This window comes from uncultured Desulfovibrio sp. (assembly GCF_902477725.1).
Lineage (GTDB): Bacteria > Desulfobacterota > Desulfovibrionia > Desulfovibrionales > Desulfovibrionaceae > Desulfovibrio.
This window is the reverse complement of sequence record NZ_CABSIF010000008.1, coordinates 172,197-212,628: the sequence shown is the minus strand read 5'-3', so window position 1 is coordinate 212,628 and position 40,432 is coordinate 172,197. Positions and strand designations below refer to the sequence as shown.

26 protein-coding genes and 1 tRNA gene (1 of these 27 running past the window's edge) are annotated in these 40,432 nt (G+C 51.9%); 6 read left to right on the top strand and 21 right to left on the bottom strand.

Annotated features, from left to right (window positions below):
* From RDK48_RS09595 to RDK48_RS09580, 4 genes are all read right to left on the bottom strand, one after another.
* On the bottom strand, positions 1 to 884 hold an 884-nt coding region (locus RDK48_RS09595; protein WP_308587914.1), incomplete at its 3' end, for a glutamine synthetase III.
* Between the two features lie 48 nt (positions 885 to 932).
* Positions 933 to 1,271 carry a P-II family nitrogen regulator gene (locus tag RDK48_RS09590; RefSeq protein WP_022658689.1) on the bottom strand — a complete coding sequence of 113 codons (339 nt, stop codon included), beginning with the start codon at positions 1,269 to 1,271 and terminating at the stop codon, positions 933 to 935.
* A gap of 29 nt (positions 1,272 to 1,300) precedes the next feature.
* Complete coding sequence (locus RDK48_RS09585; RefSeq protein WP_298997262.1) at positions 1,301 to 2,509, bottom strand: ammonium transporter; 1,209 nt, start codon at positions 2,507 to 2,509, stop codon at positions 1,301 to 1,303.
* Positions 2,510 to 3,051: 542 nt separating this feature from the next.
* A complete protein-coding gene (locus tag RDK48_RS09580; protein WP_298997265.1) occupies positions 3,052 to 4,659 on the bottom strand; it encodes a sigma-54-dependent Fis family transcriptional regulator in 1,608 nt (535 codons plus the stop codon).
* Between the two features lie 314 nt (positions 4,660 to 4,973).
* Between RDK48_RS09580 and RDK48_RS09575 the strand changes: the two genes are divergently transcribed.
* Positions 4,974 to 5,050: transfer RNA gene (locus tag RDK48_RS09575), tRNA-Glu, on the top strand.
* A gap of 322 nt (positions 5,051 to 5,372) precedes the next feature.
* Here the strand turns inward: RDK48_RS09575 and RDK48_RS09570 are convergent.
* Together RDK48_RS09570 and RDK48_RS14970 are read right to left on the bottom strand one after the other, a co-directional pair.
* A complete protein-coding gene (locus RDK48_RS09570; protein ID WP_308587920.1) occupies positions 5,373 to 5,474 on the bottom strand; it encodes a DUF4172 domain-containing protein in 102 nt (33 codons plus the stop codon).
* Between the two features lie 455 nt (positions 5,475 to 5,929).
* Positions 5,930 to 6,067, bottom strand: coding sequence for a lmo0937 family membrane protein (locus RDK48_RS14970; protein WP_374042260.1), 138 nt, complete (start codon positions 6,065 to 6,067; stop codon positions 5,930 to 5,932).
* 183 nt (positions 6,068 to 6,250) lie between these two features.
* Between RDK48_RS14970 and RDK48_RS09565 the strand changes: the two genes are divergently transcribed.
* Entirely contained in the window at positions 6,251 to 6,982 is a 732-nt protein-coding gene (locus RDK48_RS09565) for a Crp/Fnr family transcriptional regulator (protein WP_298997268.1), read from the top strand.
* 118 nt (positions 6,983 to 7,100) lie between these two features.
* Here the strand turns inward: RDK48_RS09565 and RDK48_RS09560 are convergent, their stop codons facing one another.
* The 6 genes from RDK48_RS09560 to RDK48_RS09535 form a co-directional block, all read right to left on the bottom strand.
* Complete coding sequence (locus tag RDK48_RS09560; RefSeq protein WP_308587918.1) at positions 7,101 to 7,274, bottom strand: glycine zipper domain-containing protein; 174 nt, start codon at positions 7,272 to 7,274, stop codon at positions 7,101 to 7,103.
* Between the two features lie 88 nt (positions 7,275 to 7,362).
* Positions 7,363 to 7,884 carry a hypothetical protein gene (locus RDK48_RS09555; RefSeq protein ID WP_298997271.1) on the bottom strand — a complete coding sequence of 174 codons (522 nt, stop codon included), beginning with the start codon at positions 7,882 to 7,884 and terminating at the stop codon, positions 7,363 to 7,365.
* Between the two features lie 68 nt (positions 7,885 to 7,952).
* Positions 7,953 to 9,008 (bottom strand): lipid A deacylase LpxR family protein, encoded by a 1,056-nt coding sequence (locus RDK48_RS09550; RefSeq protein WP_298997276.1) that lies wholly within the window; start codon positions 9,006 to 9,008, stop codon positions 7,953 to 7,955.
* A gap of 256 nt (positions 9,009 to 9,264) precedes the next feature.
* Entirely contained in the window at positions 9,265 to 9,834 is a 570-nt protein-coding gene (locus RDK48_RS09545) for a BON domain-containing protein (protein ID WP_298997279.1), read from the bottom strand.
* Positions 9,835 to 9,893: 59 nt separating this feature from the next.
* Positions 9,894 to 10,076, bottom strand: a complete 183-nt coding sequence (locus RDK48_RS09540; protein WP_298997282.1) for a CsbD family protein — start codon at positions 10,074 to 10,076, stop codon at positions 9,894 to 9,896.
* Between the two features lie 134 nt (positions 10,077 to 10,210).
* Positions 10,211 to 10,600 carry a PRC-barrel domain-containing protein gene (locus tag RDK48_RS09535; RefSeq protein WP_298997284.1) on the bottom strand — a complete coding sequence of 130 codons (390 nt, stop codon included), beginning with the start codon at positions 10,598 to 10,600 and terminating at the stop codon, positions 10,211 to 10,213.
* A gap of 1,100 nt (positions 10,601 to 11,700) precedes the next feature.
* Here RDK48_RS09535 and RDK48_RS09530 point away from each other — a divergent pair.
* A complete protein-coding gene (locus tag RDK48_RS09530; RefSeq protein ID WP_298997286.1) occupies positions 11,701 to 12,213 on the top strand; it encodes a hypothetical protein in 513 nt (170 codons plus the stop codon).
* A gap of 422 nt (positions 12,214 to 12,635) precedes the next feature.
* Here the strand turns inward: RDK48_RS09530 and RDK48_RS09525 are convergent, their stop codons facing one another.
* Both RDK48_RS09525 and RDK48_RS09520 read right to left on the bottom strand, forming a co-directional pair.
* Positions 12,636 to 13,790 (bottom strand): DUF6051 family protein, encoded by a 1,155-nt coding sequence (locus RDK48_RS09525; RefSeq protein ID WP_298997289.1) that lies wholly within the window; start codon positions 13,788 to 13,790, stop codon positions 12,636 to 12,638.
* A 164-nt stretch (positions 13,791 to 13,954) separates the two neighbouring features.
* On the bottom strand, positions 13,955 to 22,480 hold the full coding sequence (locus RDK48_RS09520) for a GH36-type glycosyl hydrolase domain-containing protein (protein ID WP_298997291.1): 8,526 nt from the start codon (positions 22,478 to 22,480) through the stop codon (positions 13,955 to 13,957).
* Positions 22,481 to 23,554: 1,074 nt separating this feature from the next.
* Between RDK48_RS09520 and RDK48_RS09515 the strand changes: the two genes are divergently transcribed.
* The 3 genes from RDK48_RS09515 (at position 23,555) to RDK48_RS09505 (ending at position 25,848) form a co-directional block, all read left to right on the top strand.
* On the top strand, positions 23,555 to 24,772 hold the full coding sequence (locus tag RDK48_RS09515; RefSeq protein ID WP_298997293.1) for an ATP-binding protein: 1,218 nt from the start codon (positions 23,555 to 23,557) through the stop codon (positions 24,770 to 24,772).
* A gap of 365 nt (positions 24,773 to 25,137) precedes the next feature.
* Positions 25,138 to 25,482 (top strand): hypothetical protein, encoded by a 345-nt coding sequence (locus tag RDK48_RS09510; protein ID WP_298997295.1) that lies wholly within the window; start codon positions 25,138 to 25,140, stop codon positions 25,480 to 25,482.
* A gap of 144 nt (positions 25,483 to 25,626) precedes the next feature.
* Complete coding sequence (locus RDK48_RS09505; protein ID WP_298997297.1) at positions 25,627 to 25,848, top strand: hypothetical protein; 222 nt, start codon at positions 25,627 to 25,629, stop codon at positions 25,846 to 25,848.
* A gap of 200 nt (positions 25,849 to 26,048) precedes the next feature.
* Here the strand turns inward: RDK48_RS09505 and RDK48_RS09500 are convergent, their stop codons facing one another.
* The 7 genes from RDK48_RS09500 to RDK48_RS09470 all read right to left on the bottom strand — a co-directional run.
* Positions 26,049 to 26,492: a hypothetical protein gene (locus tag RDK48_RS09500; RefSeq protein WP_298997299.1), complete on the bottom strand. Its 444-nt coding sequence runs from the start codon at positions 26,490 to 26,492 to the stop codon at positions 26,049 to 26,051.
* Between the two features lie 53 nt (positions 26,493 to 26,545).
* Positions 26,546 to 32,671 (bottom strand): hemagglutinin repeat-containing protein, encoded by a 6,126-nt coding sequence (locus RDK48_RS09495; RefSeq protein WP_298997301.1) that lies wholly within the window; start codon positions 32,669 to 32,671, stop codon positions 26,546 to 26,548.
* A gap of 111 nt (positions 32,672 to 32,782) precedes the next feature.
* On the bottom strand, positions 32,783 to 34,471 hold the full coding sequence (locus RDK48_RS09490; protein WP_298997303.1) for a ShlB/FhaC/HecB family hemolysin secretion/activation protein: 1,689 nt from the start codon (positions 34,469 to 34,471) through the stop codon (positions 32,783 to 32,785).
* A gap of 961 nt (positions 34,472 to 35,432) precedes the next feature.
* A complete protein-coding gene (locus RDK48_RS09485) occupies positions 35,433 to 35,993 on the bottom strand; it encodes a Fe-S-containing hydro-lyase (protein ID WP_298997305.1) in 561 nt (186 codons plus the stop codon).
* Positions 35,993 to 36,832: a fumarate hydratase gene (locus RDK48_RS09480; protein WP_298997307.1), complete on the bottom strand. Its 840-nt coding sequence runs from the start codon at positions 36,830 to 36,832 to the stop codon at positions 35,993 to 35,995. Before RDK48_RS09480 ends, RDK48_RS09485 begins: the two co-directional genes overlap by 1 nt.
* Positions 36,833 to 37,288: 456 nt before the next feature.
* A complete protein-coding gene (locus tag RDK48_RS09475) occupies positions 37,289 to 38,710 on the bottom strand; it encodes a sigma-54 dependent transcriptional regulator (protein ID WP_298997309.1) in 1,422 nt (473 codons plus the stop codon).
* Positions 38,707 to 40,432, bottom strand: the 3' portion of a protein-coding gene (locus RDK48_RS09470; protein ID WP_298997311.1) for a transporter substrate-binding domain-containing protein. 14 nt of this gene lie beyond the right edge of the window; the window shows 1,726 of its 1,740 coding nt (coding positions 15-1,740); its start codon lies off the right edge, out of view — the gene reads right to left on this strand; the stop codon is at positions 38,707 to 38,709. Before RDK48_RS09470 ends, RDK48_RS09475 begins: the two co-directional genes overlap by 4 nt.

The window sequence follows — 40,432 nt, the reverse complement described above, 5'->3', positions numbered from 1 at the left end:
ACTTCGTTGTGGCGGGTCTTGGCCGGAATGCCCAGCGAACGCAGCTCGTTTTCCAGATCCTGCATGAAGCTCATCACGCGGGGAGGAATGGAGCCGAAGTAGTGGTCTTCCATTTCCTGACCCTTGGGCGAGGTAGCGCCTATCAGGGTACGGCCAGCCATCAGAAGGTCAGGGCGCAGGGCGGCCAGGTTTTTGTCCACCAGGAAGTATTCCTGCTCGGGGCCGACGTTGGCGCGCACATAGCTGGCCGTGGTGTTGCCGAAGAGCTTGAGAATACGCATGGCCTGACGCGACAGGGCCGATATGGAGCGAATGAGCGGGATCTTGCGGTCAAGAGCTTCGCCCGAGTATGAGTAAAAGTACGTCGGAATGTGCAGGGTGGCCCCGTAAGGAGCGGGGATGATGAACACCGGCACGGAGGGATCCCACGCGGTATAGCCGCGGGCTTCAAACGTGGAGCGGATGCCGCCTGAAGGGAAGGAGGAGGCGTCCGGCTCACCGCTGATCAGCATCTTGCCAGAGAATTCGCTGATAACCTGACCATCAATGGTGGGCGACAGAAAGGCGTCATGCTTTTCGGCAGTGAGGCCGGTCATGGGATGGAACCAGTGCGTGTAGTGCGTGGCGCCGTTCTCGATGGCCCAGTCCTTCATGGCATTGGCGACAACATCAGCGATTTCTGGATTCAGGCGTTCACCATCGCGGATGGTCTTGGCCAGCTTCTTGAACACATCCTTGGGAAGGCGCTTGCGCATGGTGGCTAGACCAAACACGTAGCGGCCAAAGATGTCTTCCGCGCTGCGGCCTATTTCATCAGCGCTGGTGGGGATGACCGGTGCAGTGTTCACTGCTTTGAACAAAGCTTTTTTGCGGGGGGAACTCATACCCTCGTCTCCTTTCTCAAGTTGTTGCTAGTATCAGGCACAGCCCGATTAAAGGGCCTCATCGCCGCGCTCACCAGTGCGGATGCGGATGGCATCCATCACATCACTGATGAAAATCTTTCCGTCGCCAACCTGTCCTGTGCGGGAGATGGACACCACAGCATTCAGAACAGTTTCCAGCATGTCGTCGTGCAGCACGACCTCGACCTTGATCTTGGGCAGGCAGTCCACCTGCATGGTGGTGCCGCGATACACTTCAGTGTGCCCACGCTGGCGACCAAAGCCCTTGATTTCAACGTAGTTCAAGCCGTGGATGCCCATGTCGGTAAGCGCGTCCTTAACCTTGTCAAACATGCTGGGCCGGATGATGATTTCAAGCTTTTTCATAGGTCGTTCCTTTGCTGTTTCCCGTTGGACTACAGGGAGTAGCCGCGTTCGTTGTGCTCGCTCAAATCGAGACCGGTGAATTCCTCTTCAGGCGTAACTCGCAGGCCGACAACCGCGTCAACCACATAGAGGATTATCCGGGAAACTATGTAGCAATAACCCCAGGTAGCCACAATGGACACGATCTGGATCCAGGCCTGTTCAGGATTACCGTAGAACAGACCGTCTGAGTTGTTAATGGCCGCGCAGGCGAACAGACCGGTGGCAAGCGCACCCCAGGTGCCGCCAACGCCATGAATGCCGACCACGTCAAGGGCGTCGTCGTAACCGAACTTATTCTTCAGGAGCACGCCGCCGTAGCAGATGATGCCGCCAACAAAACCGATCAGCATGGCGGGCAGCACTTCCACAAAGCCCGCGCCGGGGGTGATGGCCACAAGGCCCGCCAGTGCGCCGGAGATAGCGCCAAGGCTTGTGGGCTTGCCGGTACGAATCCATTCAACGAGCATCCAGCCAAGAATACCGCAGGCGGAAGCCATGTGGGTGGTTACAAGGGCCTGACCAGCAAGGGGACCGGAAACCAGGGCGCTGCCAGCATTGAAGCCGAACCAGCCGAACCAGAGCAGGCCGCCGCCAAGCAGGGTAAGGGGCAGGTTGTTGGGCGTTGCATGCGAGCTGCCAGTGGAAAGCCGCGGTCCAAGGGCCTGGGCACAGGCAAGAGCCGCCGCGCCGGAAGACATGTGCACAACTGCGCCGCCAGCAAAGTCCAGAGCGCCCATCTTGCTCATCCAGCCGCCGCCCCAGACCCAGTGGGCCATGGGCGAGTAGACGAAGAGCAACCATAAGCCGGAGAAAACAAGCATGGCGGAGAAGCGGATGCGCTCAGCGTAGGCACCGGAAATAAGGGCCACGGTAAGAGCAGCAAACATGCACTGATACCCCATGAAAACCGTGTGGGGCAGCTGGGTGGCGGCAGGAGCCGACTCGCCGCCCACGCCTTTGAGGAAGAGGTAGGAAAGATCGCCGATTATGCCGCCCACATCTTCGCCAAAGGCCAGAGTGTAACCCACAACGGCCCATAATACAGAGATGAGAGCCAGCGCGCCGTAGCTGTGCATGTGGGTAGAAAGGATATTGCGGGAGCGAACCAGGCCACCGTAGAAGAGGGCCAGCGCCGGGGTCATCAGCATGACCATGGAGGCGCAGATCAGAATAAATGCAGTATCCGAGGCGTTCATACGGACATCCTTCAGCGTAGTTCGGACCGGCGAGGGAGGCAGGGTGCCGCACAGTGCGGCAGGCTGGTTTCCGTCGTTCCGTTCCGCGTTTAATAGAACCTCATCCTCGTGGGCTGGCGCCATGCCCACACTGCGGCACGATGCCGCAGCAATACCCTGCTTAGGCATGAAGTGTGCCAAATGTGTTTCGCTGTGGAGGTAGAATGTGTAACAAACTGATTTTATGTATATTTTTATTTTAAAGGGCAGACAGGAAGAATTGCAGGAGGTTGGCGTCTGTGGAATATTTCTACGTTGATGTAGAAAAAAAGAGGCCCCCCGGAGCGCTGTTTCTTGGCGCATGGGGGGGCTCTTGAATAATTGTGTTATTTAGGTGTCTTATATGAAAAAATCAAAAAATTGCAAAAATGTAGAAATTATTGGTACATCTTTGTAATGAGCGAAAAATTATTAAATAACGTACTAGAATTTATTATAAAAAATTCATATTTGGAGCAAATTCTGGCCTTTTTTTAAAATACAGTTTTGTAGAAACTGTATATCTACTCGGTTTCGTCCTTACGGTACACGGGGCGAAAAGCCTTGTAGGTTATGCCGTACTTTTTCATGCGCAGAGCCATGATCCTTTCCGTCAATCCAAGGCTTGCGGCGGCCTTGCCCATCTGGCCCTGGCTGAACTCAAGCGCTTCGGTGATTGATGCGCGTTCCAGTTCGTCCAGCTGTTCCTGCAAACTGCCGGAAAGCCCCTGCCGGATCAGCCCGGGCGTGAGGCCGGAACTGGCGGCGGCGCGGCTGCCGTGCAGGGCAGGGGGCAAGTGCTGGGGCAGAACAAGGCCTTCGCGGCCCAGCAGCAGCACGGCGCGCTCCATGACGTTTTCAAGTTCGCGGATGTTGCCCGGCCAAGTATAGCGTTGCAGCATATCCATAACAGAAAGGGAGAGGCGCACATTATTGCGCCCGTTGGCCAGCGCGTATTTTTTGATAAAGTGGTTTGCCAGCGGCAGAATGTCCTCTGGCCGGAAACTCAGGGGCGGCAGGAAAATGGGGAAGACATTGAGGCGGTAGAACAGATCGCGGCGGAAGGTTTCTTCCTCAACCATTTTTTCCAGATCGCGGTTGGTGGCGGTGATAAAGCGCACATCAACATAATGCGTTTCCATGCCGCCAAGACGCTCAAAGGCCCTTTCCTGCAACACGCGCAGCAATTTTGCCTGGGTCATGAGCGAAAGCTCGCCCACCTCATCCAAAAACAGCGTGCCGCCGTTGGCAAGCTCAAAGCGCCCCTTGCGTGTGGCGTTTGCGCCGGTAAAGGCTCCGCGCTCATGGCCGAACAGTTCGCTTTCAATGAGGTTTTCTGGCAATGCGGCGCAGTTGAGCGAAATAAAGGGCTTGTTGGCGCGTGTGCTGCCCGAATGGATGGAGCGCGCAGCAAGTTCTTTGCCCGTGCCGGATTCGCCCTGTAGAAAAACTGTGGTGCCGGACGGGGCAACCTGCGCAATCTGCGCGTAGACCTTTTGCATCACTTCGGAATTGCCCACAAAGCCGCGCGGCCTCAGGGGCGAGGAAGCTTCTTCATCCATGCGGCCCTGCGATTCGAGGGCGGCATGCCCAAGCAGGGTTGATATAATGGTGAGCAGGCGCATTTCGTCTTCAAGCGTGGCATCGTCCACGAGCAGATGGTCAACCGACAGCGCGCCCACAACCTGGTCGTTAAGGCAGATAGGCACGCAGATGAAGGAAATGCCCTCCTTTCCCAGATCGCGAGAGCGGGTGCGGTTCAGAAAAAGGGGCTCTTCAGATACATTAGATATGTACATGGAGCGCCCGGTTTCGATCACGCGTCCGGTGATGCCCTCGCCGCGCACGTAGCGGCCCCGGCGGGCCTCGGCGGGTTTGAGGCCGTAGGCAGCCTCGATGCGGATTTCGCCGCTGTTGGGCGAAATAAGCGTGATCGCGCCGCGCATCATGTGCAGATGCTCTGCCATGAGCTGGAGCGCCTTGTTCAGGGCAACCCCCACATCCGTGGCGGAGTTGACCACATTGGAAAGATCCAACAAAAGGCGCAGCTGCTCTTCGCGGTGGCTGTCTGCGTTGGCGGGAGAGCGCGACACGGTGCCGGGACGGGGAGATGTATTGCTGGATTTTTGCATGCCGTGCTTATACCTCAGGCCGGGGCAAACATGCAATCCGTCAGCGGGTTACTAGCCGCAAGAAAGGGCTGCCGGGGGGAGGGCACTTGCGCGGGTTGGGGGCTGGGCCAGCTTAGGTTGCAGTGGGGTAGTGGGAGAACGGACTTTGTGGGGGAAGGGATAGCGGCCTAACTGATTTAGCGGCGCGACAGGATTAGGAAACCCCAGCTCTTGATCTGGCCATCGCGAAGCTCCTGACCGCTGAATTTTATGCCAATTTTAAAAAGTCGCTTGACACCTGCCCCCTATTGCCGTAAATACACCCTTCACAGCGCGTCCCCATCGTCTAGCCGGCCCAGGACAACGGCCTTTCACGCCGTCGACAGGGGTTCAAATCCCCTTGGGGACGCCAATTAAGAAAGCAAGCTCTTACGAGAAATCGTAGGAGCTTTTTTCGTTTTGGGCGTTTTCCCCGTAATTTGGAGCCTTATTGATTGGCAGCTTTCTTCACCAAGGTATAGCTCGTGCTGCGCCCGCCGCTCTCGCCTTGTCGCAAAATGTCTTATCCGATCAATTCCCGAATATCCCGCAAGGCCGTATCCGGCGAACATTTCGCCAGTTTTGCGTATTTGCCGCTGGTCAGTTTTCCCTCGAATCCGGTTAACAGGCGGTTGATGATAGCTCGCTGGCGTTTGCGCCCAGCATCATTTCAACAACGGCTTCCGCGTTTCTGCTCAGGGCATCAGGCCGCCGATGTCAATTCCAAGCCTTCGAGCCAGTGAAGAGCGCACCTGTGCCACGTCACGGGATTCCCCTTCAATTACGCTCGACTTCACCGCATCCAGGGGCAAAATCTCCAAGCCAGCCTCAGCGCGAGGAGAAGCCAAGGGCTTGCATCCCCCCTTGGAGCAGACCCGGCTTGTGGCGCATGGCGGCAAGCTGTTCCGCCAGCTTTGCAATGGCCCACTGAAATGATGGTCAGTCCGGCCGCCTTTCGTGAATATAGCGCAGAATCACCGCATTTCTTCGGCATATATTCACCGCAAAAATTGCGGTGAATATATGCCGTAAGCGCCGCATTTTTGTTGCGGGGGCATCAAAATACATGACGAGTTTGATAATGCGTCGCCATGCCATCTGTCCGTTAAAGGTCGGCCAAGGGAGCAGTGCATCCGCTTAGGATAAGCATTACTCTCAGAGCGGTGGGCAACAGTTCATTGGCTGGCGGACACAGGAAAAATTCCGTGAGAAGAATCTGACCTGTATCTAGCGGAAAGAAGTGAAACCACTTCTAGAGCCGTCGGCCCTGCAAAAATCTGATTACGATAACGACAACCGCAATGACCAAAAGTATGTGGATAAAGCCACCCAATGAATAGGATGTAATTATTCCCAATAACCACAATATGACAAGGACAACAGCAATCATTTCAAGCATATGCACCTCTGTGTTTGATGTTAATTGCTTCATGAGCAGAAGCGTCATTAAAAATCAGATACGCGTGTGCGGTAGAGCACATACATTACCAACTTATTATTGTACCTTTAAAACGATTGCTCGAACAAAATATGAAATATATAATATTTTATCATAACTTTTGAGGATACCAAGATGCTTAAAGATCCTGCCCCAGACCAAAACCGCCTTCTTGCAGCATTACCCACCCATATTTATGACATGTTGCTCCCTCAGCTGGAGTTGGTGTCAATGCCGCTTGGCAAAGTTTTATACGAATCCGGCGATGTCATGCGCCATGTCTATTTTCCAATAGACTGCATTATCTCGCTATTATATGTGATGGAAAACGGCGCTTCAGCGGAAATTTCCGTAGTTGGCAACGAAGGCATCATTGGCATCTCACTGTTCATGGGAGGAGAAAGTACCTCCAGCAGAGCTTTGGTACAAAGCGCTGGCCAGGCATACCGCCTGAGCGACAAGCATTTTAAAGATGCTGTTAGTCGTCACGTTGCAATGCTACAACTGATGCTGCGCTATGTTCAGGCATTAATTACGCAGATGGCCCAGACAGCCGTATGCAACCGACATCATTCCATAGACCAGCAGCTCTGCCGTTGGCTTTTGCTCTCACTCGATCGCCTGCCGAGCAATCAGTTGAGCATGACGCAGGAGCTGATCGCCAACATGCTGGGGGTTCGCCGCGAGGGAGTTACCGAAGCCGCAGGCAAGTTGCAGCGACTGGGGGTCATTGAATACCGCCGGGGGCAGATTACAGTGCTGGACCGCCCAAAGCTTGAAGAGCTGTGTTGTGAATGCTACGCGGTTGTCAAAGCAGAAACCGACCGCCTATTGCCTTTTCCACCAAAAGCCCCTGATAAAACCTAGAAGAATCAGAAACTGCTGAGTGCAAAGCAACACATATCTCCCCTCCACCACAAGCGGTTTGACAGGCCATTTGTCATAATCTGCCTGCCAAACTGCTTAATGTGTCCAAGGGGTGTGCTTAACGGTTTTTGTTGTCCTGCGAATTACCGTATAGTCCCCCTGCCAAGCCACCCAGGGCTCCGCCAACCGCGGCTCCGACAGCCCAGTTTCCTCCCGTCAGCGCGCCTATGCCAGCTCCTGCGCCAGCGCCCAGTGCTGCTCCCGACAGGCCGCCTTGTTGGGTTTTACTCATATTTGTGCACGCCACGGGACCAGCAAACAGAAGAAAAATTGCAATGGTTGGGGCAAGTAGTTGTTTCATCATGATTCTCCATAGCTAATTAATATGCAGGCTGAGTTTTTTGTTTCTTGTGGCTTCCCATGGTTTGCTCAAGCCTCGTGGAAGTGTCACTTCCAGAACCAGGCATTGAAGCTTTAAGCTTGGGCTGCACCAACTCACTCCACAACACATCAAGAACAAGTCTGTCCTGCTTGCTGGGATTATTCATGCTGTAGCTGTTAACGGCACTGCGAATCTGTGTGAGGCTCATACCGTCCAGCCCGGTGCACCAGCTGCCGACCATGCTCTGCCGCAACGGCAGAATGCCTTTTTGACCCTGCCATTCCTTTTCGAGCTCAAACACGCTCACAATGCCTGCAAGAAAAGCGTATTGCTCAAGCTCTGATGAAGAATCCCACATCTTCAACGTAATAACGGGCGCACTGCCCTGTTTTTCAGTGTTCGCTGCATGTGCATTGCCAGGAAAGGCCCATATAACCATTATGACGACCATTGCTGCCACACAAAACATAAACCAGTACGTCATTTTGACCATTATAATTTCCTTATTGATATCATGCATCATGCTCTCCTTATTCAGATCGACCATTGCCATGTTGGCGAATATCAATTCATACCACATTTGACGCACTAAAAAGGTAAAACAAGAGTAATGGAACCAAAGTTTTGTGCCTCCTTCTGCTTTTTGAATTCTTCAGTCAGATAAACGTGTCTGTAGGCAATTTGCAGGCTGTTTATGGTTACGGCTGCTCCAAAACTTGCTTCCCCCACAAAGGGGTCTTTGGCCACGCGATGACTGTCACCCCAGGTGTTGCCATCCAGAAAAATATTGTGGGCAACAGCGCGGCCTTCAGCACCAGCGAAAATATAAAAACCCCAATCCTTGGATTGTCGTCCCCCCATGTCTTCGGGGGTTGGCGCACCAATGCTCGAACTGGGATGAATTTGTGAAGTGGTGAAGGATGGGGGCAGGTTCCAGCCAAGGCGCAGTTCCGAACCCGCAGTTGCCTGCGTCAGCACGTTGCCAGCTGTGAGTGTGTGGTACGGTAAAACATCCCAGCTTAATCCCGACCAAATACTTTGTTTGTTGAGGCGGTAGTTTCTGCCCCAGGAAAGGGTCATGGCAGGCTCATCATGCAGTTGGTTGTCCCAGCCCTTGGCGGTTTCAAACCCGCGCAACCGGTGGACGCCATTTTGCGCATATTCCGCCAGGGCGCTTGGCCCCACCACGCCCGCTGTAAGCTCAAAAGTGTCCATCATCTGCGTCTGCTTGGCGTGCAGGGCCAGGAAACTGTAAAGATACCCTGCGTACGGGCGATCATCTTCTTGAAGATCGCGAATCGTAGTATCTTCTGGCGTATAAATGGACTGTCCTGCCCCTGCTGAAATATTGTATTGTGTAACTTGCTTAGTTTGTGTCTTTTCAAATTTTTCCATTACCGAGTCAAAATTATCCGGGAAAATTCCATTTTTTGTAAGCGTATTTAATGGCTTAGATATAACTCTAAACTTAACAGCATTGGTATAGTACCCATCGTGGTGGTAAAATGAATCATTCTCATAATAGAGTACAAAAGTGCTCTTTTCCGCTTGTGTGTTGTCGGATTTGTCTGGTTCAACTGCAAAACACAGGCTATTTGTCAAAAGAAAAATTACAAGAAAGAGTGGAATAATATGGCAGTTCATAGTTGTTCCTTTATTGTTACAATAATAATCACTACGAACTGTCTTTACATTTCAACGTATGATGCAACGTTCAGTTACAAGAAACACTAATGCAAAACGTTGTTCAGAAATAATGTTGATGCTTATGAATTTTCTTGACATAGGGTATAAAACATAAGCATTCAATCATAAGCATCAACAAAAATTCAACGCTGAAATATTGTGCAAAGCATATTATAAATATGCTTGCGTTTTGCTTTGGCAAAACATTACACAATTATTCTTTAAGATTGTTTACAACGGACTTGACTCCCTTCACACGTTTTGCAATATGGGCGGCTAGCCTGGAGTGCTCCGACGAATCCGTTTTTCCCGAAAGGGTCACAACATTGTCCTTTGTTTCAACACTGATATTCAGCGTTGAAAGTCCCTTTTCCTTAAGAATATTTGTCTTAACGGCCGCGGTGATTGAAGCATCATCAACGTACTCACCAACTGACTGGTGTGCAGCGGCATCAACGAGCAAATTGTTCACAACATCTTTAACGCCATTGACGTTTTTTGCCACACGCACTGCAAGGTCTGAATGCGCTACGGTATCTATTTTGCCAGAGAGGGTAACGACTCCGTCCTTTGTCACCACATTGATGCTGAGCGAAGAAAGGCCCTTTTCGCCCAATATCTTGCTTTTTACGGCCGTTGTAATAACAGAGTCATCAAAGTATTCGCCTGCAGTTTGAGTGGAGTCATTGCTTGCTGCGGACGCCTCGTGCATTGTTGACATCGCAAGGGCCAGGCCAAGAGTTAAGATGAGGGCAACAAAAAAATCAGCGCATAGATTTTTCATGGCAATGCCATTTCCTTGTTTAGAGTTTATGCAATCGGGCAGCGAATTCTCAGCAGCAGTTAATCATCACGGGACTCTCTTATGCTGTCCTTGATGTCATTATACGAGGCATTGATCTTGCTGACGTTCTTCTGCACATTGCCCTCCACTTCCAGCTGCTTGTCGCCAGTTATTTTACCAACAACTTCTTTTGCATGGCCGCCTATCTCTTTAAGCTTGTTTCTGACTTTGTTATTTTTCATGGTATTTTCCCGTGTTAACGTGCAATACAGTGTTATGTTGGTGTTTGAGGGCATTTTCTGCACAGCTGGCAAAAAATGCCCTCAACCTTTTACTCAAATGCTCTCCGCAGCGGGCATGTTGCGATCAGCACTTTTTATTTTTCGGAATTGAACTCGGGCATTGCCTTGATTGTTTCTTTGGTCGCACCTGGCAAAATAAAGCGCGAATCCATCACCTTGAACTGGTTGAGCGGAACAACAATGTCGTGCTTGCCCATACCAAGGAATCCGCCGGTACTCACAACTGCATACGCAAGGCCTTCGCTGGGCGTTACAATAATATCTTCAATGCTGCCCAGCTTTACCTTGTCCTCGGTGAATACATCCTTTTTCATGATATCCTTTGTGATGCTCCACCCCTTTGAAGCGGTGATGGTCTGTTCTTTTGTCGCTCCAACTGTCTGGGCTTGTGCCATTGAGGCCCCGGCAACCAGTGAGATGGATGCAACAAGCGCGCAAATCATAATCTTCTTGAAGAAATACATATTGCTCTCCCGGTAATAGTTTGACTGCATCTGCATGCACATTGGCGAAAAGTTTCTAGATAATATCTAGTTTTCCAGGCAATGAGCGTTGCAATACTGATGCAAAATATATTGCTGCTGGATTATTGTTTACTGACACGGCAAAGGCTGGGCTTCGGTAAAAATAATTTGGTTTTTTTAATTAATTTGATTAATAATTTTTATAAAAACAGTTATACTAACTGCTATAATGAAATATTTATTATAATAAGTACAATTTGTAAGGCTTTTATAGAACTGATATGGATGCATATTTAAAGAGATTTACCAGCTGAACTTACCTTCATGCAAAAAATAAATACCGTCTGTACGCTGTGACACATTGTGTAATTTTATTTCATACAATTAATAAAAGTCAAAAGTATGTATATAATAGGCACAATTATTTCATTAATCATAGTGCCCGGTTGATTTAGAAATTGAGATAGCATTTGCGAGATTGATAACTTCGCAGATCCTTACGATGGAATCATCCCGGCTCTGCACAGCCATGGTCTGGCGGTTTTGGAGTAGACAGGAAGCGGAATCTTTGTGACCGGGCTTGGGCATGAGCAGGGCATGAAAGCGCTGTATTTTACATCCGGCCTAGGATTTTGCAGCAGCACATGCTCACAAGCGGAAGGGTATGGCAGGGCTGAAGGTGTGCTACCCCTGTCGTTGGGCGCCGTCTGTTGGGCGAGCGCCAGACGTGTGACTTTTGACGTATCCAACAGTTGCCAACCGACCACTGTTTGCTGGTGGGCGTTCTCCGGTTAACCATATGCGCGTGTATCAGGATAATGTGGCAGAACAGCCTGTTGGGACAAGACTAACCGACAGCCAGCTTGCAAAGCGCATACTGGCAAGGTTTTCACACTGCAACGAAATCAGCGTTGGTGCTCTGTCGGATTCGGGATTGCTGCGGCATGAATGATGAGGGCGAGAGGGTGCGCATCAGCGTCACCAGGCTTACTGCGATGCGCAGCCCCCAAGGCAAGGAATGTCTGAAATTCTCGCCAAGGCATTCAATATGGGATCATTGCTGTTCGGCTAAACAGCTAGCTCCAACATGCTGAGAGAGTATGGATTTTTTTTCGTCGTCGCAGATTCAGGAGATCTTCCAAAGAGGTCGTGCCGAGCAGATTGAGTTGGATGATCTGGAAAAGTTGCTGCCCGGACAGCCCGAGGAGGCTGTGGACTTTTTGGTACACGGGAGCAGATGGATCGTCAGGCAGGGTGTGCATCTTGATGTCGCCCTTTTTCTGGCGGAACAAGGCCCAGGGGAAAGCGACAGGCAAAGCTTGATGGTGATGGCGTCCAGGCTGAACAGCTTGGATTTGAAGCGGAACTTGTGTTTCGGGGCTTTTGCCGCACACTGGCCGCGCATTTCGGCGAACAGAGCCTGGGAAAAACCACAGGCCTGGAGTTGTTGGCGTCAGCAACGGTGGAGCGGGCCACGGTTTTCAGGCCCCAGTGATACAGGCGGCTCCCCGCCCGCGCTCAGACAACGCAGGCCGTCGCGCATGGAGCGCCCGCGCAAGCTGGGTAAAAGCCATGGCGGAGAGCTGTTCCTTGAAGCCTTATTAGCGCGATGAACGTCCTGTTCTGTGCCGGTGTTCGAGCTTCTGAAAATATGTCTGGGAATCAGCGGTGGCGTCTGGAGAAAAGCGTATTATGGTGACTCAAGTCCAAAATATTCTTGTGTGGCAAGATGTTGTTGCTATTTTTTACCACACGTCACCGAGATTTCGGACTTTTTTATTACTCCTTAGCCGGGCTGCAATGATATGGGATTATGTTTTTCGCAATGATCGGCCAGAGGCGTAAACTCTGGTGGCGCTGTTTGGGGCTGGTTGAAGACCACAATAAAAATGGGCCCTAAGGCCCTGTGGTGACTCTCGCATCGTGAGAGTATCCGGCAATTGCAAAACTCGGCGTGCCCGGTTTAGCGGCAACAACTCCGGGCGCGCCCGTTTGATTTGACAAAAAGTGTCATCACTTGTCTTAAAAAAATCCTCTATCTTTTCAAAAAATTGCAAATTCTTTCAAATGTGCGCTGAAACTGCCTATCAATATTACTGTACATTTTTGTAAGCACTGGAAATGGGTCTTCATGTCTGTATTTGTAAGTATACTGCATTATTTCAACATGAATTCCATTCTTTTCTTTTTCGCCAAAAGTATTGCGAATTTCATTAACCATAACGACATGGTCATCAGCCAAGGCGATCACGTAGCGCCGTGCCCCCATGCCCCGCAAACGCTCCTCCCGTTCTCTGCTGCCTGTCCCATAGTCCAGCATACAGCGAAAGGCCTTTTCAAACTCGGTGTTGTCAGAGAGCAAAACTTCAAGTCTTTCTTTTGAGAGCAGGCACTCCCGGAGTTTGCCCACAGCTTCGCTGTCGAGAATAAATTTTGATTCCGGGTGCAGGCCGCTGACAACAGGCCCGCCACAAAATGAAACATGCCGCGATGCTGAAAAATAGTCCGACCTGTTTGCCATCATAAGAAGATCACCGAGAAGGGTTCCAACGGAGTAGGTGAAAAAGTCAATTGTGGCAGTTTTATCGATAGCAGGGTGAAGATCAGTCTTTATTGTCTCCACAAGCTTGATGAGATCATAGTAACTTTCAAGACCAGACTGGATAAAGCGCTCAGGCTGTTCGCAAAGCCGTGCGCTGATGGCCGCATTGACAAAGCTGGAACTGGTGAGCGTTGGCAGGGTACGCTTCCGCTCGCGGCTCAGGTGCGCCATGCGTTGCGGATCTGCCCACCGGGCCGGGGCACGGTTCATATGAAATGCGAGGGGAAAAAGAACAACGGCGTGACCAGTCGCTTCAACCACTGATGCGGCCCACGGTAGATATTTGGTCCAGTATCGTTCATTCAGGCCATGAAGCATGATGACAACGTTGCGGGCTTTTTCCATGCGGGCCGGCATCATCACATGATATCTAAAATTATTATTCTCCTGAATTTCTTCATCAACTTCTGATCCCGTGGCGCTGGCAGGGGTCTGGGAATCTGCCGGGCCGACCTTCTGCCGTGCAGGTGAGTGAAAGCTGAAATTTTTGACGACAAAGTTATCCCCAAAAGGTACTTCGTCCTCTGAAAAGCTGATTCCGCCAGAAAAAAGTGTGACAAGTTTTGAATAAAGCATAGATGTAACCATTCAACTCCGTTCGATAGAAATGTAATTTAAATGATATTGTAAACATATATTGACTACTGCCAGCCAGGTTTAAATAATATAGTTACATAATATTGAAATGTCATTACATATATGCGCCCATTCAACACCAGTTGATACAATCAGGCAAAATATGCAAGTATTGTTTATTGTTGAACAACAACAGATACTTCATGTTCCTGTTGGTCATCAACCAAAGGAACAAGCAAGTCATTTTGAGCAGCTCCATCAAGTGTGATGGAAAAGTTCTTGCCTCCGGCATATTCCTGAGTGATTTTTATGTGATAGACCGCACTAAGATGGCGATAATGGACAGTGCAGCAGTCCCAGTTCGCAGGCAGGCAGGGCACAATTCGCAAGGCGCCATTTTCGATGTTGATTCCCAAAAGAGATTCCAGCATCAACCGGTACATCCAGGCGGCTGAACCCGTATACCATGTCCAGCCGCCGCGCCCAACAAGGCCGGGGGCGGCATAAACATCGGCGGCAGCCACATAGGGTTCCACTTCGTAGCGCGCCACATCCTCCGCAGTTTTGCAGTGATTTACCGGATTGATGATGTTGAAGACTTCCCATGCACGTCTGGAATCACCCATCTGGGCAAAGGCCATAGCCGCCCACACGGCTGCGTGGGTGTATTGGCCGCCGTTTTCGCGCACACCAGGCGTGTATCCACTGATATAGCCGGGGTTGGGAGCCTGCACATCAAAAGGTGGTGTAAACAGCGTTACCAGTTTGTCCTCGCGTCGCACAAGGTAATCATCCAGCGCCAGCATAGCCAGTTTGACATGCTCCGCACTCCCTGCTTTTGAGAGTACCGACCAGCTTTGCGCTATGGAGTCGATACGGCACTCACTGTTTTCTGCCGAGCCCAGGGGGGTGCCGTCATCAAAATATGCGCGCCGATACCATCCGCCATCCCAGCCGTGAGTTTCGATTTTGTCTTTCAACACCGCCAGCTGACCTGTACATTCCTGATAAAAAGGCAAATCACCGCGCGCTGCCGCAAGGGGACCAAACCTGGAAAGCACATCGTAAAGGAAAAAGGCCAGCCAAACGCTTTCACCTTTTCCACCAGCGCCAACCTTGTCCATTCCATCATTCCAGTCGCCAGAACCCATAAGCGGCAGCCCGTGTGCGCCAAATTTTAACCCATAGCGGATTGCCAACACACAATGCTCATAGATTGTTGCCGTGATTCCTGAATCGGAAGGCTGGTCGTAATAGGCATCTTCATCGTCCTTGAGGGGCCGTCCTGTGATCAAGGCAACCTGCTCGTCCAGTATGCCGGTATCCTGAGTGGAGCTGACATAACGGCAAACTGCCTGGGGCAACCAGAGATAGTCGTCCGAACAGTGCGTGCGCACCCCTCGCCCTGACGGCGGATGCCACCAGTGCATGACATCTCCCTCTGCAAACTGCCGCGATGCGCATAAAAGTATCTGTTCACGCAGCAAATTGGGTGCGGTATGCACAAGGGCCATTGCGTCCTGCAACTGGTCGCGGAATCCGAATGCACCGCCAGACTGGTATATGGCTCCGCGCCCCCACATCCTGCAGGCTATGGCCTGGTACAGCAGCCAGCCGTTGGCCATCACGTTGAAAGACGTATCTGGTGTTTCCACATAGGCAGAACCAAGCAGGCGATCCCACTGCCGCCAGACCCTGCTCAGGGATTCCTGCGTTGCCTCCGCTCCTTTAAACCGCATGGCAAGTTCTCTGCATTCATCTTTGGATTTCCCGACTCCAAGCCTGAATGTAATGACCCTCTCTTCGCCAGCGGCAAGAGTGAACGGAACCTGAATAACGGCACACGGGTCCAGGCCAACGCCGTTTCGGCCAGAAAGGCGGCTGCGCCCCATGGCCGCCGGATTATCCAGCGAGCCATTGCGCCCCAAAAATTCAGCGCGGTCGCAGCTCACAGATTTAATGCTGTCATCTGTGCCCCAAAATGCCGTTCGGCCAGGAAACTCAGAATTGTAGGAATTGCAGGCAAAAACTGTCCCGCTCATCTGGTCAACTTCTGTGGCTATGTGCATACGTGTTTTCTCCGGCAAATCGCCCAGAACCCACGCCACATAGCCCGTTGCCGACAGCCTGCGCGGTATTGACGACACATTTTTCACCGTCAGCCGCATGCATTTTACCGGGGCGTCCACATCAACATGCACAAGAAGCTCTGATTGTATGCCGCGTTCCGTATGCTCAAACACGCTGTAGCCGAATCCGTGCCGGGTTGTGTACGGTGTTTTGCCTCGGCATGGACGGGGGGTTGGAGACCAGAAGTAGCCGGTGTCGTTATCGCGAATATAGAAAGCCTCGCCCCTTGAATCACCCACGGGATCGTTTGACCATGGGGTAAGGCGGTGCTCGTGGGCATTTTCGCTCCAGGTAAAGGCGAGCCCTGTTTCCGAAATAACTGTTCCAAATTGTGGATTAGCGAGCACGTTGGCCCATGGAGCAGGTGTTGCCTGGCCCTGGGCCGTAATTATGACATATTCCCGCCCATCGGGAGTAAAACCACCCAATCCGTTAAAAAGTATAAGGTCATTGCGCGGGGCAGGCAGGGCGCTCTCCATACGGGAAGCTCTTGGCCCGTCCGACAGTGCGAGATAGGGAATTGTATTGACTGGCGCTATGCGACCTTTTACCAGTTGCGCCAAAGGACCTTTGTCGTCTGTGATGATGACCCGGGCAACTGCCTGCATCAGGATTCTGTCTTCTTCAACTATGCGATCCGAGGAAAGGACGAAAATCCCCCCCGGTTTCCCAAGGCTACTGCCATTTCCCTCTGCAATAAGCCCCATGATCTGGTCATGCAGAAGCTGCCTGTATCCGGCCTTGTCTTCATTCCAGATTACCAGGTCAACCCGTAGTCCTTTAAGGTTCCAGTAGGTATGCGCTCGCAAAAGCTGGCGGACAAGCTCGATATTATCAACGCTTCCTATCCGCAACAGCAGTATGGGAAGGTCGCCGGACAGCGTGTACCCCCAAAGTCCGGACTGCCCCTTGCTGTTTTGCACAAGCAGAGAGCTTTCAGCACGCAGTTGCGCATTGGCGTATAAGATTGAGTCTGCCAGACCGGTATAAAGTTGCGCCTCCACCTCGGTGGCGTGGATCTGGCGCAGCAATATTTGACCACGCACCCAGGCCATACGGGAAACACGGTCGGCAATGCCCTTATCCCGGTATTTTTCAATGAGGGCCATGGCTGTTGCCCGTGATTCGCCCACGCCAGAAACAACATCAATTATTGCAGATTGCCCGGACTCAAGCGTGATGCGGGTGCGCACAGAAACAACCGGGTCAAGCACGGCCCCTGCACTGTCAGAAAGATCAACAACATCCCTGTCCATTGCCCTTGGTTTTTTTATGGTGCGCTCACGGCCAATAAATTGGCGTCTGTTGGTTTCGTAAGAAATGGCGTCAACAGGCACGCCATGAACGGCCATCATGTGCAGCATGCAGGGGTTATTTTCTTCTTCAGACCGGGCGCGGCGGGTGCATAGAATTGCAAACTGATCTTCAACTATTTCGGTCTGGACAAAAAGATTGCTGAATGCAGGATGCAGGGCATCAGCGGCGGAAGGAGCAAGAACCACCTCGGCAAAACTGGTTATGTCGAGGGTTCGCTGTTCCAGAGAATTGTTAGTGATCTTTGTTCGCCGCAGTTCAACATCGTGTTCTGGCGAAACCGCAATGTCGGTATGCACATCGTACTTAAGGTTACGGCAATGAAATTCGGCTCGACCTTCTGCAAAAATCACCTTGAAATGTTCAGTTCTTACCTGAGTTGGCTGAAAGGTAGTAGACCAGTATTCTCCAGTGGCAAGATCGCGGATGTAACAAAACGTACCCCAGTCGTCGCACGTCGTATCTTCCTTCCACCTGGTGACAGAAAGGTTGTTCCAGCGACTGTACCCGCCGCCGGCATTGGTTACCATGACATGATACCTGCCGTTTGAAAGCAGCTGAACCTCTGGCTTTGCAGTGTGTGGCGAACCGATGATGCGCGTTGCACCCTTTACAAAGCTGTGAATTGCGGGAACACCCGACCGTGTTGACGTGCGCACATAACTTGGAATTGCTTCCGGAGCCCGTTCCTGCAAAACCAGTATGGCGGATTGAAACTGTGGATCGCTCTCAAACCGTTTTTGCATGGGGTAATCGAGCAGCAATGCCTCCAGAGCAAGCAGGCTCATTCCTTGATGATGCGCCATGTAGGAACGCACGATCTCGAATGTTTCCCCCCTCGGTAATCGCGATTCGGTATAGTCAACGGCCTCGTACATGCCGTAATCACCTTCTACGCCTTCTTGTGAAAGACGTTCAAGGTTCAGGCAGGCATCGCGTGGAGCTATCATGGCGGCCAAGGCCGAAGCGTACGGAGCTACAACCATATCTGCGGTCAGATCGCGCTTGATACCTAGCCCCGGTACGCCAAAGGCCTTGTACATGTAGTCAGCGCGCGCATCGGTCATGCAGTAGCCGCTTTCAGATATCCCCCACGGCAAACCGCATTTTTTTCCATACTCGATCTGAGCGGCAACAGCAGCTTTACAGGACTGGTCAAGCAGGCTGTTTTCATAAAAGGGCATTACAAGAAGCGGCATCAAATACTCAAACATCGAGCCGCTCCAGGAAAGGAGCACCGGCTTTTGATCTGTGGTGGTTGCCAAAAGCCGCCCAAGAGAAAACCAGCTTTCCTGAGGCAGATGCCCCTGAGCGATGCCCACAAATACTGCCAGCCTGGCCTCAGAGGCCAGAAGGTCATAATAGCTTGCATCCCTTCTGTTTTCATCCGTATTGTAGCCGATGGATAGCAGCTTACGCTTGGAATCATAAAGGAAATCATACTCAAGGCATGACAGACCAGTACACTGCTCCATCATCTCCGCTATCTGTTCAAGGCGCGCCCTGGCCTGGCGGCTGCCTGCACCAACAAGCACTGCGAGTTCAGCAAAAAGCTGCTGCCTTGACGGGTCGTTCTTCTCCTCGGCGTACAATGCCAGGCGCGGCAACAGGGCATCTTCAAGTGCGGCGATTTCAAACAGGGTGAGGTGAGCGTCAAGCATCTTAAAATCTTGCAGATCAGCAGAGGACACGCCCTGAAGCGATGTCCAGGGCATAAAAAGTGTAAGCTCGTCCAGCGCATCCTGCAATTTGAGACAAAATGTTTCCTGCACGATGCCGCCGTACTGCTTTTTCTCCTTGTCAGAAGCCATCTCGCTCTGGATCATGGCTGCAGTTGCAGATGCTTGCAGGAGCTCAAGATCTTTTCTGACCTGAATTGCAGACGGCGAAAACGACTGAACAGCCGCAGCCAACTCAAGGCTGAGAGTGTCCAGTTGTGAATTTGCAACCTCATCATGGGGCTTGGGGGCGGTTTCAGCCAGGATGGCAAGCGTTTTTTGCAGGTCTTTAAAAAGCAGCGGATGACTTACTCTTTTTTCCACAAATTCCTGCAACCCTGCGCGCAAAACCAAAAGGTGTCCAACCATGTTGCCACTGTCCACAGACGATACGTAGCGCGGCGACAGAGGTGCCAGAGACTGGGTGTCGTACCAGTTGAAAAAATGGCCTTTGTATCTTTCAAGTTTTTCCATCACGGACAGGGACTTTGATGTGCGCTCCAGAAATGCCCCAGCGGTTATGAAACCGAAGTCATAGGCCGAAAGATTTGCCAGCAGCGCAATGCCCATATTGGTGGGTGAAGAACGGTGGGCTATCCTGCCAGTGGGAACTTCCTGATAGTTGTCTGGTGGAAGCCAGTTGCTTTCAGAACCGGCAAAGGTTGCAAAAAACTTCCAGGTTTTGTGCGCAATTCTGAACAGAAAAACAGTTTGCACTGGGGTGAGCTTTTCCTGATGCCGCTTAAGAGGAAGGCTCGACCACCAGGCCATGACCGGAGAAAAAAACCACAGCAAGCAAACAACGCCAGCCAGGGCAGTGTTTGCTGCCATACCGTTGCCCAAAGCAATGCAGGCAAGCATAACCAGAACGGCGATTACTGGCCCGGCCCACATGGCAGCCACGGTTTCTCTAAGGTGAGCGGGAGCAGCGCTGCCAGAACAAACCGATACATTCCACTGAAGAAGGCGTTTTTTTGAAGCCATCATTCGCCAGAAACTGCGAAAAATGGCATCCAGATTTGAGGCTGCTTCAACAGGCAAGTAGAGCAATGCCTCTGCAGGTTGAGAAAAATGCCCTGGAATTTCAGAAAACTGAAGCGCCATGTGACGCCTGAAAGACGTGTCCTCCGGCTTGTGGAGCATGGCAACGACAGCTTCAAGCAAGGCTGGCAGAAACATGGAGCCAACCACCAGCGAGGTCCATTGCCACGATAATGGCAGCATGGCCCACCCGGAGATCAAAAGCAGTATCAATGCGGCAGGGGTCAAGCTGCGGCGCAGATTGTCAAAAATTTTCCAGCGCGAGAGTAATGAAAGGGGATTCTTGTGCACCTGCCCATCGCCTTCGGTGACGCGAGGCAACAGCCAGCTTATGATCTGCCAGTCTCCGCGAATCCAGCGATGACGTCTTGCGGCATCGGTAAGATATGCCACGGGGTAATCTTCATAAAAAGAAACATCACTCAGTAGGCCAGAGCGGGCAAAGCAGCCCTCAAGAAGGTCGTGACTGAGCACCTTGTTATCAGGAAAGCGCCCGGACAGCATGGTGGCAAATGTATTCAGGTCGTAAATGCCCTTTCCGATGTATGAGCCTTCGCCAAATACATCCTGGTAGCAGTCAGAGACTGTGCGCGTGTATGGGTCAATGCCGCTCTTTTTACAGTTGAAACGGGCATAGCGCGAACGGTTGGCCCCGGCCAGGCTTGGCTCTACGCGCGGCTGTAAGATGCCATATCCGTTTATTACACGCTTTTTATCCTCATCAAATCGCGCGCGGTTCAGCGGGTGAGCCATGGCCCCCACAAGCTGGCGGGCAGAATCTCGGGGCAACTGCGTATCTGCATCAAGCGTTATAATGTAGCGAACACGCGAAAAAACCGCCCTGTCACCCTCAACAACCGAAAAGACATCCGGGGCTCTGCCGCATAAATAATTGTTGAGTTCCTCTATCTTGCCGCGTTTGCGTTCATGCCCCATCCATATTCCTTCCTGAGCATTCCATAAGCGGGGGCGGTGAAAAAGAAAAAACGGGGTATAATTTTCTGTTGCATATTTGGCATTAAGCTCTGCTGCCTTTTGCCGGGCCATACGGACGAGCAGTTTGTCGTTGGGGGCGGTTTCCGTTGCAGAATCAGAAAAATCCGTGAGCAATCCAAAATATAAGGATGTGTCCTGATTGGCCAGAAAACGCACCTCAAGGTCATCGAACAAGCGCTTGATGGAATCTTTGCTGGTGAGCATTGCTGGCACAATAACCAGAGTCAGAAAATGTTCTGGCAAGCCGGCGGAAAAATCCATTTTGAGAAGAGGTTTGGGATTGATGGCAATGGAGGCAATTTTATTGGCAACAGCCAGGGCCAGGTGGCAGGCTACAATGATAATTGGTAAAAGGAATAGAGAAGCCCATAAATTATGTACGCCCTGTGCCATGGCGACAAAGGCGAAAGATACTGTAAAAAATAGCGTTAATAAAATGATTGTAGATATATACAGAGGGACGCGTAAATATTCAGCCGCGCGTGCAAGGGTCTGCACTGGGCCGAAATGGGCAGATATGGCAGTTTCAAGCCGAGGCTTGCCTTCTGCAGTCAAATAGCAGCCAACATGCGCGGAGCGAGCATTTTTGCCATGCTGGGTCATGCCTTCGCGGGCAAGATCAATGGCTTTCTGGGCAATCTCGTTCTCTGTCAGCTGGCTGCACCTCGCCATTCTTTCTATAATAGTGCGGCAATAATTGCGCGAATTGAAGTCCATAGCTGCGTAAACTTCTGCAGGGTCATTACGCAACGTGCCTTCAACCACACTTACAGAATCGACAAAGCCTTTCCAGTCAACAGATTCAATGGCTCGCAGGCTGTTGAAACAGTTGCTCATGGAAAGCTGGCTGGCAGCCTGCATCTGGTTTTCCACATGCACAAGCTGGTCGATCGTTTGACCCGAGTCAGCAAGTTGTTGCTCAACCCATGTGAGTGGTAGCGCCAGGGAGGGGCCCATGCCTTTGAGCTGGCGGCTGAACTCGGCGACAAACGAGCCCGTAAGTGATGGATTTGACCGCGCCATGTCCGCAATTACCATGATCAGGTCTTTGGGAGAGGCCGCAGCAGTGCGCGTCAACTTGCTGGCCCAATGCACCGCAAGTGCACGGTCAGTTCTGTATGCAGCTATGAGAGCGGTGATATGTCTGATGTTTTCTATGAGAGCAAAGCGAAACATGATGGGAACAGCCCATAATTCTCCCATAGTGAGCACAGAAACGGTTTGATAGGAGGACAGGACAGCTGTCACAGTTTCAGCATTCACCCGCCCGTCACTATGCCATATAACTTCCTGGGCAATGTCATAGGCACGGGGCAGCCCCGCAGAAAATCCCGTGGTCAGGTGGGGCAGTTCCCGACTGTAGCCCTTGGGCAAGTGCCGCCTTACTGCGCGAATCTGCTCTTCAAGGATATAAAAATTATCAAGAAGACATTCTCCTGCGGGCGCTATCTGCACGCCGCTCCGCGCATCTTCATTCAGCAGGTTGTGCACAGACAAAAACATTTTTTCGCTGTCCACAAGCCGTGGAAGTAATATTTCCGGGTGTTTTTCTGTTGCAACACGGTGTCTTTCTGCCAGCAGCCTGCCGTGTACTCCAAGATGCTCAGTGCTGAATAGCTCAAGTTGATATGGCCCGACCTCTCCCGCGTACTTCCATGGCATCTGTCTTGCCTGAAAGAACGCCCGCGAGGCGGATAGTATCCCGAAAATTACCTTGCTGAATAGACTCATTACGAATAATTCCGATATGTTAAATGTATCTCGTTGTAATGTATGCTTAGTTGCTCCAGGCTATACTACCTCGTTAATCCCTTGCCGCCTGTCATGCCGCAGGCGACTCACCGCCTAAGCCCTCCAACGTGCCAGATCTAAAGCAGAAGTTGTGCAATTGAGAAAATATTGGGGATAAATATTCAATAATAATGCATGTTATTTAATTGTTAAAATAAATTTTCTGACTATTTTTATCTTTTATAAACAATTTATATAATACAGTACACAAATTAATTTTATATTTTTTTTATCTAAATTTGACGTATAAAATGAGAACACTATAGAATTTATCTACTTCAGCTTTTTTACAATCAAATATTACTAATAAGCCATGATCTTATTAGGATATGTTTCTCAAAAAAAGAAAGAGAAGAGGTGCAAAGGATCAACGCCAAAAGTATTTAGAGGCGTGAGGGGTGACAATCTGCAGCGGCGTGACAAGGTTCTCTCCGCTGAGCGAGCAGGGCGTGTGCTACGCAATTTCTGCTATAAGGACAGCTAGGCTACCATGCTGACTAGTTTAGCTACAGGAGAGCCTCATGCTAGGGCTATCCGAGGTGTAGCTGGGAGTACAACGCTTGGTTAACCTGCAATATCCGCCTAAAAATCCTACCGGCAGGTAGTCGCGACTGAATGGTAGATGTAGGTGTGTGGCGATATTTTTGTCCCATTGGCTGGCATTTACCATGTCATTTAAAAAATATTTGATACGCTTAATAGTTTTATGTACTATGATAATTTTTATATCTGCAATAAAATACACTACTATTTTAGATAGTAAAATTATAATTTATGAAATAAATAGTGACAATAGTAATTATGAGATTAAAATATAAACACTATAAAAATGTTTATATGGCAATATTTTCGTTTTTACATGCAAATTTACTCACCAATTCCGAAAACAATTGCCCCACACAATATTACAACCAGGGGTTCATTTTGGATAAAATAATACTAGACACGCCCTCTCCAGAAATTTGCGCCAGCAAAATCTTTGAAGCCAGCGGTGCAAAATTCGATGCGGATGTAGCGACGGATCTTTGGCAGAAAATCATGCAACATAAGTGGGTTCTGTCTGAAAGACTGAATCGGGATGTCGGCTTCAAGATTGCCTGCACCGACTTTCTTGAGAACATAGGGACGGATGAGGAACTCTCTACGCACAATCAGGAAAAGCTTTTGGTGCAGATGGGCGCGCGCACCATCAGCAGAGATATTTGGGATACTATCTCCGACACACAACCCCCCAAGCAACTGATTCACAAGAGGATTATACTCCCCTTGGTCGAGGGGGCTCTTTCACAAAAGTATGGCGTCATTCCGCCTAAAACTATCATTTTTTTTGGCCCTCCCGGTACGGGCAAGACCCATTTTGTCAAGGCAATGGCCGGGAGACTGGCGTGGTGGTTCATAGAAATCGCACCAAGCATGCTTATGGTCGACGGTGTAGACAAAATTGGGGCACATCTGCGGGCAATAATGGAAAAAGCGCGAAGTTTGGATGAAATTATTCTTTTCATTGACGAATTTGAGGAATTCGCAGGCAGCCGGGATAGCGCAAATCGAATCGACAGATCCATTACCAACGAATTTCTCAAACAGGTGCCACTGATAAAGAGCCAACCAAACAAGGTTCTGCTCGTATGCGCAACAAATTACATCCGTCAACTGGATGCTGCGCTGCTACGGCCGGGGCGCTTTGATTGCATCATCCCGGTAGGAACTCTGGATGACGATGGAAGAAAAACAATTCTGGAATACTATTTGGCAAAGATGAACTGTGGAGCTGTTGATGTTGACCATATTGTAAGCTTGACACCCAAATTTACCCCCGCAGATATTGAGTATCTATTCCAAATTGTTGCCCAGTATGCCTTTGAAGAAGAATGCGAAAGAGGGGCAAACACGCCTGTGACCACAGAGATGATTGCTGAAAAAATTGCTTCTTTCAGACCGTCTTTGACGGAAGAAATGATTACAGAGTTTAGAGAAGATGTCGCAATTTATTCACGGGTCTAAGTCATGTGAGTCATTGCGGAAGGCTTTTATGCGCTTTACGTGTTGAAGCTGGCCGGCGTGACCGTCTACCCCTCCCGCAGAAATATGCACATATCTGCCGCACCAAAGAAAAGCCCCGGCCACTCCAATGGCCGGGGCTTTTGCTGCTTAGCGCCAGAGGAATGCAAGATCAAAAACAAGGGGGTTTGGCCGATATGTTCTAATTTATATATGTATATTATTTGTGATGAACACTAATAATCGCTTTAGTGCGGCTGACGGGCGAAATTAATTACACATAAGAATTATATTTATTATAAATTATGAAGACAGTATTTTTTTGTCATGGTAATGTATAAATAGTCTAAATACAGGTAGGAGAATTTATGAATTATCTATTTAAGTTGGCAGACGTGGCACTCAAGAGTGTCGGCAAAAAGACATTCATCCTTGAAGATGGGCACAGTATGACAATTTTTCCATCAGGTGATGGAAAAACAATGAAAATTGATATTGACGACGGGGAATCGTACAAGACTAGGGGAAGTAACAGCTTTGTCTCGCAGATAGTAAAGATTTTAAAAAATAGGGGGTTTGCATGGTGGGATGAAACGAAAGAAGGACAAGACTATGTTTACAGCGTTCTTTCAATGTATGAACAATTTGAAGACGTTCACCAGGAAGAACTCCAGAATATGCCCGGCAACAAAAGTTCGCTTACCTCCCACTAATGAATCGTATTCGTCCATGTTTGTAAAAATGTCCAGCACTTCACAATTTAGTCTATTTCATTATTTTTTACTTGGGTTACACGGGTCAAAAACCTCCTTCTTAGTGGGGTATCCCAGGCTAGAAAGAGGAATGGAGAAGCATCAATGAATATAAGCTTAAAACAACGTGCCGAGATGGAACGTCTTTTGTCTAATTGGAAAAAGTATCTAGATAGTATTCCACCAGCCTCGGATGAATTGAAGTTGCACAAGGGGCTTGGAATGAACACCGCTATCGTAAAAAAAGATCATTTTAACTGGGTGTTGAAGTCTTTTGTTCATGACATGAGGACGCGCCTTGATGCGCTGCCGAATAAGCATCGGTAATGGTAAAACTAAGGTCGGGGGACTGGAGCTTTTGCGAATCTTCGTTGCTGCCTGCCAATGTGCATTGCGCCCACCCCATGCGCACACATCCGTTGAGCCTCAGTCAGTTCAGCAAAAAATTGAGGCATAGCACGCTAGCTTAAATTGCACTGCTGCTATTCGTTTCTATAGGCAAGCGCTGGCAATTGCCGGGGAATTTTTTATTGAAATCTCATATATTTGCAATTTGTGATTATGCCGTCCTTATTAACTATAAAGTTCATTACAGCATAATAATCAACATTGATATGCATTGGTGACAGATTGAACGCAGGAGCATCGACGCCAATAGATTCATCTTGATTGTAGTAGTAGTAGTATGCATAAACACGTCCACCGTCAGGGAGTTCTTTATACACTTCATCTGAATGAAACTTTCCTCCATTATAGTCGCCGTTAACACAGTAGTTGATATATTTCTGCACTACAAATGCGTACATGCCTTGGCGGGCATTCATATGTTTTGGCATCCAGAGTGTAAATCCATCAGTGTCAACAAAATTTTCAGGATATCGGCCAAACAGACCGCTTTGACTTCTGTCTGGTAGAGGGCCGCAGGCGCAGAGCAGAGCGAACAGGCAGAGGAGTGCAATATTTTTGTGCATGGAAGTTCTCACTTTTTATTGTTGAGACAGTAGGCAGCATGCACTCTGGTGCATCACTTTTTGTTGGTTGATGGGGAGGGGGAGGAAAGCATCTCCCTAAATCCATTTAGGAGAAAACCCAAGGGATCACTACGAAGATCCCGCCATGCTTGTTCCGCAGCTTTAGAGTTATTGTTTTCTGGCGCGTTGCTATCAGCCCCACCGTTGCCTTTGGCTTCGTCCTTCTTTTTATCGCCACCTGTCAAACCCGAGAATATCCGCTGAAAAAAACCGCTCGGGTTAGTCGCTACTTCATGCAGCGAATTGAGTATGTTGGTGGACAGGTTGGGATCAAGGGCTTTGTCCACATAGCTGAAATCTGGTTTCAAAGTTATATCCCAATCCGAAGTGGTTTCTGTACGCATGGCATTATTGGGGTCACGGTTCAGGCCGTCCAGTGACTGGCCGGGATTATTGCGCACAGTGATATCCCCCTTGCCGATAGTGGCATAGGCCGTTTGGGTAGTTTCCCGATGGCTATAGGAAAATGCACCCGGTGAAGCATTGTGAAGGGTCTTCTCTTTGAAGCCTTTCCAAGCATCCTTCCAGTCTTTTTGGTTGTTGACCAAGGTTGTCATCCACGGACTCGCACCTTCATAGAGTTTGGGGGCGTTTTCATCTTCCTTGGGGGTGCCTGACTTCTCAGGCGGGTTTACTGGATCGAGTTTATTAGCTTGTCCTTTTTGGCTGGCGTCACCTTTATCTGTAGCAGAACCTTGCCCCCCCTCTTTTTCCGGCGTAAAGGACCGCGCCCAGTTGATGCCCGCGCTGACGCTGGTTTGTGTCGTTTTACCCACGATATTTTCGTAACTCAGCGAGCCTGTGTTGAGCTTGAGGTTGTCGTTGAGGGCGGCAATGATGGCCCCGGCCACATGGGTATTGTTTTCCGTATAGATGTTTACGCTGTTGCTGCCCAAGATGGAGGTCTGCTCGCCAACGGTGCGGCTACGGCCAGTGTTGTATTCAAAGCCGAGGCTTGCACCCTGTTTCACTTGGACATTTGCCCCATAGCCCACGGTTGCCTCAGCGCCCACGTTGAAGCTGTTGCGGTTGAACGAGCTGGAATCCTGCACGCTGGAAACGTTCAGGTTGCGGCCCACATGCATGTCAACATCCTTGCCTGTCAGGTTGCCGCCAGCCACGCTGGTATCCTGCCCGGAAACAGTGATCAGCTTTTCCCCGGCGACCAGCTTGGCATTCTTGTTGGTATGGGAGGTTCCGTCAGTTACCTCACCGCCAAGAGCCAATGAACCCTTTATGCCCAGAGAGTAGCCGCCCTTGCTTGCCGTCGCCGCAATGCCCGCGCTGGCGTCAATTTTGCCCGAATCGCTGGAGTAGCTTTGCGAGGATTGCGCGGCGGTAATTTTGATGTCCCGCCCTGCGGCTATGGTCAGATCTCTATCGGCTTGCGCCTGCGTACCCTGCATGCTCACATCGCGATTGGCGGCCAGCGACATGTCGCGCCCGGCGCGCAGCTCTGACCGCACTGCCGTGGAAGAATAGCTCTCGCTGCTCTTCCACGATGAGCTAACGCCCACGGTCAAACTGGCCTCGCCCTTGGGGTCGGTGATGGCTTGCGCGGTGTTGTAGGCCTCATATGCCTGCTGGCCCGCGCCGATTACGTTTGCTTCCTCCGCATTGCTCACGGCCTGTTTGCCCGCCGCATAGGCGTTTTTGGCAGTGGTGGTGACAGTTTGCGACAGGGTCAGGCTAAGCCCGGCGCGCAGCCTTTTTTCGTAATTGCTTACGCTTTCGGTTTCCGTAGCCTGCAAGATATTGATATCCTTGCCAGCGGCCATGTTCAAATCCTGGTTTGCGACCAGTTTTGAGCCGGACATGTTGACGTTTTGGCCCGCTTTTACGGTGAGGGTGTTTTTGGCCGCAATCTGGCTTGCCGTGTTTGTTGTCTTGTCGCGGTCTTCGCCCTTGCCCGTCTGCTGGTAGCCAAGGAAGAAGCTGGTTTTGTCCAGACCAAGAATGCCCTCCACGCCGAATCCCGATGAAAATTTCTCCTTGCTGGACGAACTGGTGTTGGTGCCGCCCAGAATATTGGCGTCGCGGCCCGCGTTGATGGTAACGTTGTTGCCTGCCGAGAGGCTGGAGCCAACAACGGATGTATCGCGCGAGGAGGCAACAGTTATGTCCTGCCCGGCCGTGAGATTTGAGCCCACGCTGGTACCCCGCGCGTTTTGCTCCCGCTTGCCCTCAGTGCCAAAAAAGCTGCTGAAGGTGTCGCCCCCGCCCAGGCCGAAGCCGCTCTGCTTTTTGTACGACCATGAAGCCGACTGATTGGCGGCGTCGAGCACGCTTACATCGCCATTGCGCGCTGTGAGGCTGAGGTTTTGCTGGGCGATGAAGTTGGAGGCCGCAATGCCCACGCTTTTGCCAGCATCAAGGGTAATATTTTGCCCCAGAAGGTTTGACGCCACCTGCGTGACAGAAGAACTGCCGCTGGCCTTGGAAGATGAGCTGAGACCCAATGCGCCCGTGGTGGACTTGGTGGAGGCAAAATAAGAGCTGTTTTGCCCGGAGACCACGTTGATATTGCCAGAGGCCAGCACCGAGAGGTCTTGCGCGCTGACAAGGTTGGAGCCCACAACCGTGGCATGCCCAAGCCCGGTTACGCCCGCCGCAAGGGTAAGGTTGCCGCCCGCGCCGACTGTGGAAGCCTTGTTGGTGTGGTAATCCTGCGTGACCGTTTTTTTGGAGCTGGAGGAGAACAATCCGCCGTTGCCGGATTTGGTTTTGACAAACGAACTGAAGGTATCCTGCACCGAGACGACAGAGAGGCTCTTGCCAGCCGCCAGCACGGCATTGCCCCCGGCAACTACCTGCGAACCTGCCACGGTCATGTCATTGGCGGCGGTCATGGTGAGGTTGCCGCCTGCGGCCACGGCTGAGCCGGTGTGCGTTACCCGGTCTTCACGGCTGTGGACGCCGTCGCCCAGATGGAATTCTTCCGTAACCGTGCCAACGGTCATATTTCGTCCGGCCTGCAAGGCAATGTCGCCGCCAGCATTCAGGGTGCTGCCCGTGATGGAAACATCGTTGCCAGCCACGGCGGTTACGCTGTTTTTGGCCTCAATGCCCGCCTGCGCCAGCACATGGATGTTGGCTGCATTGCCGGGATCTCTGGTGGTAAGGGTTTGTGAGGTTATGTTGTTGCCGGCCTGCATGGCAATGTTGGTGCCCTGCATAAAGCCGCTGCTGTTGCTGATGTTGTTCAGCGCCGTAAGATTCAGGTCGCCGCCGCGCAGCAGGCCGCCAGTATTGCTGATATCGACAGAGGCGATGTTGACGCTGCCGCCGCTTATGATCCCTTCGTTCAGCACTCCCTTGCCCGCGTTGATGTACACATTTTTGGCCTGAACGCCGCCCCCGGCGGTGATATCCTCCCTGGTGGCCGATGCCAGATACACATGGGGCACAAGCACCTTTTGCCCCATGTATTCCTCCTCCACCAGCCAGACCATATCTTGCGTAAGGGCTGCTGCCTGCGCCGCTGTGAGGGCCACGCCAGCCGTCAGGTTCAGATCCTTCTGCTGGGCAACCGCCGCGTCCATGAGCCCGCGCATCTGATCCGCATCGGTGCTGTAGCCGCCAAGAAAACGCCTGCCCGTGCTTTCAAGAATCTGTTGCTGCACAAGGCGTGTTTCATAGAATGCATCGCCCAGCAAAACCACCTGCTGGCGCTTCTGATCCAGCCCAACGCGGCTGAGAAAGTAATCCGAACCATAAAAATTGCCCAGATTGGTGAACCGGGGGTCGGTTACTATCAGATAATGGTGGCCAGGCGAGTCTACGGCGTGGAACATGGGGCTGCCGGAAAATGGATACCCCTTGCTGGCAGAATTGCTGTTGGGCTGGGAAATGCCTTGTCGCTGGCTCAAATTGCTAAACGTGCCAGAAACGTTCATGTACAGGCCTGAATTGGCGGAAAACACCGCAGGCGAGCGCCCTATTTCGGTGAACTCTTCCTTGTACGAGCGAAAGTACTCGCCGGTAAAGTCATCGTCTGAATCCCAGCCCTTCATGGTTTCACGGGTAGTCTTGGTGTGTTGCAGCACGCCGTCCTTGTTTACGGCATTGCCCGCCGTAGCGGAAAGATTCTTACCCGCCGCAATGGTGCTGTATTCGTTGTTAAGAAAATCAGCGCCAATTATGATGTCCCCACCCGCCAGCATCTGGCTTGAAGGTGAATCCTTGAGAATGTAGTCGTTATATTCGTTGACGTAATACCACAGTTGCCTTCTGTCGCAGCCGTGCCCAAGAAGTGCCGCGTTGCATTCATGCCAGGAATATGAGGAAACGTGATTTCCCCGCGAGGCAATTTCAAATTCTCGTTTCTTGTTTTCTACTGTAGCGGCATTTATGCTTAACGTATCCCCGGCTGATATTGTGCCTGAAATATTGCGCACTACGTTGGAACGCGTATTGCCCATGTATGTGATGGCAATATTGCGCCCGGCGTATATTTCGCCGCCATCGTTGAGCAGCAGACCTGCCGTGGCCAGTTGCTGATCTCTTGCGGCATAGATCACGCCGCCAATGTTGCTCAGGGTTGTTGACGAGATTGCAACATCCTGCCCGGCGGAAACAAATCCGCCTCGCAAGATCATGTCGTCAGAGGTAACGATCAGGTCATTCGCTGCGGCAATGCTGCCTGTGGCGTCCACCGTGGCGCTGCCTGCCTGAAATTGGGCATCCGCAGCAGCGCGCAACACGCTGTCCTGCACTTCCATCAACGCGGCTTTCACAGCCAGATTGGTGTACGCTTCTACGGTGGATTTTCCGGCAACGGTCAACTGGCGCACGTCCAGGCCAAGGTTCTGCCCCTGCACCAGACTGTCTGACAAAAGGTAGGTTCCGCCAGTCAAAAGCAGGGCATCCTGAACGGATATGGTTGAAGATCGCACATTGGCTGTATTGTTAACCGCAATGCCCACGCTGCCGCCAGAAAGCACCTTTGCCTGATTGGCCTCCAGCGTGTCGGCAACAATGGTTGTTTTGCCATGCTGCGTAAGCCCGCCGGAAGAATCCACGCCTGAAACAACCCTCGCCCCTGGTTCCAGAGCCAGAGCGTTTGCCTGTATGGATAGATTTTCGCCAGCAGCCAGTACGCCGGGGGTGGAAACACTTGGCGCGGAGACTCCGAGGCTTTTTGCCGCCGCCGCGCTTTCGTCCACACGGATTTCCGTATTGCTTGCAAGCATGGCATCACCGCCCGACGAGGCTTCGCGCAGGCGCAGCTTGCCATCGGCGGTAATAACCATCTGGTCTGCGCTCTGCACCGTGCCCTCAAGGTTGACGCCAACGCCTTTTTCTGTGGCGACAAGGGTTATGCGGTTGGCGTACATGCCGCCAAGGGCAGAGGAGTCAATGGCAACCTGCGGCTTGGGATTGGCAGGATCATCCGCCAGCGGCGTAACCGTGCCATCGGTGGCAATGTTGTTTCTGCCAGCCACTACCGTGACGTTTTTGCCGCGAACCTGGGCCTCAACGGAGGCGGTGCGGGCCAGCAGGGTAAAGGCATCGGTATTGTCCGCATTTATGCCAGCGCCTTCAATGCTGATATCGCCGCGCTGCACTTCGTGCCCGGTCAGCGCCCCGGCGGGGTTTACCTGCGGCACGCCGGTGCTCAGCGTTGCGCGCGGCACATTGATGAAGCCGCCGCCGTTAACCGTGATGCCGTTGGGGTTTGCCAGAATAACATCCGCAGGGCGGCCGCCCACTTCAATGTAGCCCTCGATACGCGAACGGTTGGCGCTTGTCACCTCGTTGAGAATGGTGCTGGCCTCGCGGGAAGAATCGCCGTGGAAATTGGGATTGCCCGTAATGATGCCGCCAATCTGCGTATTAACAGTCCGATAGCTGTTGTTGAGAATCAAGCCCTGCTGGTGCACATTGAAGTCTGAATACTGGTTGTGCGAAAGCCCCGAGCTGTTGGGCGCGGTAATATTGACGAGCGGAACACCGTTGGCCGAAACATCCATGGATGGGCGCTTGCTGCCGGGCGCGTTGGGGTCGGGGGTTACCCCGCCCGCAGCAAATGCGGATGCGGCAAAAATGGGGGAAAGAATCAGTTGCGCCGAAAGTATGGCGCACAATGCCACGGAGTGTATTGGTGTACGGTATTCCATGATGATTCCCTGAGTGTAAATATCAGGCAAATTGAGCCTGAGCTATTCCAAACGGTTGCTCTGCTTCGTACCGCAGGCATCAGGTGGCTGCGGCATCTGCCAGTGCTGGCGTTAAAAGGTGTAACGCACGCTTACTGACCAAACATCGCCCTTATCCTGCACGTAATCCGGCGCTGTCAGCGGTTTTGACCACGATGCCTGCACCGAAAGCTTGCCGCTGGTGCGCACGCCGATGCTCATGCCTGTCAGCTCGCCCCATTCGTAGGGGTCTTTGCCATCACGGCTTATGCCCCCGTAGTCGTAGGCCGCGTAGAGTTGCACTGGCCCAAGCGGTGAGGCTTTCACAGGTTCCAGAATCTTTGCCGGAACAGTCCAGGCCAGTTCGTTGCGCATATAGCCCCCGCAATCACCGCCCACGGGTGTTTCGCGAAATCCGCGCACAGTGTAGGGGCTGCCCACATACAGGCGCTCCGCGCCGTACAGGGTTTGCTCGCTGGTTTGACCAAAGGCCGTAAGATTCCACGACCATTGCTGCTGGCCGATCTCGAATGGCCGCTGCCAGCCGACCGTGCCAGTGGTTTTGCTGAACCGCGTGTGGGGAGTGGTGGAGGTTTCCGGGCCGGGAACACTCCATGACATATTGGGAACGCCCCAGATCTGCTCCGCCTGGAGGGTCAGCACGCCGCCAAGTATGCGGCGCACATAACTGGCCGCAAGCCCTGTGGTGGTAAGCCGATAGCTGCTGGCCAAAAGACGCACGTCTTCAAAGCGGTTTTCCACGTCTCTGTATTGAATAAACGTGCCCAGAGAGAGCTTGCCGTTGCCGTCCCGCCAGATAACCCTGTCCAGTGCGAGGCGCATGGCAGAGGTGGTGCCGCTGCTGGTGTAGGCCTGATTCAATCCGTATATCTGCGTGGTGTAATTGAAGCGGCTGGCGCTGCCGCTGAGAATCCAATAGCCAAACGGGATTGAAAACAGCCCGGTGAAGCTCTCGCTCGCGCCTTCCCAGTCATTTTTGAACTGGCCGAAAACTTGGGGCATGGAACCTGTGTAATAGAACGAAAACTGGTCGTTGCAGCCAATGAAGTTGTCTTTTTCCAATCCCAGGGTGTATTCCGCACGGCCTGTCGTGTCCTGCCCCAGATTGTCGAAGCCGACACTGGGCCGCCACGTGCGTTCCTGCACGTTATCAATAACCACCTTGCTTTCGCCTACCTGCGAACCCGGCGCTATGGACATGGTGGCCCGGTTGGAAGGCAGGCGGTTGAGCTGATCCAGACCCTGCTCAATATCCCTCAACTGGAGAACAGAGCCTTTGACAAATGGGAAGATTGTTTTGAGCTGGCGGGCGTTCATGGTGGAACCGGGCGACATTTCAATAGATTCCACCCGACCCTCAATAACACGGATGTGTAGCACCCCAAGTGAAAGATCCTGCGGCTCAAGCACCGCCCGGGAACCCACATAGCCTTTCTGGACATAGGCGTTGGTGAGCTCTTGCAGCACCGTATTGATGCCGCCCAGCGTAAGGCATTGCCCCTCGTGCGCCTGCGTGATTGCCCGCACCTGGCGCGAGGAGAGCAGGGTGGCCCCTTCCACACTGATTGTCTTGATGGGTACGCAGGGGCCAGTTTCCTTAAGCGCTGGAGGCTGGATTGGCTCTGGCTGCTCTGTGGGCGGGGTAAGAAGCATCCTGCGGCGCTGGTTATCTTCCAGCTCTCGCAGACGCTGATCGTGTAACTCTGTAGCTCGATCAGGAGAAAAAGACGGCATGGGCGCGGCGGCATAAGCATTCTGCATAAACAACAGAATCACCGTGAGGCATACAGCTATTTTTTGCATCGCGGGTGTATACTAATAATCGATAATAGGTGCAACGATATGTAAATATTAGTTGATTGCTCGGTTTATTATAGGTATATGAAACTTATTAATAACTAGTGCAAATAAAAATTTATACCCGAATATTTATGTGTGGAAATGCGGTTCGATTATCGGCTGTTTGCTGTAATGAGGGCTGGCCTAGATTTAAAATGTATCTCAAACAACTGTTATAATTTGTTTTTATTGTTATGAATGCACAAGAATAGCAAGCCCGCCAGGCTGTGCGTCTGCGGGCTTGCTTCAATGCATGTGGGATTTAGAGTGGTGACAAGGGGCCACAAGCACTGCGGCTTATGTGAAGCCGCCTGACAAAGGTGTTGGTCTATGCCGCAAAAACTTGTGCTTTATGTCGGCGACAGTCCCCGTGCTATCGCTGTTTAGATATTGAGCCCGCTAGCCAAAAACAGCATGGGACTTTAAAAATCGTTCGGGCAGGTTTCCTGTGGGTCAACAGGGCATGCAGAACAAAAAGTGGCTTAACGTGTGCAGGTTACTTTTTCCGTAAAAGCGCGGAAGGGTAGAAGGGGAGGGCGTCAGGCCCACGGCTTGCCAATGCGCTCAAGGCACATCCGAAACTTCCGCGAATGCTCCAAGGATGTGCAGATATTTGCCCGTGGTTGTCTGTTTTTCGTGTCGCAGGGCGTGCTGGATGGCAAAGAGGTTCTTACCCCTGGGCTAGAAAATGGCGGCAGCCAGATGCGGGATGGCCTGAAACCAAAATGGTTTCACCTTGGCCTCGGTACAAGCCTTTTTATCTCAACAGGCAGGTCAAAGGTCTGCATTGGTGTTAGTGGGCCGCTGGCGCGGCATCGACAGACAAATCCATCGATGCCGCAAAAAAATCTCCGGCATGTAGCAGCGTTACTGCAACGTCTTTTTACGCTTGTCCCAGCGCCTCTTCCAGTTTTGGAACTGCGTACTGGTCGCCTCCGCGACAGTCATTTATGACAATAACCGGGAAATTTTCCACCACAAGTTCACGAATGGCTTCAGGCCCCAGATCATCATAGGCGATAACCCTGGCTTCCTTGATGCGCACACTCAGCAGCGCGCCCGCTCCGCCCGTTGCGCCCAGATACACGGCCTTGTGCTCGACCATGGATTTTTTCACGTCGGCCGAGCGCATACCCTTGCCTATCATTCCCTTGAGGCCCTGTTCCATCAGGCGCGGCGCATAGGAATCCATGCGGTAGCTGGTGGTCGGCCCTGCTGCGCCGATGGCGTAGCCGGGAATGGCAGGAGACGGCCCAACATAATAGATAACTGCGCCCTTGGGGTCGAAGGGCAGGGGGTGCCCTGCGTCCAGAGCTTCCACAAGGCGCTTGTGAGCGGCATCGCGCCCCGTATAGATGACGCCTGTCAAATACACGGTATCGCCAATACGCAACTGTTCCACTGCTTCATCAGAAAGCGGAGTGGTCAAATAATGTTCGGACATTAGAGCGTAACCTCCTTGTGGCGAGAGCTGTGGCACTGAATGTTTACGGCAAGAGGCAGGCTGGCCAGATGACAGGGAACGACAGATATTTTGACCCCAAGGCAGGTGGTATCGCCGCCAAGCCCCATGGGGCCGATGCCCAGGCGGTTTATGGATTGCAGCAAATCGGCTTCCATTCCGGCGACCTTGGGATCAGGGTGAACATCATCCACTTCTCGCATGAGAGCCTTTTTGGCGTTGATAGCGGCCAGCTCAAAGTTTCCACCAATGCCCACGCCCACCAGAATAGGCGGGCACGGATTGGAACCAGATTCCGCAACGCGCCGGATGACAAATTCGCGAATGCCTTTCCACCCTTGCGCCGGAGCCAGCATGGTGACGCGCGACATATTCTCGGAACCGCCCCCCTTGGCCATCATGGTGATCTTGATTTTGTCACCGGGAACAAGGTCAAAATGGATAATGGCAGGGGAGTTGTCGCCCACATTCTGACGGGTAAAGGGGTCGCACGTGGATTTGCGCAAAAAGCCGTCCTTGTATCCCTGTACCATGCCTGCGTTGATTGCTTCGCGCAGGGTGCCGCCCTCCACACGCACGTCTTCCCCTGCTTCAACAAAAAACACGCCAAGGCCGCAGTCCTGGCAGAGGGGCAAACCTGTTTTGGAGGAGAGGGCCGCATTGTCCACCAGTTGCGCCAGAATTCCCCTGGCGGATTCCAGGGATTCGCTCTTTTCGGCCTTTGCCAGTGCATCCAGAACGTCATCTGGCAAATAGCGACCTGCCGCCATGCACATGGAAGCCACAGTGTCCACTATCATTTGTCTTGGTATAGTTCGCATATTGTTTTCGCGCTCCGTTAAGGTTGCAAAAAGGTTATCAGCAAAAGGTAGCTGCACGAGTACGCATAATCACCTTGGGAAATCAGGATTCCTGCTTAACTCGCCGATGCTTTTTTCCGTTCCATTGTTTTTGTTGCTCACCGGGGCCGAGTAACATCCCAATCATGCAGGGCGAATGATGCAAAAGCGTCCTGCATTACCGATATATGCAGCGCAAGATTGATAATGTGGAAAAGCATGTTTGATGCCATAGTCCAATTTTTTTGTAACAATCTTAAATGTAATACTTTTTAAAACATCCAACCCCTATAAAAAAATCTCCGCCATAACGTAAGTTATGGCGGAGATGGAACAGTAAGAGAGAACCCGCAGCCCCGTTTGCTTGTGTCTTTTATAACAAGCTGCATTGGAGCATTCTAAAAGTTATACGTCACGCAGCCAGAAAACTGCAGATTGTCAGCTCTGGTCAGCAACTTCCCGAGATGATTTGAGTCTTTTGGAAAGAGCAGGCTGAGAGATGCCCAATAAGCGAGCGGCCATGGTCTGATTTCCCCCAGCCCTGAGCATTGCTTCGGAAATCAGCAGCTTGTCCGCCTCGGCAAGGCTGGGCAAATGCTCGCACACGGCAAAGGGATTACCTGTGGCCTCAAGGGATGCCAAGTGTGAAGAGTTGCATCCGACAATGGCCTGAATGCCGATGGTAGACAATTCCGGGCCGTTGCTGAGGCTTACTGCATCATAAATCATGGCCCGTAGCTCGCGTACATTTCCGGGGAAGGCATATGCCGACAGATATTCTTCCAGACCTGAAGGAATGTCAGGCGCAGTTTTGCCCATGGTTCTGGCTGCTTCTGCAAGAAAATGCCGCATCAAAAGGCCGATGTCTTCAGCGCGTTCGCGCAGTGGCGGAATATGCACATGGTGGGTGCGCAAGCGAAAGTACAGATCGCGCCGAAAACGTCCCTCTGTCTCGTCTACAGCCAAATCACGGTGCGTGGCCACAATGATGCGGGCGTGCAGACGTTTAGGCTGATCCGCGCCCAAGGGATAATATTCGCCTTCCTGGAGCAACCGCAAAAGCTTCACCTGCGAGGACAGGGAAAGGTCGCCTATTTCGTCAAGAAAGAGCGTACCCCCGGCGGCCTCTTCTATCATGCCTTTACGCGGTGTAGCCGCTCCGGTGTACGCGCCGCGCACATGCCCAAAAAGCGTATCGGCAAAAACGGCATCATCAAGCCCGGCAACATTAACAGCCACCAATGGACCGTCACGCCCGCTGATGGCATGGGCCGCCGCAACCAGGTTTTCCTTCCCGACGCCAGATTCACCAGTCACAAGCAGGGGCTGGGGGCTTTTGGCGACAGCTTCAATGTAGGCGAAAACGCCGTGCATTGCCCATGAACGGGTGATAATGGAGGCAAAGGCTTCAGGGTGCTGTGCCCCTCCCGCTACGAGCCTGCTTTTTACTTCAAGATTTTCCCTGCGCAGTTCTAGCATCCGTATGGCGCGCTGCACGCCGCCCACAATGCGGTCTTCCTCATCGGTCTTGATGTAGTAGTCAAACGCGCCAAGCTTCATGCAGCGCACGGCAGTGTCCAGCTGGCTGACCCCGCTGATGATGATACAGGCAGTTTCAGGAAACTGCTCGGCAATGGAGGCCAAAATCTCCTCGCCGGAAATATGGGGCATGGTCAGGTCAAGAATCACGAGGCCAATATTGCCCTTGCTTAGCAGCGGCAAGGCCTTGCGGCTGTCATCACACAAAAAGACATTTGTGATGCCTGCCGATGACTCCAGCGTCAGCGAAAGGGCCCGCAACCATGCGGGCTCGTCATCCACTATGAGAATACCGAAATCCGGATTAAGGGCAGAGTTCATTGGTCGCAGTTCTCCTTGGCCGCAGGAATTGTCAGTGAGGCTTTGGTCCAGCACCCCGGGCATGATTCAAAAGTCAGCGTACCGCCGTGTTCTTTCAGAATGCCCGCGGAGACGGACAGCCCCAGCCCTGTGCCCCCGGTTTCACGCTTGGTGGTAAAAAAAGGGTCCGTCAGATGCTGCAGCTGTTCAGGATTGATGCCTGTTCCCTCATCCCGCACGCACAAATCAACAACAGCCTTTACCGGGTCGTAGTGCGTGGTTATGGCAATCGCCCGCGACTTGTCCGGCAGGGCCTGACAGGCATTGAGCACCAGATTGACCACAACCTGCTCTATGCGTTGCGAGCTGCCCCACACAAAGGGCAAATCGTCCTCGTAACTGGCGGAAAAGTGGTCGGTGTGCTTGCGGATGGTGGATTCAACAAGGCGCACGGCCTTGCGCGAGGCATCGTTTATGTCGATGAGGGACTTCCCCACCCCTTCTTCACGCCGTGCGAAATCTTTAAGATCATTAACAATGCGCTTTATCCGCAACGCGCCTTCCTGCATTTCGTCGAGCATCATGGGCAGTTCGTTGCGCATGCGCTCATAAGAAATGCCGCCCAGTGTAAACGATCCTTCGCGCTCACGCAGTTCATCAAGCATGCGCGTCACATCGGCCAATACTCTGCGAAGAATTGGAATATTAAGAAGGATCAGTCCATTGGGATTATTTATTTCATGGGCAACACCAGACACAAGTATGCCCAATGCCGCCATTTTATCGGCCTGCACCAGTTGGCGCTGGTTACGCGAAAGTTCATCAAGCGCCATGCTCAGCGAGCGGGTACGCTGCGCCACCTGCTTGCGCAGAATATGCGTCCACAGCACCACACCACCAAGCACTATCAGCAGGGGCACAATAATCGCCCCGGCATACAGGGCCACTGTCTCCCACCGAACTTTCCCGGTCTCCAGCACTCCCAGCCATTTGTCGTGAATCGTCTGATAGCGCCCGGTTTCACGCAGGATGGCCAATCCTTCGCTCAGACGGGACATGAGCATTTCATTGCCCTTAAGCGCTGCGTACCCATAGCGCACCGACGCCACAGAACTGACCACAACGTAAAGGTTGTGCAGTTTGTTTTCCCGGATAATGTAATTGCCAGGCAAAACAGCCACTACGGCGTATTCGCCCTGGCCAGAGGCCAACAGACGCAGCCCGTCGGCAGGGGTGTCTGTAAGAATCAGATCCTGTGCAAACCCTTTGGAGGCCAACACCTCATTCATGTAGCCAGCTCGATGGACTATAACTTTTTTTCCCTCAAGCTCATCGAGTGAAGAAACCGGAGGAGTGTCCCTGCGCGCAAAGATGGCATGGTTGACAATGGTATGCGGAACGAAATCCAAATACCTGGAACGATCTTCGGAAGAGGTCATCCCCTGAAGCATGTCCAGATCTCCCCGTTTGAGAGCTGCCAGTTCAGAAGACCAGCCGCCGAGGCGGAACTCAACCTGCATACCCATTGTTTCTGCGACCGCACGGGTCAGGTCAACATTGAATCCGGCGGGCTTGCCGCTTTTGTCGAGGAATTCATAGGGCGGGTAGTCACGGTCACCACCAACAAGCAAGGAGCGCAGAACCCCGGGGGGATCTGCGGATGTATCATTTTCACTATATTCCACTGCCGCGGTGTTTGAAACAGCAGCAGGAAGAAGCAGGAGCGCCAGAAGAATGCGTACC

Bases quoted from the DNA above. Each gene is read 5' to 3' on its own strand.
- RDK48_RS09590 (WP_022658689.1), bottom strand. From the start codon at position 1,271: ATGAAAAAGCTTGAAATCATCATCCGGCCCAGCATGTTTGACAAGGTT.
- RDK48_RS09585 (WP_298997262.1), bottom strand. From the start codon at position 2,509: ATGAACGCCTCGGATACTGCATTTATTCTGATCTGCGCCTCCATGGTC.
- RDK48_RS09580 (WP_298997265.1), bottom strand. From the start codon at position 4,659: ATGCAAAAATCCAGCAATACATCTCCCCGTCCCGGCACCGTGTCGCGC.
- RDK48_RS14970 (WP_374042260.1), bottom strand. From the start codon at position 6,067: ATGATTGCTGTTGTCCTTGTCATATTGTGGTTATTGGGAATAATTACA.
- RDK48_RS09565 (WP_298997268.1), top strand. From the start codon at position 6,251: ATGCTTAAAGATCCTGCCCCAGACCAAAACCGCCTTCTTGCAGCATTA.
- RDK48_RS09560 (WP_308587918.1), bottom strand. From the start codon at position 7,274: ATGAGTAAAACCCAACAAGGCGGCCTGTCGGGAGCAGCACTGGGCGCT.
- RDK48_RS09555 (WP_298997271.1), bottom strand. From the start codon at position 7,884: ATGCATGATATCAATAAGGAAATTATAATGGTCAAAATGACGTACTGG.
- RDK48_RS09550 (WP_298997276.1), bottom strand. From the start codon at position 9,008: ATGAACTGCCATATTATTCCACTCTTTCTTGTAATTTTTCTTTTGACA.
- RDK48_RS09545 (WP_298997279.1), bottom strand. From the start codon at position 9,834: ATGAAAAATCTATGCGCTGATTTTTTTGTTGCCCTCATCTTAACTCTT.
- RDK48_RS09540 (WP_298997282.1), bottom strand. From the start codon at position 10,076: ATGAAAAATAACAAAGTCAGAAACAAGCTTAAAGAGATAGGCGGCCAT.
- RDK48_RS09535 (WP_298997284.1), bottom strand. From the start codon at position 10,600: ATGTATTTCTTCAAGAAGATTATGATTTGCGCGCTTGTTGCATCCATC.
- RDK48_RS09530 (WP_298997286.1), top strand. From the start codon at position 11,701: ATGGATTTTTTTTCGTCGTCGCAGATTCAGGAGATCTTCCAAAGAGGT.
- RDK48_RS09525 (WP_298997289.1), bottom strand. From the start codon at position 13,790: ATGGTTACATCTATGCTTTATTCAAAACTTGTCACACTTTTTTCTGGC.
- RDK48_RS09520 (WP_298997291.1), bottom strand. From the start codon at position 22,480: ATGTTTTTGTCTGTGCACAACCTGCTGAATGAAGATGCGCGGAGCGGC.
- RDK48_RS09510 (WP_298997295.1), top strand. From the start codon at position 25,138: ATGAATTATCTATTTAAGTTGGCAGACGTGGCACTCAAGAGTGTCGGC.
- RDK48_RS09505 (WP_298997297.1), top strand. From the start codon at position 25,627: ATGAATATAAGCTTAAAACAACGTGCCGAGATGGAACGTCTTTTGTCT.
- RDK48_RS09500 (WP_298997299.1), bottom strand. From the start codon at position 26,492: ATGCACAAAAATATTGCACTCCTCTGCCTGTTCGCTCTGCTCTGCGCC.
- RDK48_RS09495 (WP_298997301.1), bottom strand. From the start codon at position 32,671: ATGGAATACCGTACACCAATACACTCCGTGGCATTGTGCGCCATACTT.
- RDK48_RS09490 (WP_298997303.1), bottom strand. From the start codon at position 34,471: ATGCAGAATGCTTATGCCGCCGCGCCCATGCCGTCTTTTTCTCCTGAT.
- RDK48_RS09485 (WP_298997305.1), bottom strand. From the start codon at position 35,993: ATGTCCGAACATTATTTGACCACTCCGCTTTCTGATGAAGCAGTGGAA.
- RDK48_RS09480 (WP_298997307.1), bottom strand. From the start codon at position 36,832: ATGCGAACTATACCAAGACAAATGATAGTGGACACTGTGGCTTCCATG.
- RDK48_RS09475 (WP_298997309.1), bottom strand. From the start codon at position 38,710: ATGAACTCTGCCCTTAATCCGGATTTCGGTATTCTCATAGTGGATGAC.